Source organism: Pseudomonas sp. HP_01 (assembly GCF_055284355.1).
Window position 1 is genome coordinate 1 of record NZ_JBTOPV010000021.1, and the last position, 57,671, is coordinate 57,671.

At 62.5% G+C, this 57,671-nt stretch carries 37 protein-coding genes (1 of these 37 running past the window's edge); 19 read left to right on the top strand and 18 right to left on the bottom strand.

Annotation, left to right across the window (positions count from 1 at the left end; translation table 11 throughout):
- Window positions 1-239: 239 nt before the first annotated feature.
- Window positions 240-1,532, bottom strand: coding sequence for an MFS transporter (gene tcuC / locus ACYAR8_RS13105; RefSeq protein WP_074885198.1), 1,293 nt, complete (start codon window positions 1,530-1,532; stop codon window positions 240-242).
- Between the two features lie 297 nt (window positions 1,533-1,829).
- Between tcuC and ACYAR8_RS13110 the strand changes: the two genes are divergently transcribed.
- Window positions 1,830-6,389, top strand: coding sequence for a dermonecrotic toxin domain-containing protein (locus ACYAR8_RS13110; RefSeq protein ID WP_463580103.1), 4,560 nt, complete (start codon window positions 1,830-1,832; stop codon window positions 6,387-6,389).
- Between the two features lie 287 nt (window positions 6,390-6,676).
- Window positions 6,677-8,071 carry a Si-specific NAD(P)(+) transhydrogenase gene (gene sthA / locus ACYAR8_RS13115; protein ID WP_074885192.1) on the top strand — a complete coding sequence of 465 codons (1,395 nt, stop codon included), beginning with the start codon at window positions 6,677-6,679 and terminating at the stop codon, window positions 8,069-8,071.
- Window positions 8,072-8,113: 42 nt separating this feature from the next.
- Here the strand turns inward: sthA and ACYAR8_RS13120 are convergent, their stop codons facing one another.
- Both ACYAR8_RS13120 and ACYAR8_RS13125 read right to left on the bottom strand, forming a co-directional pair.
- Complete coding sequence (locus ACYAR8_RS13120) at window positions 8,114-8,836, bottom strand: glycerophosphodiester phosphodiesterase (protein WP_074885189.1); 723 nt, start codon at window positions 8,834-8,836, stop codon at window positions 8,114-8,116.
- A gap of 39 nt (window positions 8,837-8,875) precedes the next feature.
- Window positions 8,876-9,469, bottom strand: a complete 594-nt coding sequence (locus tag ACYAR8_RS13125) for a PilZ domain-containing protein (protein WP_074885365.1) — start codon at window positions 9,467-9,469, stop codon at window positions 8,876-8,878.
- Window positions 9,470-9,617: 148 nt separating this feature from the next.
- Here ACYAR8_RS13125 and ACYAR8_RS13130 point away from each other — a divergent pair, with 148 nt between their 5' ends.
- From ACYAR8_RS13130 to queF, 5 genes are all read left to right on the top strand, one after another.
- Complete coding sequence (locus ACYAR8_RS13130) at window positions 9,618-10,868, top strand: lipoprotein-releasing ABC transporter permease subunit (RefSeq protein ID WP_108119677.1); 1,251 nt, start codon at window positions 9,618-9,620, stop codon at window positions 10,866-10,868.
- Window positions 10,869-10,875: 7 nt separating this feature from the next.
- Entirely contained in the window at window positions 10,876-11,559 is a 684-nt protein-coding gene (gene lolD, locus ACYAR8_RS13135) for a lipoprotein-releasing ABC transporter ATP-binding protein LolD (protein WP_265389248.1), read from the top strand.
- Window positions 11,560-11,627: 68 nt separating this feature from the next.
- On the top strand, window positions 11,628-12,872 hold the full coding sequence (locus tag ACYAR8_RS13140) for a lipoprotein-releasing ABC transporter permease subunit (protein ID WP_463580104.1): 1,245 nt from the start codon (window positions 11,628-11,630) through the stop codon (window positions 12,870-12,872).
- A 9-nt stretch (window positions 12,873-12,881) separates the two neighbouring features.
- The gene (gene copI / locus ACYAR8_RS13145) at window positions 12,882-13,430 is read left to right on the top strand and encodes a copper-resistant cuproprotein CopI (protein WP_463580105.1); all 549 of its coding nucleotides are present in this window, start codon (window positions 12,882-12,884) and stop codon (window positions 13,428-13,430) included.
- 81 nt (window positions 13,431-13,511) lie between these two features.
- The gene (gene queF, locus ACYAR8_RS13150) at window positions 13,512-14,342 is read left to right on the top strand and encodes an NADPH-dependent 7-cyano-7-deazaguanine reductase QueF (protein ID WP_463580106.1); all 831 of its coding nucleotides are present in this window, start codon (window positions 13,512-13,514) and stop codon (window positions 14,340-14,342) included.
- Between the two features lie 196 nt (window positions 14,343-14,538).
- Here the strand turns inward: queF and ACYAR8_RS13155 are convergent, their stop codons facing one another.
- Both ACYAR8_RS13155 and ACYAR8_RS13160 read right to left on the bottom strand, forming a co-directional pair.
- The gene (locus tag ACYAR8_RS13155; protein WP_074885178.1) at window positions 14,539-14,802 is read right to left on the bottom strand and encodes a DUF4404 family protein; all 264 of its coding nucleotides are present in this window, start codon (window positions 14,800-14,802) and stop codon (window positions 14,539-14,541) included.
- A 110-nt stretch (window positions 14,803-14,912) separates the two neighbouring features.
- On the bottom strand, window positions 14,913-15,548 hold the full coding sequence (locus tag ACYAR8_RS13160; protein WP_463580107.1) for an HAD family phosphatase: 636 nt from the start codon (window positions 15,546-15,548) through the stop codon (window positions 14,913-14,915).
- Between the two features lie 201 nt (window positions 15,549-15,749).
- Here ACYAR8_RS13160 and ACYAR8_RS13165 point away from each other — a divergent pair, with 201 nt between their 5' ends.
- Window positions 15,750-16,451 (top strand): MlaA family lipoprotein, encoded by a 702-nt coding sequence (locus tag ACYAR8_RS13165; RefSeq protein ID WP_074885172.1) that lies wholly within the window; start codon window positions 15,750-15,752, stop codon window positions 16,449-16,451.
- A 97-nt stretch (window positions 16,452-16,548) separates the two neighbouring features.
- Here the strand turns inward: ACYAR8_RS13165 and ACYAR8_RS13170 are convergent, their stop codons facing one another.
- Window positions 16,549-16,848, bottom strand: a complete 300-nt coding sequence (locus tag ACYAR8_RS13170; RefSeq protein ID WP_074885169.1) for a PilZ domain-containing protein — start codon at window positions 16,846-16,848, stop codon at window positions 16,549-16,551.
- 265 nt (window positions 16,849-17,113) lie between these two features.
- Between ACYAR8_RS13170 and rssB the strand changes: the two genes are divergently transcribed.
- Complete coding sequence (rssB, locus tag ACYAR8_RS13175; protein ID WP_074885166.1) at window positions 17,114-18,295, top strand: two-component system response regulator RssB; 1,182 nt, start codon at window positions 17,114-17,116, stop codon at window positions 18,293-18,295.
- Window positions 18,295-18,777, top strand: coding sequence for an anti-sigma factor antagonist RssC (gene rssC, locus ACYAR8_RS13180; protein ID WP_074885163.1), 483 nt, complete (start codon window positions 18,295-18,297; stop codon window positions 18,775-18,777). Before rssB ends, rssC begins: the two co-directional genes overlap by 1 nt.
- 98 nt (window positions 18,778-18,875) lie before the next feature.
- Here rssC and tal read toward each other — a convergent pair whose 3' ends face one another.
- From tal to ACYAR8_RS13215, 7 genes are all read right to left on the bottom strand, one after another.
- Window positions 18,876-19,802: a transaldolase gene (gene tal / locus ACYAR8_RS13185; protein WP_074885160.1), complete on the bottom strand. Its 927-nt coding sequence runs from the start codon at window positions 19,800-19,802 to the stop codon at window positions 18,876-18,878.
- 338 nt (window positions 19,803-20,140) lie between these two features.
- On the bottom strand, window positions 20,141-20,449 hold the full coding sequence (csgH, locus tag ACYAR8_RS13190; protein ID WP_122538663.1) for a curli-like amyloid fiber formation chaperone CsgH: 309 nt from the start codon (window positions 20,447-20,449) through the stop codon (window positions 20,141-20,143).
- A 5-nt stretch (window positions 20,450-20,454) separates the two neighbouring features.
- Window positions 20,455-20,964 carry a curlin-associated protein gene (locus tag ACYAR8_RS13195; RefSeq protein ID WP_463580108.1) on the bottom strand — a complete coding sequence of 170 codons (510 nt, stop codon included), beginning with the start codon at window positions 20,962-20,964 and terminating at the stop codon, window positions 20,455-20,457.
- The gene (locus ACYAR8_RS13200; RefSeq protein ID WP_463580109.1) at window positions 20,948-21,850 is read right to left on the bottom strand and encodes a CsgG/HfaB family protein; all 903 of its coding nucleotides are present in this window, start codon (window positions 21,848-21,850) and stop codon (window positions 20,948-20,950) included. Before ACYAR8_RS13200 ends, ACYAR8_RS13195 begins: the two co-directional genes overlap by 17 nt.
- A gap of 52 nt (window positions 21,851-21,902) precedes the next feature.
- Entirely contained in the window at window positions 21,903-22,886 is a 984-nt protein-coding gene (locus tag ACYAR8_RS13205; RefSeq protein ID WP_463580110.1) for a hypothetical protein, read from the bottom strand.
- Between the two features lie 60 nt (window positions 22,887-22,946).
- Entirely contained in the window at window positions 22,947-23,393 is a 447-nt protein-coding gene (locus tag ACYAR8_RS13210) for a curli assembly protein CsgF (protein ID WP_463580111.1), read from the bottom strand.
- Entirely contained in the window at window positions 23,390-23,833 is a 444-nt protein-coding gene (locus ACYAR8_RS13215) for a CsgE family curli-type amyloid fiber assembly protein (protein WP_463580112.1), read from the bottom strand. Before ACYAR8_RS13215 ends, ACYAR8_RS13210 begins: the two co-directional genes overlap by 4 nt.
- 451 nt (window positions 23,834-24,284) lie before the next feature.
- Between ACYAR8_RS13215 and dusA the strand changes: the two genes are divergently transcribed.
- Window positions 24,285-25,295: a tRNA dihydrouridine(20/20a) synthase DusA gene (gene dusA / locus ACYAR8_RS13220; RefSeq protein ID WP_463580113.1), complete on the top strand. Its 1,011-nt coding sequence runs from the start codon at window positions 24,285-24,287 to the stop codon at window positions 25,293-25,295.
- Between the two features lie 5 nt (window positions 25,296-25,300).
- Here dusA and ACYAR8_RS13225 read toward each other — a convergent pair whose 3' ends face one another.
- From ACYAR8_RS13225 to xylA, 5 genes are all read right to left on the bottom strand, one after another.
- A complete protein-coding gene (locus ACYAR8_RS13225) occupies window positions 25,301-25,486 on the bottom strand; it encodes a hypothetical protein (protein ID WP_074885140.1) in 186 nt (61 codons plus the stop codon).
- Between the two features lie 341 nt (window positions 25,487-25,827).
- On the bottom strand, window positions 25,828-26,964 hold the full coding sequence (locus tag ACYAR8_RS13230) for a sugar ABC transporter permease (RefSeq protein ID WP_463580114.1): 1,137 nt from the start codon (window positions 26,962-26,964) through the stop codon (window positions 25,828-25,830).
- Window positions 26,961-28,553 carry a D-xylose ABC transporter ATP-binding protein gene (gene xylG / locus ACYAR8_RS13235; RefSeq protein WP_463580115.1) on the bottom strand — a complete coding sequence of 531 codons (1,593 nt, stop codon included), beginning with the start codon at window positions 28,551-28,553 and terminating at the stop codon, window positions 26,961-26,963. The genes ACYAR8_RS13230 and xylG overlap by 4 nt, the downstream gene beginning before the upstream one ends.
- 216 nt (window positions 28,554-28,769) lie before the next feature.
- Window positions 28,770-29,771 carry a D-xylose ABC transporter substrate-binding protein gene (gene xylF, locus ACYAR8_RS13240; protein ID WP_463580116.1) on the bottom strand — a complete coding sequence of 334 codons (1,002 nt, stop codon included), beginning with the start codon at window positions 29,769-29,771 and terminating at the stop codon, window positions 28,770-28,772.
- 400 nt (window positions 29,772-30,171) lie between these two features.
- The gene (gene xylA, locus ACYAR8_RS13245) at window positions 30,172-31,488 is read right to left on the bottom strand and encodes a xylose isomerase (RefSeq protein WP_463580117.1); all 1,317 of its coding nucleotides are present in this window, start codon (window positions 31,486-31,488) and stop codon (window positions 30,172-30,174) included.
- Window positions 31,489-31,676: 188 nt separating this feature from the next.
- Here xylA and ACYAR8_RS13250 point away from each other — a divergent pair, with 188 nt between their 5' ends.
- The 8 genes from ACYAR8_RS13250 to ACYAR8_RS13285 all read left to right on the top strand — a co-directional run.
- On the top strand, window positions 31,677-32,864 hold the full coding sequence (locus ACYAR8_RS13250) for a XylR family transcriptional regulator (protein WP_463580118.1): 1,188 nt from the start codon (window positions 31,677-31,679) through the stop codon (window positions 32,862-32,864).
- A 65-nt stretch (window positions 32,865-32,929) separates the two neighbouring features.
- Window positions 32,930-33,856 (top strand): Gfo/Idh/MocA family protein, encoded by a 927-nt coding sequence (locus ACYAR8_RS13255; RefSeq protein ID WP_463580119.1) that lies wholly within the window; start codon window positions 32,930-32,932, stop codon window positions 33,854-33,856.
- Window positions 33,857-34,574: 718 nt separating this feature from the next.
- On the top strand, window positions 34,575-35,153 hold the full coding sequence (gene nudK, locus ACYAR8_RS13260; RefSeq protein ID WP_463580120.1) for a GDP-mannose pyrophosphatase NudK: 579 nt from the start codon (window positions 34,575-34,577) through the stop codon (window positions 35,151-35,153).
- Between the two features lie 147 nt (window positions 35,154-35,300).
- Window positions 35,301-35,852, top strand: coding sequence for a sigma-70 family RNA polymerase sigma factor (locus ACYAR8_RS13265; protein WP_463580121.1), 552 nt, complete (start codon window positions 35,301-35,303; stop codon window positions 35,850-35,852).
- 45 nt (window positions 35,853-35,897) lie between these two features.
- Window positions 35,898-37,592 (top strand): multidrug ABC transporter permease/ATP-binding protein, encoded by a 1,695-nt coding sequence (locus ACYAR8_RS13270; RefSeq protein ID WP_463580122.1) that lies wholly within the window; start codon window positions 35,898-35,900, stop codon window positions 37,590-37,592.
- A gap of 164 nt (window positions 37,593-37,756) precedes the next feature.
- The gene (locus ACYAR8_RS13275) at window positions 37,757-39,103 is read left to right on the top strand and encodes a lysine N(6)-hydroxylase/L-ornithine N(5)-oxygenase family protein (RefSeq protein ID WP_463580123.1); all 1,347 of its coding nucleotides are present in this window, start codon (window positions 37,757-37,759) and stop codon (window positions 39,101-39,103) included.
- A gap of 128 nt (window positions 39,104-39,231) precedes the next feature.
- Entirely contained in the window at window positions 39,232-48,966 is a 9,735-nt protein-coding gene (locus ACYAR8_RS13280; RefSeq protein WP_463580124.1) for an amino acid adenylation domain-containing protein, read from the top strand.
- A protein-coding gene (locus ACYAR8_RS13285; protein WP_463580125.1) for a non-ribosomal peptide synthase/polyketide synthase crosses the window boundary here: on the top strand, window positions 48,966-57,671 show its 5' portion. The gene runs 7,515 nt beyond the window's last position; only the first 8,706 of its 16,221 coding nucleotides appear in the window; its start codon is at window positions 48,966-48,968; its stop codon lies beyond the right edge, outside the window. The genes ACYAR8_RS13280 and ACYAR8_RS13285 overlap by 1 nt, the downstream gene beginning before the upstream one ends.

Consider the following 57,671-nt stretch of genomic DNA (forward strand, 5'->3'; position numbering starts at 1 on the left):
CCGCCCCCCGCCCGCATCGCCGGGCCTGGCCGCCCCCCCCGCGGCGGCGCCGCCGCCCCCCCCCCGCCCCGCCCCCCGCCCCCCCCCCCCCCCCCCCCCCCCCCCCCCCCCCCCCCCCCCCCCCCCCCCGCTCCTACAGTTGGCGTCGATGCCCTGCCGAAACAAAGACGCCCCGAACCAGTCGGGGCGTCTTTGTTTTTACTTGCAGCTTGCAGCTTGCAGCTTGCAGCTCTCTGCGATCAGCTCACCGCCGTCACGCCCTCAATCCGCGTCTGACCCTTGCGGAACAGCACCAGCGTGGCGATCAGGCCCATCACCGCAGCGCCGCTCAGCCAGATGCCCGGTGCCGCTTTGTTGTCCAGCACGTGGATCAGGTAGGTACAGGCCGCCGGCGTGAAGCCGCCGAACGTCGCGGTCGCCAGGCTGTAGGCCAGGGAGAAGCCGGTAGTGCGCACTTCGACCGGCATGATTTCGGTCAGGGAAACCACCATCGCGCCGTTGTACGAACCGTACAGGAACGACAACCACAGCTCGACCATCAGCAGATTGCCGAAGCTTGGGTTGGCGGTCAGCCAGGACAGGGCAGGGTACGCCGTGATGATTGCCAGAATGGTCGCCGCCAGCAGCAGCGGTTTGCGGCCGATCCGGTCCGACAGCGCGCCCATCACTGGCAGCCAGATGAAGTTCGAAATACCGACGCACACGGTCACCAGCAAGCTGTCCAGATCAGACAGGTGCAGCTCGTTTTTGCCGAAGGTCGGGGTGTAGGCGGTGATCAGGTAGAACGACACGGTGGTCATGACCACCAGCGCCATGCCGGCGATGACAAGGCCGAAGTTCTGACCGATCGACTTGACCACTTCTCCCAGGCTTGGGCGGTGATGCTGCGCGCGGGCTTCGAACTCGGGGGTTTCTTCAAGCGAACGGCGGATCACGAAGATCGCCGGAACGATCAGACAGCCAATCAGGAACGGCACACGCCAGCCCCATTGGCCCATGTCTTCCGGGCTCAACCAATGGTTCAGACCGACGCCCAGCAGGCCGGCGAAAACCACCGCGGCCTGTTGGCTAGCCGACTGCCAGCTGACGAAGAAACCCTTGCGGCCTGGCGTTGAAATCTCCGCCAGATACACCGAGACACCGCCCAGTTCAACGCCGGCCGAGAAGCCTTGCAGCAGGCGGCCAACCAACACCAGGATGGGTGCGGCAACGCCCAGGGTCGCGTAACCCGGCACGCAGGCAATCAGCACCGTGCCCATGGCCATCATCGCCAAGGTGATGACCAGGCCTTTTTTCCGGCCGTGATGGTCGATGTAGGCGCCGAGGAAGATTGCACCCAGCGGGCGCATAAGGAAGCCGGCCCCGAAGGTCGCCAGCGACAGCATCAACGATGCGAATTCACTGTCGGCAGGGAAGAAGGTTTTGGCGATGGCAGTGGCGTAGAAGCCATAGACCATGAAGTCAAACATTTCAAGGAAGTTGCCGCTGACAACGCGAAATATCGCCTTGCCTTTGCCCGTGTTGGAGGCCATCAGGAATTACTCACTTAAGCTGTCTAGCTGGGGGGATCCGTTGTATTTATGCGTCCTCTGCTGCGGCGCCCGCGCTTGACCCAGGGCGCAGCAGTTTTGTAACGATATGTGTAAAGCTGGCGGTTGGCAATCAGAACACCCTGCGCATTGACCACCAACTTCCCGCTGCGGCCGCGTAAAAACAATATCTATGTATCCCACCGATGGGCCCGTTCCCGATTTAACTCGCCGCAAATGCGCTCAATGCCCTAAGGGTCGTTGAGTGTTTCTCATCCAATTGCACGAGTTAACTGGCATATGCGCCTGAATATTGACCTGATCGAAGTTTTTTCCCGACGTCCAACGTTGGCCGATGTAACCCTTGCTCAACTGCGCGCCGCGCTGCAACTGCATTTCCCCGACCTTCAAATCGACCCTCGGACAGCCGTCATCACTCGCACAACCCCTGACGACGGTCAGCGCGCCGAAACTCTGCTCAGAAACGTTCAGCAGGCTTTTCTGACCGGCAAGACCCCGCGCTGGACGTCAGCGGCCCACACGCTTGTACTGCACCCCGAGGTTTTGGGTGCGCCGGCCACGCCAATCGATTTCGACACACTGAACGTTCTGGTGGACACCGTCGCACTGGGGCTGGACGAGGCGTTCCAGAAAGCGCTGGTCGCCTTTTGGGGAGCGCCAGTGGCAGGCGGTCAAAGCCCTTGGGCGCGTTTGTCCGATGCGCTCAGGCAGGACTTTTCGACAGCTGTGGCGAACAGTCAGACCCTGAAGAAAGATGAGCGGGGATTTCTGCGCGGCATTGCAGGTTTTGCCGACAAGACTCAGCGCGATTTCATGCTGCACATTGACAACACCTGGCCGGATGACGTCATTCGCGCCTGCATCCCCTATCGCCGGCCTGATGATTCGCTGCAGGAGGTCGGCCTGCCCGTGCTGGCGGCGACCGGTGTATGGCGCGGCGCTGAAGTGTTTTTCAGCTGGCAGTCGCCGGGCGTCATCATCAGGCATGCTTCCCTGGCTGATCTCCTGTCCAGCTTCGACAGGCCCGAATCAGCGGATGATCCTGTGGACTGGGTGCTCCGTGAGCCCGGCGAAGACATATTCGATGCATTGTCCGGCGCCGTGTTGGAGCAACAGCTGTGGGACCTGGCCGGCCTGGATCACGCTACCGCGCAGGATTTTGCCGAGATGGAACGTCGCGTGGCCGCGAGCACGGACGTCTCGACCGTCCTGGTGCACTTGGTTTCCGGCCCGCAAAGCACGGAAAAGCTTCCGCAGTGGCTGCGCAACGCCAGTGTCGACGATCGCCTGGATTTCAGCCGCCGGATGATTGCGTTGGCCGGCGCCCAGGCGAGGTCCGGCGGCAAGACCTTCAACGAGGGCTTGCCACCGCTGCTGGACTACGCGCGCCAGCAACTGCAGCAAGCACTGCTGGCCGACCATCCAGAGGCCACTGACGTGTTGGTCGCCGATCTGGAGGTGGTGATCAGCCAGGTAATCGCTGTGGCCATACCACACGGTGGAGAAGTCATCACCTCCGGCTCTGTCGAGCCGATGCGCATGAGCGTCGCCGAATTCGCGCTGGAGAATCTTTCGGGCCAGCCGGCCGGTGCCTTGCACGTGGTGCATCGGGACGGCAAGCCAATGCCCGGGTGGTTCACTGCCGACTACCTCAGATTGCTGGTGTGCCAGGTCGACATCGGGCGCTATTACCCTGCGCTGGTGGAGCGTGTGCTGATAAGCGACACCCGCGAGTCAGCCCGGCGTCAGGCGCTTTACATCGATCAACTGCGCGCTCAATTGCCGCTTGAGGCTTTGGAGCAGAAGATTCGCAGCGCTGCGCATTTCTGCGCCACGGCGTATGGCCTCGTCGCCGCGCTCATGCTGCCCCGGGAGCAACGGCCACCGGCACTGCGTGACACCACGTTGCGCCCGCTGGGATTTCGCGCCGAAAGCGGGGCGTCGGCCGATGTCGTGACGAACATGTTCGTCATCGGTGATCAGGACCCGGCCAAGGGTCCGGTGGTGCTTTATCGACCGCTTTCGCGGCAATCGCTGACCGAATTCAGCTCAATGGCGGCCTTGCGCGCCGCCCTCGTCGAACCGGGCGAACTGAGTGACGAAGTGCTGACCTGGATGACCGACCGAGCCCGTCGGGTGTATGCCAACGGCGGATTCGATCAGCCGCATATTCTGCGTTTCGGACAAGGCTCGGAATTCGCGCCCCTGGAAACACCAGCGCCTGCGCAACTCACCGCGGACGAGGTGACCGGTGATCCGCTGGTGGCGCTTTACCAAGGCAATGCGTCGGCGTTGATCGAGCTGGCGAACAGGCAGTCGACCTCCAATGCCGAGAGCCGTTGGACGTTGCTCAAGCGTGGCGGCTGGCTGGCGCTGGACATGGTCATGCCCTTCGTTTCCGGGACGGCCGGTACCGCGCTGTGGCTGGTGCAACTGATGGCTGAGGCGCAAGCGCAGGTGTCCGCCGGCAGCGCCGCCCGCGCCAGCGATGGGGCAGTGTCCACGGCCAACATGCTGCTGACCGTGGCGATGCTGCTGTTGCACAACGTGATCGGCAGTCGTGTGCTGCCACGCCCTCGTCACGTGCCGCAGTTCGACCGGCCGAATCTGGCTGAACTCCTCGCAGTGTCGCCGACGTCGGCTCCCGAGATCGCACGCAGGGTCTCCACTGCGCCGGAAAGACTCCCTGCGCAGCTCGAATTTTCCTGGTCGCGGCCCGATCTGAACCTGAGCATGAGGCAAAGGACCGCGCTGCAGACCTTCGAAATCGTGCCGAAGCCCGCGCTGCGTGAGCCTTCAAGCGCTCCCGACACTTGGGGCCTCTATGAGGCGGACGGCGTCTGGTACGCGCAGGTGGAAGACGCGGTTTATCGGGTAAACGTCGGCGACGAAGTGCTGATCATCGACCCGCAGCACGTTGACCGCCCAGGGCCTCGGCTTGTTCGGGACGGCGAGCGCTGGCGCCTGGACCTCGCCCTGCGCCTCAAGGGGGGCGGCCCGAAACGCAGCGCTCGGCAACTGGCCCTGGAAAACGCCGCCCGTCTTACGCGTGTCAATGCGCAAAAAGCCGAGCTGCTCAAGCGCCAGCATGACCTTTACACCAGGATCGTGAGTAACGACAACCGGTTCGACAGTCTGCCGATCGACCAGCATCAGGATGTTATTTCAGCACTGGAGACCGACATCCGCGAAGTGATCGATATCATTGATCGCAAGAACGAACTCGACCAGCAACTCAGGCCGGCCGACCGGACCAGCGACAAGGTCTACGCAAAAGACCTGCAAGGCATTGCGCGGCGCATTTGTCTGCTTGAGGGGGTGCTGTTGAGTGACATGCTGACCCTGGCCAAGGCAGACCTGGCGCAAATGCGTGCTTTGGCGAACCTGGTCACCGCCGACAATGTCGGGCTTTATCTGGCGCTGTTCGAGAAGTCGCTGGTGCTGCAGGAGATCGGCGTGAAATGGTCACTGGTCAGGGAAGGCCTGTGGCACAGGCTGCGGGCCGTTCCGAAAGTCGGCGAAGGCTATTGGCGCACTGAAGCGCTGGAGTTCTACAACAACCGCATGTTTGCCGTGATTGACTGGCGGGCCAGCCGTATGTGGTCGTCCCTCGAGTTGTGCTTCAAGCCCGAAACCATCATCGATGGGCATAAGGCGGTCACCTTCAAGCGCCTGCTCAACGACGACGACCTGCACGGGGCGCTGACCTCCCAGGCCGAACTGGAGAAGCCGCACGATTATCCGATCGCCGAGCAGATCTGCGTGCTGGAAAGTTCGTTGCGCGAGTACGACCGCGCGTCGATGGTTGCGCTTGCTGCTTTTGAAAGCGAGCCGGAGACCATGATCACCGAACATTTCCAGCGGTTCTTCGATGATCTGTCAGCCATTTCCGATCGCGCCGAGCACCGGCTTTCGGATCTCATTCGCGAGAGCGAGGAGCCCGCAGAGACACTGCCCGAGTATGTCCCCAGGGTGAAGCAGGCGCGCAAGCGTGTGATCAAGACCCAAGGCCAGCGCACGTTGATCGGTCGCCTGCGCGAGGGTGATGAGCCTGCACTGGGAGAGGTCGTCGAAGTCAAGGCCGCCACCGGTGACCGTGTCATCGGCGCGTATCACCAGCAAGCCGAAGGCGAATGGGTCGAGCTGGAGGCGCAGCGACCCAAGCCTGTCAGTCGAGACAGTATTGTGCCGCTGACCGAGCTTGTGCGGCGCTCACAGGCTCTGTTGGAACGTGTTGAACCGGACATCGCCAGTGCCATACGCCAATCGCGGCGCGCCAACGAGCCCGAGGACATGGAAGACATTCTTGGGCAAAAAGCCGACAAGCTTCGAGAGATTGCGCAGAAGCTGCAGGTCTATGGGAACGAACCCCACGCAGGCGAGAGCAGTGCTCAAGCGCCGGAAGAGCTGCTCGCGGAACTGCGGGCGGGGGAGGCCCGGCTCCGTGAGCAAGGCCGTCAACTGCGCATCGAGATGATCAAGCGTCAACCGCCGACGGCCAGTCGCATTAGCTATCTGGACCGGCAGCGAGAGGTGAACATCTCCCGTTATGACGGACGGAAAAACATGTCGGGCGCCCGCCGTAACGATTTCGTTCAGGAATATGCGATTCGCGACAAGGACGACCACCTGCTGTGGTGGGCGCATTTTCACTACGCCAGCGAGGACGCCGCCGCCGATGCGTTCACCGCGGCACATCTGAAGCTTCCCGAGCAGCGTCTGTTGGGTTACCGGGCTCTGCTCAAGGCTGCCAGGGACAACAAAGAAGTGGTGAGCATTTATCGCAGCACCATTGGCAAAGAGCTGGCGCAGCGCTTGTTCCTGCATCTGGCTGAGTAAACTTCTTGAGCTGTTGCGGAAGCAGATGCCCGGGCGGTGCGATTTTTTTGGATTCGTCACCCAAGGGATTTATCATCCGCAGCAATTGCGCAGCCGAGTCAGGTTTCCAGCACTCGACCTGCGGCGTTGCAGTCAAATCTGCCGAGGGGCACGACCAAGGGTTAATGGTCGTTTCCCTTCGATGAGACTAGACTGCGCCGCGAGTTTCGATCCTTCATGCTGCCCGCGGCGGCATGATTCAGCCGGAGGCACCAGAGTGGTGCCTCGGCCAGTTCTGAGGAGTACGCATGGCTGTCTACAACTATGACGTGGTGGTGTTGGGTTCGGGCCCGGCGGGTGAAGGCGCGGCGATGAACGCCGCCAAGGCCGGGCGCAAGGTGGCAATGGTCGACAGCCGTCGGCAGGTCGGCGGCAACTGCACCCACTTGGGCACGATCCCGTCGAAGGCCCTGCGTCACTCGGTCAAGCAGATCATCCAGTTCAACACCAACCCGATGTTCCGCGCCATTGGCGAGCCGCGCTGGTTTTCGTTTCCGGACGTGTTGAAGAACGCCGAGAGGGTCATCAACAAGCAAGTGGCGTCGCGCACCGGCTACTACGCGCGCAATCGTGTCGACGTGTTCTTCGGCACCGGCAGCTTTGCCGATGAGCGCAGTATTGATGTGGTGTGCAACACCGGAATCGTGGAAAAACTGGTCGCCAACCAGATCATCATCGCCACCGGCTCGCGGCCTTATCGCCCGGCCGATATCGACTTTTCCCACAAGCGCATCTATGACAGCGACACCATCCTCAGCCTCGGTCACACCCCGCGCAAACTGATCATTTACGGCGCCGGGGTTATCGGCTGCGAATACGCGTCGATTTTCAGCGGCCTGGGGGTCGAGATCGAACTGATCGACAACCGTGACCAGTTGCTGAGCTTCCTTGACTCGGAAATCTCCCGGGGCCTGAGCTATCACTTCAGCAACAACAACGTGATGGTTCGCCACAACGAGGAATACGAGCGTGTTGAAGGGCTGGACAACGGTGTGATCCTGCACCTCAAGTCCGGCAAGAAGGTCAAGGCGGACGCCTTGCTGTGGTGTAACGGCCGTACCGGCAACACTGACAAGCTGGGTCTGGAGAACGTCGGCATCAAGGCCAACGGTCGCGGGCAGATCGATGTCGATGAAGCCTACCGCACCAGCCAGCCGAACATTTATGGCGCCGGCGACGTGATCGGCTGGCCGAGTCTGGCGAGCGCGGCTTATGACCAGGGTCGTTCGGCGTCGGGCAGCGCGGTCGACAACGGCGCATGGCGCTTCGTCAACGACGTGCCGACCGGGATCTACACCATCCCCGAGATCAGCTCGATCGGTCAGAACGAGCATGACCTGACCATCGCAAAAGTACCGTACGAAGTGGGCAAGGCGTTCTTCAAGAGCATGGCCCGTGCGCAGATTTCCAACGAGCCGGTCGGCATGCTGAAAATCCTGTTCCACCGGGAAACCCTGCAGATCCTTGGGGTGCACTGCTTCGGCGACCAGGCATCGGAGATCGTGCACATCGGTCAGGCGATCATGAATCAGCCGGGCGAGGCGAACACCCTCAAGTACTTCGTCAACACCACGTTCAACTACCCGACCATGGCCGAGGCCTATCGGGTAGCCGCATACGACGGCCTCAACCGGCTTTTTTGAGCGGCTCCGGCCGGTGGCCTGAGCCGGCCGGGGAGACCGATTTCAGTACTTCCCAAGGGTGGCGCTGGCCAAACCGGGAAAGTCTGTAATCAGGCTGTCAACGCCGAAGTCAGCGAGCCTGCGCATGAGCGCGGGCTCATTGACCGTCCAGACCGACACATGCAGGCCCTGATTCTGGGCTTTCTTCAGGCGCTCTGGCGTGCACAGCGTCCAGTTCAGCGCGAGTATCTCGCAGCCATACCCTTGAGCCACTTTCAGCGGGTCAAGCCAGGCGTATTCGGCCACCAGACCGCGTGAAATGTCTGGCGTCAGCTCCAGGGCTGCACGCAGCACTTCCCGAGAGCTCGACGTGATCGTCACTTTATCCAGCAGTCCGTGGCGCTGAGCCATTTCGCGGATGGCCAGCACGGTCGTCGCCGCGCGGGTGCGTGACGCGCTTTTGACTTCAAGCTGCCAGTGATCGAAGGGGCATTTTTCAAACAGCTCTTCCAGGCGAGGAATGGGGCAGGGCTGCACCCAACCAGGGCCGCCCTTGCGCGCGTCGTAAGTCACCAGGTCGGCGGCATCGTGTTCGACGACCTTGCCGCGACGGTCGGTGGTGCGTTTGAGCGTCGGATCGTGGATCACCATCAGCTCGCCGTCGCGGGACAGATGCAGATCCAGTTCGCAGCGTTTGACGCCGTGTTTGAAACATTCCTGAAAGCTGGTCAGGGTGTTTTCCGGTGCTTCGCCCTTGGCGCCGCGGTGGCCGTAAATAATGGTCACAATCACTCCTTGGTACGCATAGCGCTGGATAAGTCGGGCTCAGTTCTGATTTACATCGGGATCGGTCTGCTCGCGGGCCAGGCGTCGCTGTGCGGCTTGTCGTTGCAGGATGTGTCGGGCAAGCAGTTGGCGTTGGGCGTCGGTAAGGTCGATCCACTCCATGCCCACGTCAAAGTCACCCACCGTCAAGGCATGGCATTGCGTGACCCGGGCGCGCAGCAGCATCCCTGAAGCCTGGGGCATCAGCACCATTTTCACCGACAACAAGGTGCCGGGCGGGAAGGGTTGAGGGGTCTCGAATTGCAGGCCGCCCTCGGACATGATCACGCGCTGCGGGGCGCCCAGCCTGCCCAGCGCAGTGTGCGCAACCACTTGGCCAAGCAGGTCGATGCGCTTGCTCATGGCCCGCAGGAAGCTGTTGGTGGTGCGGTCGCGGTCATCCAGCTGGCGCAGCAGGTGCTGGGATTCGAACTCGGCGACGTGCAATTCGCTCAGCAGATCGAAGAGCGTGGAAGTGTCGTGATGGCCAGGATCATCTCCCGTGCCGGGGCCGGCGATGCGGTTAATTTCCAGTGCGACGCTGTCCTCGATACGGTAGTATTCGCGGCGTTCTTCTTCATCTAGTGTCGGCATGGCGAACCCATGGTAGCGGCGGTTGTCAGAGTGATTGCTCAAAATCATAGCTCAGCTTTCCGAGCATGATTCGGCGGTGATTCGAGTGTAAAGCCGCTTGCCCAGGCCCGCCACAAGGACGTTCCCATTCCTCCGAACAAGCCCCTAAATGTTCAGACCTCTTTTTGTATTCATCGGCACGCGCTACACCCGTGCAAAACGCCGTAATCATTTTGTCTCCTTCATTTCCCTGACGTCGATGATCGGCCTCGCCCTGGGCGTGGTCGTGATGATCGTCGTGCTTTCGGTCATGAATGGCTTCGACCATGAGATGCGCACCCGCGTGCTCGGCATGGTGCCCCACGCCACCATCGAGTCCGGCGAGCCGATCAATGACTGGCAGGCCCTGGCCGCCCGCGTCAAACAGAACAAACAGGTCGAAGCCGTTGCGCCATTCACCCAGATGCAAGGCCTGCTGACCAACAACGGCAACGTGCAGAAGATCCTGCTCAACGCCATCGACCCGGCGCAGGAGCGCAAGGTGTCGATCATCGATGGCTTCATGAAGCAGGGCAGCCTCGACGATCTGGTCGCGGGTGGCTTCGGCGTGGTGATCGGCGACAAGGCCGCGACCAAGCTCGGTGTCGGCATGGGCGACAAAGTCACCTTCGTGTCCCCTGAAGTCACCGTGACCCCGGCCGGCATGTTCCCGCGCATGAAGCGCTTCACCGTGGTCGGCATCTTTCATGTCGGCGCCGGCGAGCTGGACGGCTACCTGGGCGTCACCAATCTGCAGGATCTGGCGCGGCTGCACCGCTGGAAGCCTGACCAGGTGCAGGGTTTGCGCCTGAAGTTCACCGATCTGTTCAAAGCGCCGCGCACGGCGTACGAAATCGCCCAGAATCTCGGCGAGCATCAGTATTACTCCCGCGACTGGACCCGCACCCACGGCAACCTGTATCAGGCGATCGGCATGGAGAAATCCATCATCGGCCTGCTGCTGTTGCTGATTGTGGCGGTCGCGGCGTTCAATATCATTTCCACGCTGGTCATGGTGGTCAACGACAAGCGCGGTGACATCGCGATTCTACGCACGCTGGGCGCGACGCCGGGCCAGATCATGGCCATCTTCATGGTCCAGGGCACTGTTATCGGCGTGGTCGGAACATTGATCGGCGCCGGTGTCGGGATTCTCGCGGCGCTCAACGTCAGTTCGGCGATTTCGGCGCTGGAAGGCCTGATCGGCCACAAGTTTCTCAATGCGGATGTCTACTTCATCGACTATCTGCCTTCGCAATTGATGGCCCAGGACGTGCTGCTGGTATGCGGCGCGGCGCTGGTCCTGAGTTTCCTCGCCACCCTGTATCCAGCCTGGCGCGCTGCGCGCACCCAGCCGGCGGAGGCGCTACGTTATGAGTGAGTCGGGCATGAGTGATAAAGCTGTACTGAGCTGCCGCAACCTGGGCAAATCCTACGAGGAAGGTCCGGAATCGGTCGTTGTCCTGTCGGGCCTGCAACTGGAGTTGCACCCGGGCGAGCGCGTGGCGATCGTCGGCAGTTCGGGGTCGGGCAAAAGTACCTTGCTCAACTTGCTCGGCGGCCTCGACACGCCCACCGAAGGCAGTGTCTGGCTGGCGGGCGAAGAGCTTTCGGCGCTGAACGAGAAAGCCCGCGGCCTGCTGCGCAATCGTGCCCTGGGCTTCGTCTATCAGTTCCACCACTTGCTGGCCGAGTTCACCGCGCTGGAAAACGTTTGCATGCCGCTGCTGATCGGCAAGACGCCGATTCCGGAAGCGCGTCAGCGTGCCACCGCGCTGCTGGAGCGGGTGGGGCTCAAGCATCGACTGGCGCACAAGCCGTCGGAGTTGTCCGGCGGCGAACGTCAACGGGTGGCCATTGCCCGCGCGTTGGTCAACCAGCCGGGGCTGGTCATGCTCGACGAGCCCACCGGCAACCTCGATTCGCACACCGCACAAGGCATTCAGGACCTGATGCTGGAACTCAGCACGTCGTCACGCACCGCGTTTCTGGTGGTGACCCACGACATGACGCTGGCCCGGCAGATGGACCGCGTGTGGCGTCTTGAAGATGGTCGTCTGGTCGAAGCCTGACCCGCACACCCGATGCCTTCCGGGCATCGGCTTTTTACTTTCAGCTGCTTAGTTACGGTGCTCCACGAATGTTCAGACCGTTATCCATCTTTATCGGTACGCGCTACACGCGGGCCAAGCGTCGCAACCACTTCATCTCGTTCATTTCCATGACCTCGATGATCGGGCTGGCGCTGGGTGTGCTGGCGATGATCGTGGTGCTGTCCGTGATGAACGGTTTCCAGCAGGAAATGAGTTCGCGGATCCTCGGCATGGTCCCCCACGCGGTGATCTCCGGCGTGAAGCCCCTGAACGACTGGCAGCCGGCTGCCAAAGCATCGTTAAAGGATCCGCAAGTGACGGCCGCCGTGCCGTTCACTGAAATGGACGGCATGCTGTCGTACAAGGGCTCGATGCAGCCGATTCAAATCAACGGCGTCGACCCGGCACTGGAATCCAAGGTCTCCATCGTCACCCAGCACATTGTGCAGGGCCGGTTGCAGGACTTGAAAGCGGGCGAGTTTGGTGTGGTGATCGGCGAGATCACGGCCCGGCGCTTTCGTCTGAACGTCGGCGACAAACTGACGCTGATCGTCCCGGAAATCAGCAGCGCCCCAGGTGGCATTACTCCGCGCTTGCAGCGTTTGACGGTGGTGGGCGTGTTCAAGGTCGGCGCTGAACTGGACGGTTCCATGGCGCTGGTCAACGTCGCGGATGCCGCGGTTATCCAGCGCTGGCAGCCTAATCAGGTACAAGGCGTGCGCCTGGCGCTGACCGATCTGTACGCCGCGCCCCAGGTGTCAACGGCGATTGCCGCAGGGCTCGGTGCGGATTACAAGGCCGATGACTGGACCCACAGCCAGGGCAGCCTGTTCAGCGCCATGAAGATGGAAAAGACCATGATCGGTCTGCTGTTGCTGATGATCGTCGCTGTGGCGGCCTTCAACATCATCGCCACGCTGATCATGGTGGTGAACGACAAGGGTGCCGACATCGCGATCCTGCGCACCATTGGCGCCACTCCTGGGCAGATTATGTCCATTTTCATGGTGCAGGGCACCGTCATCGGCATCGTCGGCACTGTCATCGGCGGCGTGCTGGGTGTGATCGCCGCGATCAACGTCAGCCAGATCGTTGGCTGGGTCGAGCGGGTGACGGGCCAGCACATCTTCACGTCGGATGTTTACTTCATCAGCAATCTTCCGTCGAAACTCGAGGGCAGTGATGTGGCGCTGATCTGCAGTGCCGGGTTCATCCTCAGCTTTCTGGCAACAATCTACCCTGCCTACCGCGCCGCGCAGATCCAGCCGGCCCACGCCCTGCGCTACGAGTAGGAGAGGCCCATGTTGTTCCGTCATATCGCTATTGCCCTCCTGCTGGGCTCAAGCCTCTCGGCGCAGGCGTCACCCGGCGAGCATTTCGCGTTCGGTCACCCGGCCGGTGCTGCCCAGGCAACCCGTACGGTTGAAGTGACGCTGGGTGATATCTACTTCGAGCCAAAATCGCTGGACGTGAAAAAGGGCGAAACCGTGCGGTTCGTGCTGGTCAACAAGGGCCGGTTGCTGCATGAGTTCAACCTCGGTGATGCGGCGATGCATGCGGCGCACCAGCAGGAAATGCTGAAAATGACGGCCAGCGGCATGCTCACCCCGACTGGCATGAAGCACGATATGGCCGGCATGGATCACGGGATGGCCCACGGCGGGGAGCAAGCCACGGAGCATGGCGCCGGGGGCATGAAGCACGACGATCCCAACAGCGTGCTGGTGGAACCGGGTAGAACCGCCGAACTGACCTGGACGTTCGCTGACGCCACTGGCCTTGAGTTCGCTTGCAATATTCCCGGGCATTACCAGGCGGGCATGGTCGGCAAGGTGGCGATCAGTCAGTAAACGCTGAAAACCCGGGCTGAACCCGATAAACTTCGCGGCCTTGGTTTTTAACAGCCGCTTTTTTCAGGTTCAGGTCCCGCCATGCATCCCGCAGCCGAACACTCGCCGCTGGGCAAGTCCAGCGAATACATCGCTACGTACACCCCGTCTCTGCTATTCCCGATTCCACGCGCTGCCAAGTGGGCGGAACTGGGTCTGACCGCCGAGACGCTGCCTTACCAGGGTGTCGATTTCTGGAATTGTTATGAGCTGTCGTGGCTGCTGCCGTCGGGCAAGCCCGTGGTGGCCATCGGTGAGTTCAGCATTCCGGCGGACTCGGCCAATATCATCGAATCCAAATCGTTCAAGCTCTACCTGAACTCGCTCAATCAGACCGCGTTTGCGTCTGAGGCCGAGCTGATTGCCACGCTGGAGAAAGACCTGTCGACCGCTGCGGGCAAGGCGGTTGGGGTGCGCATTCGCAGCCTGAGGGACATCGAGGCCGAAGGTATCGTCGCGGTACCGGGCGTGTGCGTGGATGACCTCGACGTGAGCATTTCAAGCTACGACCGCCCTCAACCCGAACTGCTGCGCTGCGATGAGTCGCGAGTGGTGGACGATGCGCTGCACAGCCATCTGCTCAAATCCAACTGCCCGGTGACCAGCCAGCCGGACTGGGGCAGCGTAGCGGTGGAGTACCGTGGCGCGGCGCTGGATCACGCAAGTTTTCTGGCGTACATCGTCAGCTTCCGCCAGCATTCGGATTTCCACGAGCATTGCGTGGAACGCATTTTCATGGACCTGCAGCGTTTGCTGAAGCCGGAGAAACTGACGGTGTATGCGCGCTACGTGCGCCGCGGCGGGCTGGACATTAATCCGTACCGCAGCACGGAAACACTGACGCTTGAGAACGGGCGTCTCGCACGGCAGTGAAGCAAGGATGCGCCATGTGCAGGAGCTGGCTTGCTGGCGAACGCGGTGGGTCTGAAACGAAGATGTCGACTGACCCACCGCATTCGCGGGCAAGCGCGCTCCTACAGTGGCTCTCGGCAACGCAGGCAATCTTCAGCGCACACACAACCCGTAGGAGCCGGCCTGCTTCAATGAGGTGGGCCAGCGGACGCCTGAATCAGATCCCCATGCTGCCGAGCGTGACCAGCACATTGCGCAAGGTGCCGGCGATGGTGGGGTGGTCGACTTCAAATCGCTCGACGGCCAGATTGACGCCGTCGGAAATGCTCGGGTCCTGGGAGACCGTCTCGAGTTCGATCTGGGCCTGGATCTGCTCCATGACCTCGGTCAGATTCCCGCGCTCCTCCAGAGTCAGCTGTGGATTCTGCTCAAGTTGCTCGCGCAAAGTGTTGAGTTGTAGTTGCAAGTCACTGACGGACATGGGGTCTTCCTTAATGTGATGGGTCTCACGATGGACCGCAATGCGCAAGCAAAGGTCCTGACCGCCTTAGACTAATCCACTCCAGCCCGCTGTGCATGACGCCCGTCACATCAAGGCTTTTCCAACTTCTTCCGGCGTAGCGCGATATCCGCCAGACACGACTCAAGCTCGCCCAAGTGATCGATGACTGAATGTGCGCCGGCCGCATACAGCTCAAGGGTGGCTCGGCCCCGACGGCGCTCGCGATCCAGATCGCTCAACGCCTCCCATTGTTCGGGTGACAAGCCGCACAGCGGCCCACAGGACGCCAGCCCGACCGTCCACAGCCCGGCATTCATTCCGGCCATGAGCAGGCGCGGATCGCCGCTGACCAGCACGCAGCCGTCCAGTTGATTAACGCCAAGGGTCATCAGCGCCTGCCAGCACGCATCGGGTGCAGGCCAGCGGTTGGTCGGTGTAGGTGTGGGCAAAATCATGGTGTTCAGTGGCGCAGACAGCTGATCGGTGATGGAGGAGGGGTATTCATCGATCCAGGCGCAAGGGATGCCGTGCTGCTTGAGATGCTTCAGTGCGTTGATCGCGCCGGGAGCCAGTGCTGCAAAGGGTTGAGCATCCTGGGAACGGAGAGACTTGCCGTCGCTGGCCAGCAGTGTGCGCGTCTGGGCGCCGAAGTCGACGAGGCATCCGCTGAGTCCGAACAATACAGCGGTGAACGACGGAGCAGCGACGGCAACCGGGGCGAGCATGGCATTCCCTCTCAAAGCCGTTGACGCTAAGGGATTGCCATGACAAATCGATGACCGAACGATGACAGTGATCCGGGATGTTTATTGCCCTACAAAACGCCGACCATTTCGGCGACGTAAATAGTCACAGAAGTCTTTATACTCTCGCTTTTGGTTTGGGGCGTAGCGCCCGCTTCATTACTTTGACTGGGAGTCTCAGCTATGCCCGAGAACGGTGCTGGCTTTATCAATCGTCTGGTTCGAACGTGCGTGTGGGCCAGCCTGGCCGTGGCGCCGATGGCTGCAAACGCCGCGGAAGAAGATCCGTGGGAAGGCGTTAACCGTGCAATTTTCCGTTTCAACGACACCGTCGACACCTACGCGCTAAAACCCATCGCCCAGGGCTATGAGTTCATCACGCCGCAGTTTCTTGAAGACGGCATCCACAACATGTTCAAAAACGTTGGCGAAGTGACCAACTTTGCCAACGACGTGCTGCAGGCCAAGCCCGCAGCGGCCGGCGTCGACACCGCTCGCCTGATCTTCAACACCACGTTCGGCCTGCTCGGCTTCTTCGACGTCGGCACCAAAATGGGCCTGCAGCGCAACGATGAAGACTTCGGTCAGACCCTTGGTCACTGGGGCGTTGCCAGCGGTCCGTTCGTGATGCTGCCCTTGTTCGGTCCTAGCACCGTGCGTGACGCATTCGCCAAATACCCTGACACCTACACCCAGCCGTGGCGCTACATCGACCACGTGCCGACGCGCAACACCGCGCTGGGCGTGAGCCTGGTCGATACCCGCGCCAGCCTGCTGTCGGCTGAAAAGCTGATCAATGGCGACAAGTACATCTTCATCCGCAACGCTTACTTGCAGAACCGCGAGTTCAAGGTCAAAGACGGCAAAGTTGTCGACGATTTCTGATCCATCCGGTCTGCAAAACGATGCTAAAAAGGCGACCAGATGGTCGCCTTTTTATTTTCACTCTTTTTCGAAAATGTGACGGAGTTCCGCGCTGCCGTCACTTCATTGCCAGGATTGTCAGGCCCAGTTTCTGCTCGCCGCCGTCCATGTCCGCAATCCAGACCACCTCGGTATCGGCCTCCAGGCCCTTGAGCGCAGCGTGCTCGGAATCGATGGTCACGCTGATCTTGTCGCCCACCTGAAACGAGCGGGGCGCCTGTATTTGCATGCCGGAGCTGGATAAATCCACGCAGACCGCCGGGATAATCTGGCCGGCGTAGATCAGGCTGATGTCCGCATCCACACGCATGCGGATGTAATCCCGTTTTTCTTCGTAATCGCGATCGAGCTGGCCCATGTCACATCCTTTGATTTGATTGCTGATTTAACGGTTCTTATAACTCCGGGTGATTTGCGATGTAAAGACGCCGCTCGGCAGCCGGGCCATGCTTGAAACGCCAGGCGGATGGGAGTACCGTCTGCGCCTTGAAGGGCAGCTCTGTCATGTGAAGCGTTTGACCAAAAGTCCGCTACCTGAGCCAGAGAGGCTAGAAGCGAATCCAGTACGCGGGCTGACTGCAACCAGCCGCCTACGCCAACCTAATCTGGCGCCGTTTGCCCACATGCAAAAAACCAGTGCCACGCTGCTGATCATCGATGACGACGAAGTAGTGCGCGCGAGTCTCGCGGCCTATTTGGAAGACAGTGGGTTCAGCGTTCTGCAAGCCGGTAATGGCCTGCAGGGTCTCCAGACTTTCGAGCAGGAAAAGCCCGATCTGCTGATCTGCGATCTGCGCATGCCGCAGGTGGGCGGTCTCGAGCTGATTCGTCAGGTCACCAGCCTTGCGCCGGAAACGCCGGTCATCGTGGTGTCCGGCGCAGGCGTGATGAGCGATGCCGTCGAAGCACTGCGCCTTGGCGCGGCCGATTACCTGATCAAACCCCTCGAAGACCTCGCCGTGCTTGAGCACTCGGTCCGACGTGCGCTGGATCGGGCACGCCTTCTCCACGAAAACCAGGAATACCGACAGAAGCTGGAGACCGCCAACCGCGAACTCGAGGCCAGCCTGCACTTGCTGCAGGAAGACCAGGACGCGGGCCGTCAGGTGCAGATGAACATGCTGCCCACCAGCCCCTGGGCGATCGACGCGTTCGAATTCGAACATGAGATCATCCCGTCCCTGTACCTGTCGGGCGATTTCGTTGATTATTTCCGGGTGGATGAGCGCCGTGTTGCGTTCTATCTGGCGGACGTGTCCGGCCACGGTGCATCGTCTGCGTTCATCACCGTGCTGTTGAAATTCATGACCACGCGCCTGCTGTTCGAATCCAAGCGCGGCGGCAGTTTGCCGGAATTCAAGCCGTCCGACGTGCTGGGCCACATCAATCGCGGGCTCATCAGCTGCAAGCTGGGCAAGCACGTGACGATGGTGGGCGGTGTGATCGACGAGGAAACCGGGCAGTTGACCTACAGCGTCGGCGGCCATTTGCCGCTGCCGGTGTTCTACACCCCGAGTGACACGCATTACCTTGAGGGCCGTGGTCTGCCCGTTGGGCTGTTCAACGAAGCGACTTACACGGATCACGTCATCGATCTGCCTGAGTCCTTTAGTCTGACGCTGCTGTCCGACGGCATTCTGGACCTTCTGCCAGGTGATACACTCAAAGAGAAAGAAGCCAACTTGCCCGAACTGGTCAAGGCGGCGGGGGGCAGCCTGGATGGTCTGCGCCAGACGTTTGGATTGGCCACGCTAGGGGAGATGCCGGATGATATCGCCTTGTTAGTGTTGAGCAGGAACCTTTAATGAGTACCGGTAGAATCCAGTTCGCCGAGCAAGACGGCACATTCGTCCTCAAGTTTGTGGGTGAAGTGCGTCTGACGCTGTGCTCGGCGTTGGATGCGACAATTGAACGGATCTTCACCTCGATGAATTTCTCGACGGTGGTCATCGATCTGACCGAAACCCGCAGCATCGACAGCACCACCCTCGGTCTGCTGGCCAAGCTGTCGATCCTCTCGCGCCAGAAGGCCGGGTTGTTGCCGACGGTCGTCACCACCCACGAAGACATCACGCGGCTGTTGCAGTCCATGGGCTTCGATCAGGTGTTCAACATCGTCGGTCGGCCGATTCCCCGGCCTGAAGCCCTGAGCGACCTGCCGAGCCAGGATCAGTGCGAAGAGGTGGTCAAGGCCAAGGTGCTTGAGGCCCACAAGATCCTGATGGGCTTGAACGACTCGAACCGCGAAGCCTTCCGTGATCTGGTCAATGCGCTCGAACACCAGTAGACCATGACCAACACCTGTAACACGCCCCGGTCCTGAACCGAGGCATTAAAAAAGGGCGGCACCTGTGAAGGTGCCGCCCTTTTTACATGCCTGAAACGTTACGCTTTGTTCGACAGCATCTTTTCCAGGGCTACCTGGTCACGGGCGAACTGGCGAATGCCTTCGGCCAGTTTCTCGGTGGCCATGGCGTCCTCGTTGGAAGCCCAGCGGAACTGGCTTTCGTTGAGGGTCACGCGGGGCTCGCCGCCGTTGCCCGGCTTGAGCTTCTGAGCCAGCGTGCCGTTGTCTTCTGCCAGTTTCTGCAGCAGGTCAGGGCTGATGGTCAGACGGTCGCAACCGGCCAGTTCTTCGATCTGGCTTAGGTTACGGAAGCTGGCGCCCATGACCACGGTCTTGTAGTCGTTGGCTTTGTAGTAGTTGTAGATACGGGTCACCGACTGCACGCCCGGATCTTCTGCACCGACGTAGTCTTTGCCTTCGGCTTTCTTGTACCAGTCGTAGATGCGACCCACGAATGGCGAGATCAGGAACACGCCGGCGTCCGCACAAGCCTGGGCCTGGGCGAAGGAGAACAGCAGGGTCAGGTTGCACTGGATGCCTTTCTTTTCCAGCACTTCAGCGGCCTTGATGCCTTCCCAGGTCGACGCCAGCTTGATCAGGATGCGGTCGCGACCGATGCCGAAATCTTCGTACAAACCGACAATGCGGTCGGCGCGCTCGATGCAAGCCTGTGTGTCGAACGACAGGCGTGCGTCCACTTCGGTGGAAACGCGGCCCGGGACCACTTTCAGAATTTCACGGCCGATGGCGACGGCGAAACGGTCGCTGGCAACGTTGATGTCGCCCTTGCTGCCGGTGAACGCTTCTTTCAAGCGGTCAGCGTTGCTGTCGCTGGAAGCGGCCTTGAGCAAGAGGGAAGGGTTGGTGGTGGCGTCGACGGGTTTCAGTTTTTCGATGGCAGCGAAATCGCCGGTGTCGGCAACGACGGTGGTGAATTGCTTGAGTTGTTCCAGCTTGGAAGTCATGAGCGTGCTCTGTCCTGTGGGTGTGCTGACATTACCCGAGCGCCGCCGGTCACTCAAGGGCGTAAACCGCGACAGACAGGCGGGTTTAGACGCTTGCATTTGCGCAAACGGCATACCTGCGCGTCAGCCATGATCCGGACAATCCGAGCTTTTTCAAAGGGCGGCGCGGGTCATGGTCTGTCGGTTCCCGAGGAGGGCGGAGACTCGATCCAGACTGGTTGGAGCCCGGACCGCCCGGGATGTTCCCGGTGTCTGTCATCTTATCCGCTGACGGTCAGGGACTGGGCGGCGTAGATGACGCTGAGCGGCGAGTCCTGCTGAACCCGCCGCCTTCTGAATCAGCGGGCGGGCGTATTACTGCAATCGCTGTCCACCGATTTGATCAGAGTGGTCCGGTCGAAGACTTCGAGGTGAACCTGACACGTTGCCTCGGCCGGCAGGCTCAGGCTGATGCTGTTCGCCGCGACGCCGTTCTGCAGATCGCCCTCCTGATTGATCGCCGAAGTGCCCTGGGCGCTGATCTGCCTGACGGTCATTCGGTATTGCAGCGTCAGCGGGGCGGGGGTTTCAAGGTGCGGGCGGATCACCACCGTCGAGCCGCTGCGCTGGGCGTCCACCGTCACCACCAGTTGCGTGAAGTCCATCATCGAGATCACCGTTGGGTCGCGCTGGCATTCATGTGGTCGCCGAACTGCTTGATGGAGACGGCGCCGCCGAATCCAGCCTGGCTGACGCTGGCCTGGTTGGCCTGACCATACTGCCCGACGAAAGCCTGATTGTAGGCGCCGGTCTGAACCACGCTCGCGGCGTTGTCGGTGCCGTTCTGTGTTACGCCGGTCTGGTTGCTGTTGCCGGACTGGCTGACCTGCACGGTGTTCGCCGTGCCGTTCTGCTGTGCAGTGATCGCATTGTTGACGCCGCTCTGGTTGACCACCGCCTGGTTGCGACTGCCGGTCTGACTCACCGCCTGATTCTGTCGCGTCCCGCTTTGATCAACGCGAGCATTGTTATAGGCGCCGATCTGCAAAATGGTGGCGACGCTGTTGCCGACGGTGATGTCCGCATAGCGGTCTTCGCGCACCAGATCCTGCGCCTGGGCGAGCGTGCCGGTAAGCAGCAGTGCCGCTGCGATCCAGCCGAATCCTTTAGCGTTGCGTTCCATTCTTCTCTCCTGTGGCAACGATGTCCTTGTCCGCATCACCCAGCGGCAAGGTGGTCATCTGTTCGTCGTAGCTCTGCAGATAGCTCTGCAGCAGCGGTTTGTTCAGGTCGGCGGGGTTTTTCAGGTTCCAGCTGCCGTCCCGCGCACCTTGGGCAATCATGTGGATCAGCGCGGTTTCGATCGCTTCGCGCACGCATTGCTGCACGGGTTCGTTTCGCGACACCCCGGTCTCGACCTCCAGCAGGTGCTTGAGGGAGACGAAGCGGAAGATGCCAAAATCGACCTGAATCGAGAATATGGTCTTGGTGGTGGTGATGCTCTGGATGATGTCACCGGTGCGGATGTCCACCGCCCTCAGGTTGACGGTCACCTGATCCTGGCGGTAAAGCTCCGACGGCCCGACACCTAGGTACCGAACGCCGATACCGCCGGTACGCACGTTGCTTTCGTAGGCGACGATGGCGCCTTCGATGATCATGTTCGCCGGTCGCAGCGCAGGCAGTTGCACTTGGGCCTGATCCTGGGGCTGCTCCAGCGCGCGGATGATCTTGCGCTCGGTGAGCAGGTCCTGAAGATTCTCGCGTTCCACCGGCTTGAACCAGCGTGAGTCGCGCAGGGCGCTGATCAGCAGCGACGCGGCGCCCTGGGTCACCGAGGTGGAAAATGAGCTGTCGGGGGACGGCTTGTACTGCCCGGTCTGATCTCGCAGGCCGTACACCGCGACGCTGATGGGACCCGCGGGCGGCGGCAGGTGGGTCAGGTCACGCAGGCTCTGGGTTGCAGGCGACAGCGTGGCCGGGGAAATGGTCGCCGCAGGCCGGGACGTGGTGCAGCCGGCAATCAGCATGACGGCGATGACGATCAACATGAGGGGGCGGACGCGCATTCTTTTTCTTCCCGCAAGAAAACCCCGCCAGACCCTGGCGGGGTACATCATCTTAGTGTTGGTAGATCGTTGCCACGTTGCCGCTGCCGCCGGTCTGGCTGACGTTGGCGACCATGTTGTTGCCGGATTGAGTCACGCCGATCAGGTTGACGGACTGATAAGTCCCGGCGCCGGTCTGGCTCAAGATCGCTCGGTTGTTGTTGCCGGTTTGCAGGAGGGTATCTTCGTTGTTGAGGCCGGTCTGGGTGCTGGACGCGTAGTTGCCATTGCCGAACTGTTGCACGTCTGCCTTCTTCGATATGCCGGTCTGGGAAATCGAGAGGGTGTTGAAGTCGCCGCGCTGCTGAGCGCTTGCTGTGGTGAAGGAAGTGCCCGTCTGCTGAATCGAGCCCAGGTTATTGTTGCCGTTCTGCTGCAGGGTAGCGGACACCAGCGGGTAGTTATTCTGTTGCGAAACAGTCCCGGTGTTGCTGTTGCCCGCCTGGGTGACTTTGCCTGTCACGGTGTTGTTGTTGCCCTGCTGCGAGACGCTCGCCAGGTTATAGCTGCCGTCCTGGGTGATGGACCCGCTGACGCGCGTGCTGTTGCCGGATTGCGAGGTGCTGGCGGTGTTGTTATTGCCGCCGCCCTGGGTGACGTAGGCGCTGGTGCTGTAGTTGCCCTGTTGATCAATGGTCGCTTTGCTGTAGCCCCCGGATTGATCGAGCCTGGCGATCTGCGGCTGAGGGCCACCACCGTTTTGAGTGATCGAGCCGGTATTGTTGTTTCCCGCCTGTTTGGCGCTGGAGATGTTGTAGTAGCCAGTCTGATTGATCGTCAGGCTGCTGTAAGTGGCAGTCTGGTTAATAGCGCCTGCGCCGTTGCGTCCGCCGTTCTGATTGACGGTGACATTGGACTGGGTGGCGCCGCGCTGCTCGACGTTCAGTCCGTTGTCAGAACCTGCCTGGGTGGTATTGACGGTACTCGAGTCGGCCATGGCCGCACCGGATACCGCAAACAGGATGGCCAGAGACAGTAAGGATTTGCGTGCTTGCATGATGATGTTCCTTATTCAGTGTTGTAGTGGGGTGTTGCGGGGTAGCGGATGCGACGGGCCTTACGGTTGATTCACTTGAAACTGGGTGGTCTGGCCGGTGTTTTTGTCGGTCGTGACGATCTGCAGCAGGCCGCCTTGCAGGTTGGTAATCGCGATGCGGAAGTCGGTGGTTTCAACGGTGCCCGGCACCAGTTGGCCGTTGGCGCCGACGATGCTGGACGTCACTGCCGACGACACCCGGCTGAGGATGGCGCTCTGCAACATGCTGTTGAACTGGGTCAGCGCGGTCTGCCCGGCGTAGGCGCCGGACGATGAAGACTTTTCGACGTAATGGTTTTGCGCCTGGGCCTGATTGAGCAGCACCGGTCCGTTCAGCGGATTGCCGCCAAACGACGGGTTGTTCGGCACATACGCCAACTCGCTGGCCAGGACGCCTGAACAGAGGCCGGCCATCAAGGCGAGGCTGGCGACAACCCCCAAACTGCGATTAATAGTGAGTGCTTTCATAGCTCGTCTCGTCCCATGTCCGGGTCGCCAAAGAATTGTGCCAATTGATAATCAAGAATGGCCTGATACACCTGACCGGCCGCGTCGGCTGCAATGGCCGGAATAAGCGTGCGGTTTGGCGGCAGGAACATTTGAAACAAGCGGCGGTTGCCGTAATCCACGAATACCTGACTGCCTAAGCGCGCAGTGGGTCGTTCAGTAATGGTGACGGTGAACGTTTCCGCTTCATCTTTCTCACGCCAGGTATTGGCGAAACTGTCATAAAACGTCCGGCCTGCCAGGGTCATGGTCTGGCCGATCACAATGCCTCCGACGTCACGGTGGTTAAGCGTCCGGTGCTGTTCAACCGTCGCGGAAGTATTCACGCTGGGCTGGGCAAACACCGTGGTTACGGCGCACAGGGGCAGCAGCCATAGGCCGATAACTTTAAGGGTTGTCATGTTTGTACGATCTTGGGTACAGGTTGTTACTTGTTATATCTCATTAAAAATAGTTTGCCAGTGTTTGATTAAAATAAAGTTCATTTATTTTGTTGGCGTCAACTTCTGTTTTTATTTAGATAAGTTTGTTTGTAAAGCAGTAGCGCGGCAGAGGTACGAATTTATGGCGTCAAATTATCTTCCGGGAAGTGACTTAATTAAAGTGGCGACTATTGATGTATTAGGAAGCGCGTTTGAAAGCGGGTTGTTAGCGTGCTAATGCTTAGGAAGGTCGTGAAGTTTATGACTGTGTTGTATCGGTTAAGTTGTGATAACTTTCTGGTGGCTGCTTACTTAATTGCCGTATGCGGCCGGCCTGCAGAGGGGGCGCGTTTTCGGCAGGAGCGGCTTCAGTCGGGCGTGCGAGCTGTTAGAATGCGCGTCCTCTTTGCCCGATCTGCTTATTGCTCCCATGCTGCCTATCACAGAACCCCGTACCGACCGCCTGCCGTCCGAGCCCTCACGGCGTTTTTCCGTGGCCCCGATGATGGACTGGACGGATCGTCACTGCCGTTTCTTCCTGCGTCTGCTGTCGAAGAATGCGTTGCTCTACACCGAGATGGTCACCACCGGCGCATTGCTGCACGGCGACACAGAGCGCTTCTTGCGCCACGACGAAACGGAGCATCCGCTGGCGTTGCAGTTGGGCGGCAGCAACCCGGCCGACCTTGCCGCCAGTGCGCGTCTCGCTCAGGCAGCGGGTTACGATGAGGTCAATCTCAACGTCGGTTGCCCGAGCGATCGCGTGCAGAACAACATGATCGGCGCGGTGTTGATGGGGCATCCGCAGTTGGTGGCCGATTGCGTCAAGGCCATGCGCGACGCCGTGACGATTCCGGTGACGGTCAAGCACCGCATCGGCATCAACGGTCGCGACAGTTACGAGCAGCTTTGTGAGTTCGTCGGCACCGTGCGCGACGCCGGCTGCACCAGCTTCACCGTGCATGCCCGCATCGCCATTCTTGAAGGCCTGTCGCCCAAGGAAAACCGTGACATCCCGCCGCTGCGCTATGACATCGCTGCGCAGTTGAAACAGGATTTTCCCGAGCTGGAGATCATCCTCAACGGCGGCATCAAGACCCTGGAGCAGTGCCAGGAACACCTGACCACTTTCGACGGCGTGATGCTCGGCCGCGAGGCGTATCACAACCCCTACCTGCTGGCAGGCGTGGACCGCGAACTGTTTGGCAGCGACGCCCCGCAGATCACCCGCGCCGAAGCCCTCAGGCTGATGCGCCCCTATGTGGAAGCGCACCTTCGCGAAGGCGGCTCCATGCACCACATCACCCGCCATGTGCTGGGCCTGGGCACCGGCTTCCCCGGCGCGCGCAAGTTCCGGCAGATGCTCTCGGTGGACATTCACAAGACGGACGACCCGCTGGGGTTGCTGGATCGGGCGGGAGAGTTGCTGGAGGGGCGGTGAACGGACTATCGCGTCCAGCGCCGTGCGCGCATTTCTGCGACGTACTGATCACTCGCGAACTTACCTTGGTCGGCCTCGCTAACCGCCTGCTCGATCTGGGCAGTCAATGCCCTGTCGTGTTCCTGGGCCATGGCGAGATCAGCGAGGGCCTTGGGCAGATCTTCCGGATGGTTCGGCGATGGTTCGGTCATAGCAACCTCGTGATTGGGTAGTTGGCCGTATGTTACGCCGTCACTCCGCGTCGGGGCAGGAGATAGCCAACATGTTGGAGGGAGATGCTAGCGAATGCGGTATTCCTGACTCAGGAATTGCGGCGGCTGTACCGGCCTTTTCGCGAGCAAGCTCACTCCTACAGGTTTCGTATCAGACGCAGGTATTGAGCCGTTTCCAAACCTCGTACAGGGAGTCCGTGTACAACCCAAGCCCCGTGTCGCATACAGGACTTGTGGAAGCGACTCTGGTGGCGCTCCACCTTGCTCGCGAAGGCGGTATTTCAGGCACTGAAAAGGCAGCGGCTCGACCTGATCCATCGTCACCGCCGCCCAGCCCGCGTACTTACATCAACCCACACCGCCAGCACCAAAATGCTGCCCTTGACGATCATCTGCCAGTAGCTGTCGACGTCGAGCATGGACATGCCGTTGTCGAGGCTGGTGATGACCAGGGCGCCGAGCAGGGCGCCGTAGACGGTGCCCGAGCCGCCGCGCATGGAGGTGCCGCCGATGAAGCAGGCGGCGATGGCGTCGAGTTCGCCCATGTTGCCCGCCGACGGTGAACCGGCCGCCAGGCGGGCGGTGTTGACCAGGCCGGCGAGGGCGCACATCACGCCCATGATGCCGAAGATCCACAATTTCACCGCCTGCACGTTAATACCGGACAGGCGCGTGGCTTCCATGTTGCTGCCCACCGAGTAGATGCGGCGGCCGAACACGGTCTGGCTGGTGATGTAGCTGAAGACGCCAAGCAGGACCAATAGCAGCAACACCGGCACCGGAATCCCGTCATAGCTGTTCAGGGTGTAGACGAAGCCCGCAAGCACGGCCCCTATCGCCGCCACGCGCACCACATCCCGAACCAGCGAATGGGCGGCCAGCCCATGCAGCGCGCGGTTGCTGCGCTGGCGCCAGGTCAGGAACAGCGTCAGCGCGAAGAGCAGCACGCCGAGCACGACCCCCACCAGCGGCGGCAGGTAACCCTGACCGATGTAGACCAGTTCCGGCGACACCGGTGCGATGGTGGTGCCGCCGGTGATCCCCAGCAGAATCCCGCGAAACGCCAGCATGCCGCCCAGGCCGACGATGAACGAGGGGATGCGCAGGTACGCGGTCATGCAGCCGTTGGCGAGGCCGATCAACAGCCCGCAGCCGGCGACGATGCACAGGTTCAGCGGCAGCGGCAGGTGGTAGACCACGTCGAGAATCGCCGCCACGCCGCCGAGCAGTCCGAGCAGTGAGCCCACCGACAGATCGATCTCGCCGCTGATGATCACCAGCACCATGCCGCAGGCCAGAATCCCGGTGATCGACATCTGCCTCAGCAGGTTCGACAGGTTGCGCGGCGTCAGAAAGCCCCCGTCGGTTTCCCAGCTGAAGAACAGCCAGATGACCGCGATGGCGATCACCAGGGCGAGCATTTTGTAGCGAGTAAACAGTTGCTTGAGCTGATTCATTGACGCGCGTCTCCCACAGCACCTGGCCGGTCGTTATTGTTTTTGTTGTGCGCAGCAAGGGCGTCCCCGGACTGGCTGAGTGCGGCCGCCAGCACCTGTTCCTGGGTCAGGCCCTGATTGATGAAGTCCCCGCGCAACTGGCCTTCGCCGATCACCAGCACCCGGTCGGAGACGCCGAGCACTTCGGCCAGCTCCGACGACACCATGATGATCGACACGCCACTGGCCGCCAGCGCGCCCATCAGTTTGTAGATCTCATATTTGGCGCCAACGTCCACACCGCGAGTGGGCTCGTCGAGAATCAATACCCGCGGCTGGGTCAGCAGCATTTTCGCCAGTACGGCTTTTTGCTGATTGCCGCCGGAGAGGCTGGTGATCGGCAAGAACGGGCTCGCGGTCTTCAGGTGCATGCGCGCGATCTCCTTGTCGATGCTGCCCAGCTCGGCTTCGGCGTCGATGCGGGTCAGGTGGGCGAAGCTGTCGAGCACGGCGAGGGTGATGTTCTGGCCCACGCCCAGGTCTGGAATGATGCCCTGACGCTTGCGGTCCTCGGGAACCATGCACAGCCCCGCGCGGATGGATTTGAGCGGCGTGCGTGTGTCGATGGGCTTACCGTCCAGCCACACTTCTCCGGTGTAACGGCCCGGGTAGGCGCCGAACAGCGCCGAGACCAGTTCGGTGCGCCCGGCCCCGACCAGCCCGGCGATGCCGAGGATTTCCCCGCGTTTGAGCACGAACGAGATGTCGTCCACGCGCTTGCGTTTGGGATTGTCGACGTCGTAGCAGGTGACATTGCGCGCCTCGAAAATCACCTCGCCGACGGTGTGGGGTTCGGTGGGGTAGAGGTTGCTCATCTCGCGGCCGACCATCTGCGTGATGATGCTGGGTATGTCCATGTCAGCCATGGCCGTGGTTGCGATGTGCTTGCCGTCGCGGATGACCGAGATGGTGTCGCAAACGGCGGCGACTTCATCGAGTTTGTGGGAGATGTAGACGCAGGCGACGCCCTTGGCTTTGAGGTCGCGAATGATGTCGAGCAGGACCTCGATTTCCGAGCGGGTCAGGGCCGAAGAGGGTTCGTCGAGGATCAGCAGGCGCGCCTGTTTGTTCAACGCCTTGGCGATTTCCACCAGTTGCTGATAGCCGCCACCGTATTGTGAAACCGGCAGGGCGACGTTCATGTCCGGCACTTTCAGTTCGCGCATCAAGGCTTCGGCGCGGTGGATCATCGCCGGGTAATTCATGCGCCCGCCGGGCAGGGTCAGTTCGTGACCCATGAAAATGTTCTCCGCCACCGACAGGTCGGGGACGAGGGTGAGTTCCTGATGAATGATGACGATCCCGGCGGCCTCGGTTTCGCTGATGGACTGCGCCTTCAGCGGCTGGCCGTCCCAGAGGATTTCGCCCTCCCAGGTGCCGTGGGGATAGACCGCCGAAAGGACTTTCATCAGCGTTGATTTGCCGGCGCCGTTCTCACCGCACAGGCCGACGCATTCGCCGGCCCGCACCTTGATGTCGATGCCGTTGAGTGCTTTGACGCCGCCGAAGGATTTGACGATGCCGTTCATTTGCAGCAGGTAATCGGACATGGCGCGGTATTCCAGGACAGGCCGGAGTTCTCGTGCAGGAACGCGGCGTGTCCCGCGACCGGCTGCGAAGCCGTCGTAAATTCAGCAGACGCGTTGTGTCAGGCAAACCACAGTGTCAGGTTTTACGACGGGCTCCCGCTGCTCGCGGGACAAGCCACGCTCCTACAGGTGTCGGTGCAGGCTCACACTGCAGCTATGGCAGCCTGCAAAGGGTGATCACTTACCGGCGATCTGATCCTTGGTGTAGAACCCGTCTTTCTCCAGCAGATCGATGTTGTCCTTGGTCAGCGGCGTCGGGGTCAGCAGGATGGTGTCGACCTTCTTCGTGCCGTTGTCGTACTGCGAGCTGAAGGTAGGCTTCTCGTTGCGCGCCAGTTGCACCGACAGTTTTGCCGCTTCCGAGGCGATCAGTTTCAGCGGCTTGTAGACGGTCATGGTCTGGGTGCCGTCGATCACGCGCTTGACCGCGGCCAGGTCGGCGTCTTGCCCGGAGATCGGCACTTTACCGGCCAGTTTCTGCGCGGCGAGGGCCTGAATCGCACCGCCGGCGGTGGCGTCGTTGGAGGCGACGATGCCGTCGATCTTGTTGCTGTTTTTGGTCAGGGCGTTTTCGACGATGCTCAGGGCTTCGGTCGGGTTCCATTCCTTGACCCATTGCTGGCCGACGATCTTGATGTCGCCCTTGTCGATGGCCGGCTGCAGCACTTTCATCTGGCCTTCGCGCAGCACCTTGGCGTTGTTGTCGGTGGGCGCACCACCGAGCAGGAAGTAATTGCCTTTCGGGGCCGCCTTGAGCACGCCGGCCGCCTGCATTTCGCCGACTTTCTCGTTATCGAAGGAGATATAGGCGTCGATGTCGGCATTGAGAATCAGTCGGTCGTAGGACACCACTTTGATGCCGGCTTTTTTGGCTTCGGCGACGGCGTTGGTCAACACGGTGGCGTTGAACGGCACGATGACGATGACGTCGACGCCCCGGGAGATGAGGTTTTCGATCTGGGAGATCTGCTTCTGCTCGTTGGCGTCAGCGGACTGCACGTACACCTTGGCGTCCATTTTTTCTGCGGCCGCAACGAAGTAATCGCGGTCCCGGGACCAGCGTTCAAGGCGCAGATCGTCGATGGAGAAGCCGATTTTCGGATGGGCCGAATCGGCCATGACGGGCAGGCTGAGCAGTGCCAGGGCACTGGCGAGCAGGGTAGTCTTGAAACTCTTCATGGGGTTGCGTCCTGTTATTTTTGTTTAGAGACACTTTTCGAGCATTTACCGGTGGAACTGTAGAGACTGGCCGCGCACCGCGAGCAGGGAATTGTCGTGAGAATGTAACCAACGCAATTCCCTCAGTAGGACCGGCTTTAGCCGGGAAGCTGTTGGCGTCACACCGCAAGATGAATGTTGCACGCATTGGCCTCTTCCCGGCTAAAGCCGGTCCTACGAAAAGCATCGCGTCCATCCAGCGGATTTGGCGATGACCTCGACTGGTAGGACCGGCTTTAGCCGGGAATGCGTCAGTCGTCACACTGCAAATGTGAGGGTGCTACCACTGGCCTCTTCCCGGCTGAAGCCGGTCCTACGAAAGACATAGCATCCATCCAGCAGGGATCGCGGGCGGCTGCTGTCAGGGATAAATAAACCGGTTGACCACGCCTTCGAGCATTTCCTGGCGGCCGCTGACGGCTTGCGGGTTGAGTTCATTGTCCATCGCGTGCTGCGCCAGGGCATCCAGGCTGAATTCCCCCGACAGCACGGCGCGCCCGAACGGTTGGTCCCAGCCGGCGTAGCGCTGGTCCTTGAACGCCTGCAGTTTGTCGTCCTGAATCATCGCAGCAGCCCGCTCCAGCGACAGCGCGAGCACGTCCATGGCCGCGACGTGGCCGTAGAACAGGTCGATTTCGTCCAGGCTCTGCCGGCGCACTTTGGAATCGAAATTGTAGCCGCCGTTCTTGAAACCGCCGGCCTTGAGAATCTCGTAAGTGGCCAGGGTCAGCTCTTCGACGCTGTTGGGGAACTGGTCGGTGTCCCAGCCGTTCTGCGGATCGCCACGGTTGGCGTCGATGCTGCCAAAGATGCCGAGGGACGCCGCGGTGGCGATTTCATGGTGAAAACTGTGGCCGGCGAGGGTGGCGTGGTTGGCCTCGATATTGACCTTGATCTCCTTCTCCAGCCCGAACTGTTGCAGAAAACCGAACACCGTGGCGGTGTCGTAATCGTACTGGTGCTTGGTCGGCTCCTGGGGTTTGGGTTCGATCAGCAGGTCGCCGGTAAAGCCGATCTTGTGTTTGTGCTCGACCACCATGGCCATGAACCGTCCCAGTTGCTCGCGTTCACGCTTGAGGTCGGTGTTGAGCAGCGTCTCGTAACCCTCACGACCGCCCCATAGCACGTAGTTCGAGCCCTTGAGCCGATGAGTCGCGTTCATCGCGCTGAAGACCTGTGCGGCGGCGAAGGCGAACACTTCCGGGTCCGGGTTACTCGCAGCGCCAGCCGCAAAGCGCGGGTTGCTGAAACAGTTGGCAGTGCCCCACAGCAGCTGAATGCCGCTCTGCTCCTGATGGCGTTCGAGTTCGTCGACCATCTGCGCGAAGTTGTGGCTGTACTCTTTCAGGCTGGCGCCTTCGGGGGCGACGTCGGTGTCGTGGAAGCTGTAGTAGTCGATGCCCAGTTTGGAGAAGAACTCGAACGCCGCATCGGCTTTCAAACGGGCCAGCTCCATGGCGTCCCCCGCCTTGACCCACGGACGCTTGAAGGTGCCGACGCCGAACATATCGGCGCCGGGCCAGACGAAGGTGTGCCAGTAGCAGGCGGCCATGCGCAGGTGTTCGCGCATGGGCTTGCCGAGGATGATCTTGTTGGCGTCGTAATGGCGGAAGGCGAGGGGCGACTCGCTGCCGGGGCCTTCGTAGCGAATGGTGTCGACATCGGGGAAGCAGGGCATCGGGGTTTCCTTCTTATTCTTGCCAGTGTTAACCGGCGATGTGTGAGTGCCTGTGCCCCGATACTAACAATGGCCCCGTCCGTCCCGATTGCGAAAATCACCAACTCGGTGTTCGATTTTGAGTATTGAGATTCCCCCGGCGCAGGCCTAGTCTGTGCCGACTCGCTTCACAGGCCCGGGGAACAATAATGAAAACCGTCCCGCCCGCTCACCGCATCGCCCTGTTGTTCAACGGCGGCAAGATCTACGACCGCGGCATCATCACCGGCATCGGCAATTACCTGAGCAGCACCCGCGCGACCTGGGATCTGTTTCTGGAAGAGGATTTTCTCTGCCGCCTCAAAGGGATCGAGCGCTGGCAGGGCGACGGCATCATTGCCGATTTCGACGATCCGCTGATCGGCGAGGCGCTGGCCGGGAGCACCTTGCCGGTGGTGGCGGTGGGCGGTTCCTACGAGGACGAGCGGGCCTACCCGAAGCATATTCCCTACGTCGCCACCGACAACTTCGCCCTGATCAAACTGGCCTACGAGCACCTGATCGAGGCCGGTCTGACGCGATTCGCCTGTTTCAGCCTGCCGGAAGCCCAGAGCAATCGCTGGGCTCAGGAGCGTGAGAAAGCCTTTCGCCGGCTGTTGCAGCGCGACGGTTTGCACGGGGAGGTCTATCGCGGCCTGAGCACCAGCGCGCCGTTGTGGGACAGCGCCGTCGAGCAACAGATTACCTGGCTGCAAAGCCTGCCCAAGCCCATCGGTATCATCGCCGTCAGCGATGCCCGTGCGCGGCAGTTGCTGCAGGCGTGCCTGACTGCGGGCATTGCGGTGCCCGAGCAGGTGGCGCTGATCGGCATTGACAACGACCCGCTGACCCGCACCCTGACGCGGGTGCCGCTGAGTTCGGTGACCCAGGGTACGCAAAGCATGGGGCGAACGGCGGCGCAGTTGCTGCACCAGATGCTCCACGGTATGCCCTCGACCGCCCGCCAGATCCTGGTGCCGCCCGAGGCCATCAACGTTCAGGCCTCCAGCCTGCATCAACCGCTGGGTAATCCGTATGTCATGCAGGCGCTGCACTTCATTCGCCAGTACGCCTGCCAGGGCATCAAAACCGCCCAGGTCGCGGGCTACGTCGGCATTTCCCGTTCTTCGCTGGAATCGCACTTTCGCAAGGAGCGCGGTTGTAGCGTGCACGACGAGATTCTGAGCTTCAAACTCACGGCCGCGGCGTCAGGGCTCAAACACGGTGACGCGGCCATCGCCGACATCGCGCAGAACTGCGGCTTCAAGTCCGCGCAATACCTGCACACCGTGTTCCGCCGGGAGTTCGGCTGTACCCCCCGCGAATATCAGCAGGGCGAGGCAGCACCGCTTCATTGAATTGCTTTAGGGCGTCCCGTATGGGCGCGTCTGTCATAACAAAGACAACATCACAGGAGTCATCGATGCATCCGATTCGTTTAGGGCTGGTGGGTTACGGCAAGATCGCCCAGGACCAGCACGTGCCGGCAATCCACGCCAGTGACCGGTTTGAGCTGGTGGCTGTTGCGACGCTGGGTCAGCACTGTCCTGGCGTGCCCAATTTCAGCTCGCTGGCAGAGTTGCTGGCGGGCGGCCCGGCGGTGGACGCCATCGCCTTTTGCACGCCGCCCCAGGGGCGTTTTGCGCTGGTTGAAGAGGCGCTGAAGGCTGGTAAACACGTGCTGGTGGAAAAGCCGCCGTGCTCGACCCTGGGCGAAGCGCTCGCCCTGATCGACGAAGTCAATGCGGCGGGCGTCAGCGGGCTGTTCGCCTGGCATTCACGCTTCGCCCCGGGCGTGCGCAATGCGGTGCAATGGCTTGAGGGCAAGACCCTGAAACAGGTGCGGATCGACTGGAAAGAGCAGGTGCGCAAATGGCACCCGGGCCAGGCGTGGATCTGGCAGGCAGGCGGGCTGGGCGTGTTCGATCCGGGCATCAACGCGTTGTCGATCGTCACCGAACTGTTGCCCCGTGCGCTGTTCGTCGAGTCGGCCAACCTGAGCGTACCGAGCAATTGCCAGTCGCCGATTGCGGCGTCGTTGCAAATGCGTTCCGGTGAGGACGTGCAGGTGGTCGCCGAACTGGATTTCGATCACAGCGTCAACGAGCAGTGGAGCATCGAGCTGCACTGCAACGAAGGCGTGATGCGTCTGGACGCGGGCGGCGCGCAGGTTAGCATCGACGGCGTGGCGCAGAGCGTGTCTGAGGAGGGCGAGTACCCTGCCATGTACGGGCACTTTGCGCGGCTTATCGAAACGGGCAAAAGCGACCTGGATCTGCAGCCGCTGCGCATCGTCGCCGACAGTTTTTTTGTCGGCAGCAAGGAGACGGTGGCGGCTTTTCACGAATAAAAGCGACGATCGATGGCCCGGTCGGGTGTGCCGGATCGGGCCTCAGCGCCTACTGCACGGCGAACGCCGTCGTCAGATATGCACCACGCCGACCAGGGCGATGGAGAACGAAACGATGAGGGCCAACAGAATGGTCATGTTGATGGACATTGCGGGCAAATCCTTGTCTGGTTAATCAGTGTCGCCATCATCCGGATTTGCACGGGCAAACAGAACGGCGTTCGTGACTATGTTGGCAATCGATGGAAACAATAGTTCGGGGTTTTTGTGCGGCGCGAGCATGTTTGACCCTTGCCACGGCGTTGCCTGATCCGACGCCTTCGCAGGCAAGCGCGCTCCTGCAGGGTATGCAACGCCTATTAGTGGGACCGGCTTTAGCCGGGAAGACGTCGGGTGTGACACCGCCAATATGAGGGTCCTTACACTGGCCTCTTCCCGGCTAAAGCCGGTCCCACAAAAAGCGATGCGGCGCGACTACTGATCGCAGGCTTACCCTCGGGAAACGGCCAGTTTAATCGCCGTTTTCACGGCGGACGATAGAGCTCCGCCGAGCACAAATCTGAGCCGGTTTGCTGGCGAACGCGGTTGGCCATTCATCACCGCATCGCCTGGCACAACGGATTCGCCAGCAAGCCGGCTCCACAAGGTGATCGCGTTGAATCAGCGGGATCACCGTTGGCAATCGATATCAAAAAACGCATTTATCAAGGACCGCTATATGCCATCCACCCCCATCCGCATCACTGACGAACAACTCCTCTCAGACAACTGGTACGTGCTCAAGAAATACAGCTTCGAGCTGCAACGCCGTGACGGCAGTTGGCAGTCCCAGACCCGCGAGGTCTACGACCGGGGCAACGGCGCGACGATTCTGTTGTACAACCTGGAGCGCCGCACCGTGGTGCTGACCCGGCAGTTCCGCATGCCGGCCTTCGTCAACGGCCACGATGGTTATTTGATCGAAGCAGCAGCAGGGTTGCTGGACAACGCCAGCCCCGAAGAGCGCATCCGCCTGGAAGCCGAGGAAGAAACCGGCTACGTCGTGCGCTCGGTGAAGAAGATCTTCGATGCCTTCATGAGCCCGGGTTCGGTGACCGAGCGCATTCACTTTTTTATCGGCGAATACCGGCCCGGCGATCGGGTCAGCGACGGCGGTGGGCTGGAAGAGGAGGGCGAAGACATCGAGGTGCTGGAGCTGGATTTCGAGCGGGCCATCGCCATGGTGGAAAGCGGCGAAATCAATGACGGCAAGACCATCATGCTCCTGCAGTACCTGGAGCTGCGCCTGATGAAATGAAGACTGCAGAACCAAAACGATTCAGGTCACGTCGAGAAAGTTTCACTAATCGGTAAATTTTCTTACGTTGCAATGAGAATCGTTTGCGTTATCCTTCGCGTTCCTTTGTTACCAGGGATGTCGAACAAGATGGATTTTCGCCCTGCAATGAGCCAGCCCGCACGGCTCGGCTCACCGTGTGTTGGCGCCACCCGTGGCGCGAGAGACCCGCGCCTCGACGCGCTGATGGGCACCTACAACACTCACCGCGAGGCGCTGATGCGCCTGGCGGCAAAATTCCTTGGCTGTCGCGCCCGGGCCGAAGACGTGGTCCAGGACGCTTTCGTGAAGATGCTCGAAAGCGACTTCGCATCGGCGGAACCGGCACGCTACATGTTTCGCGTCGTGCGCAATCTGTCCATCGACCGTCTTCGCCGCCAGCGTCTCGAACGCAACCATGGCGCCGAAGCCGAGCATGAAGAGCAGATACGTTTCGAGGTGTCCCCCGAACGCGTGCTGGCCGGTCGCGAGTCACTGGATCAACTGGTCGGGGCGCTCAACGAGTTGCCCAAGCGCATGCGCATCATCTTCGACCTCAGCCAGATCCAGGGCTACACCCAGCGCGACGTGGCCAAGGTCATCGGCACCTCGCCGACGATGGTCAACTTCCTCCTGCGCGACACCCTGTCCCACTGCCGCGCGCGGCTCGGCGAGCTCTAGGCATCGCCGCGTCATGTCTTTCGTTTTCACTGCCCGGAGTCATTCATGAAACTAGTTCGTCTGGTCTTCCAGCAATACCGCTGGCCGCTTGCATTGGTGCTGCTGCTGAGCGTCAGCAGCGGGCTGTTGAGCGTCGGCGTGATTGCCTTCGTCAACCAACGCATGATCAGCAGTCACGAAGGCCTTGGCACCGCGCTGTGGCAGTTCGGTCTGATGCTCGCCGTGCTGCTGGCGCTGGCGTCCGGGGCGTCGTTGTCGCTGACCGCGCTGGGTCACCGGTTCGTCTACGGCCTGCGCCGGGTGATGGTCAAGCGCCTCCTGGACACCAACATCGAGCGGATCGAATCCATCGGCGGGGCGAAGATCTTCGCCAGCCTGTCCAGCGACATTCGCGCGGTGACCATGGCCTTCGTGCAACTGCCGGACCTGATCTACGGCTCAGTGCTCAGCGTCGCGTCGTTCAGTTACCTGGCCTGGCTTTCGCCGTCGCTGTTCATCACCACGCTGTGCTGGATGGCGTTCACGTTGGGGGTGGGCTGGCTGCTGGTGGGCAAACTCAACGCCCACATCCGCGCGCTGCGTGAGTCCGAAGACAAGCTCTATCAGAGCTACCAAGGGGTGATCGACGGGCGCAAGGAGCTGACCCTCAACCGCGACCGCGCGCGCCGGCTGTACGAAGAAACCTTCGACGTCGCCGCCCGGCGCTACCGCGAGCATTTCACCCTGGCTGACCGGTATCACGGCCTAGCCAGCAACTGGGCCAACATCATGGTCCTCGGCACCATCGGCCTGGCGTTCTACCTGGCCAACGGCCTGGGCTGGGCGCCGACGGAAGTGGCGGCGACCTATGCGCTGACCGTGCTGTTCATGCGCACGCCGCTGGTGCTGGCGGTGGCAGCGATTCCCGCGCAGATCTCCGGGCGCGTGGCGCTGGATAAAGTCGAGTCGCTGGCGCTGGCCGAACACCACGAAAGCTTCGACGTCGCACCCAGCCACATCGCCGGCCACTGGCAGACCCTCGAACTGCGTGATGTCGAATACCACTATGCGCCCCAGGGCGACGAGCCCGGTTTCGATGTCGGCCCGGTCAACCTGACCCTGCGCCGGGGCGAAACGGTGTTCCTCATGGGTGGCAACGGCAGCGGCAAATCCAGCCTGGCGCGCTTGCTCAGTGGCCTGTATCGACCTTCAGCGGGGGCGATCCTGATCGACGGCCAGGTCATCGGCTCGGACGACTGGCTGGCCTACCGTCAGCTGTTCGCCAGTGTGTTCACCGACTTCCACCTGTTCGCTCAATTGCTCGGGCCCGATGGGCAGAACGCCGACGCGGCTGACGTCGAGCACTGGCTGGAAAAACTGCACATGAAGCACAAGGTGCAGCTCGCCGACGGGCACCTGCTCGACACGCGTTTTTCCCAGGGGCAGCGCAAGCGCCTGGCACTGATGCTGGCGTTGCTGGAGAAGCGCGACATTCTGCTGCTAGACGAATGGGCCGCCGATCAGGACCCGCTGTTCCGCCGCTTTTTCTACCGCGAGCTGCTGCCGATGTTCAAAAAGGCCGGCGTCACGGTGTTCGCCATCAGCCACGACGACCAGTACTTCGACCTCGCCGACCGCCTGGTGAAGATGGAGGCCGGCCAGCTCAGCGAGCTGCAGGGTGATCGTCGTGAAAACGCCAGCCGCGACGCGGTGGAAGAGATCGGCGCCGCCTACCAGATGAAAACAGTCGAGGCGCTGTAAGAATTTTCGGCGACCGGGACTAAACAGCCGTCAGCCTCAGTCGTCATGTTAATGAGAATCAGTCTTAAACATTTTTGATGCGCGTGAACTGCCATCCGGCGCCAGCGACCTTGTCGTGCGGCCTGCCGGAGTCGATCGCGCATCGCGCCTTACGAGAGGGAAGCATGGAACTCGTCTACGACTTCATCGGCATCGGTTTCGGCCCGTCGAACCTGGCTTTGGCCATTGCCACCCAGGAGCATGCCCAGCGCAGCGGTCTGGCGCCCCACGTGTGTTTCCTCGAGAAAAAGCCGGCGTTCAACTGGCACGAAGGCATGCTGATCGACGGTTCCACCATGCAGATTTCCTTCCTCAAGGACCTGGTGACCCTGCGCAATCCGGCCAGCCGTTTCACCTTCGTTAATTACCTCAACGAGCGCGGCCGTCTGCAGGACTTCATCAACCTGAAGACTTTCTTTCCGACCCGCGAGGAGTACACCGATTACCTGACCTGGGCGGCGTCCCACTTCAACGAACAGGCCCATTACGGCGCCGAAGTGATGTCGGTGGAACCGCATTTCGAAGACGGCCGCTTTGTCGCCATGGACGTGCTGTCCCGGGACGCGAGCGGTGAAATCTCCCGTCGTCGCGCGCGCAATCTGGTGTTCGGCATCGGCGGCATTCCCCAGTCGCCGGCGGCCTTCGACGGTCTTGAAGATCCTCGCGTGCTGCACTCTGCCGGCTATCGCGGCGGGATCGAAAAACTCCTCGCCAACCGTCCCGGCCCGGTGCGCGTGGCTGTGGTCGGCGGCGGTCAGAGCGCGGCGGAAATCTTCGAAGACCTGGCCTCGCGTTTCGACAACGTCGAGGCCACTTTGGTGATTCGCGGCAGCGCGCTGAAGCCGTCCGATGACAGCCCCTTCGTCAATCAGATCTTCAACCCGTCGTTCACCGACACCATCTTCAACCACAGCCAGGAGCGTCGCGTGGCGCTGTTCGACGAGTTCCGCAACACCAACTATTCGGTGGTCGACACCGACCTGATCGAGACGATTTTCCAGCGCATGTACCAGCAGAAGGTGCGCGGCGAAGAGCGTCACCGCATGCTCACCAACCGCGAAGTGGTCCACGCCGAAGTGGCCGCCGACGGCATCGAACTGTTCCTGCGGGACGCGCCCCATGACCAGATGCACAGCGAGTCCTTCGACGTCGTGGTGCTCGCCACCGGTTACCGCCGCGACTACCACCTGGAACTGCTCTCGGGCATTCAGCAATACATCGAGGGCGCCAACGTCGACCGTCACTATCGCTTGCCACTGACCCCCGGCAGCGAAGCCGGGATCTTCCTGCAGGGTTGCTGCGAAGACAGCCATGGCTTGAGCGACACGCTGTTGTCGGTGCTGGCGATCCGCTCCCAGGAAGTCGTCGAATCGATCTTCGGTGACCAGGCGCAACCGTGTTCGGCGCGCTCTGCTCAGGGGGCGTTGCAGGCGCAGACCGAACCGCGCGTGGCTCTCAAGCTGGCGCGCTAGGTCCGGGCAGCAAACAAAGTCCGTCACAGCGGTGGTCGTCAGCGGCCACCCACTCTTTTCTCACAACGTTGTGGGCCGCCGTTGCGCTGCCTGCGGGTTGAGCCTTGCCGATACAAACAGGTGAAAGAATGAAATCCATACGAGATCAGGCCGCGCATTTTCCCGAACTGGTGGGCTTTTATGCGCAGACCCAGCCGGACCGGATTGCCCTTCGACACATCGTCCACGAGGACCAGCCGCCGCTGCTGACCACTTACGCCCAGCTGGATGCCAGGGCGCGTTCGATTGCCGCCTGCCTGCAGCAGCATCTCGGTGCGCAGGGCGGCGAGCGGTGCGTGCTGATCCTGCCGACCGGCGCCGATTACGCGGCGGCGTTCCTCGGCTGTTTGTACGCCAAGGTCATCGCCGTGCCGGCCTTCGCCCCCGAATACAACCGGCAGACGCACCTTGACCGGCTGACCGGCATCCTCCACGACGCCGCGCCGCAGATGGTCCTCGGCCGTCGGGAAGACCTGGATAAATTTCAGCACCTGTTGCAGCCGTTCATGCCCGCGGGCGCACGTTTCGCGGCAGTCGAGGAGATCAGCGACGGCCACGCAGGGTTTCAGGCGCCGCTGATCGACACTGCCTCGCTGGCCTTCCTGCAATACACCTCGGGCTCCACCAGCGCACCGAAAGGCGTGATGGTCTCCCACGACAATCTCATGGCCAACGAAATCGCCATGGCCCGGCACTTCATTTCGGACCCCGCGTCGGAAAGCTGGGTCAGCTGGCTGCCGCTGTACCACGACATGGGCCTGATGTGCGGCCTGCTGTTGCCGCTGTACTACGGCGGCACGCTGACGCTGATGTCGCCGAACTATTTCCTTGGCCGGCCGGCGCGCTGGCTGGAAGCGATGAGTCAGTACGGCGGGACCTTCTCCGGCGGTCCGGATTTCGCCTATCGCCTGTGCGTCGAGCGGATCAAACCTGGCGCCGTCAAGGGCCTCGTGCTGGATCGCTGGAGCCTGGCGTTTTCCGGCTCCGAGCCGATCCGCATTGCCACCCTGGATGCCTTCAGCGACCACTTTGAGCCGGCCGGTTTCAACCGCCGCGCCCTGACCCCGAGCTACGGTCTGGCTGAAGCGACGCTGTATGTCAGCGCCGCCGAGCGCGACAGGCCGTTCGGCATCAAGCCTTTCGACGGCAGTCAACTGGCGGCCGGGGATGCCGCAGAGGCGATGTTCGCCAATCAGAATTCCAGCAGCCGTCTGCCAGGGTGCGGCTGGTGCCGGCCCGATCACGACCTGCGCATTGTCGATCCGGCGACGCTGCAGCCACTCGCGTCCGGCCACGTCGGCGAGATCTGGATTGCCGGACCGAGCGTCGCCCAGGGCTATTGGCAGAATGCCGAAGCCACCGCGCAGACCTTCGTCGAGGAAGACGGCCAGCGCTGGTTGCGCAGCGGCGATCTGGGCATTGCCAGCGACAACGAGCTGTTCATCACCGGTCGTTTGAAGGATTTGATCATCCTCAACGGCCAGAACCTGTACCCCCAGGACATCGAACAGGCGCTGGAGAAGAGCGTGGAGCTTCTGCGTCGCGGGCGCATCGCCGCCTTCCCGGTGACGGACGAGCAGGGCGTCGAAGGCGTCGGCCTGGCACTGGAAATCAGCCGCAACGTGCGCCGCCTGATGAAGCCGCCGATGATCTGCGATGCGGTACGCGACGCCGTGTCCGAGCTGTTTCTGGTGGCGCCGAAAGTCATCGTGCTGCTGGAGCCGGGCGCACTGCCGCGGACCACCAGCGGCAAGCTGCAACGTTCCGCCTGCCGCAGTGGCTGGCAGAACGGCAGCCTCGACAGTTTCGCGATCTGGCAGGACGGGCGTTTGCTCGATGCTGACAGCGCGGACGTCTCGGTTGAGGCTTCGCCTTTGCTGCCGGAAGTCCTGGCCGCGTGGCAGGAGGTCCTCGGCAAAAGCGACCTGAATGCCGCCGATCACTTCTTCGCCCGTGGCGGTGATTCGGTCGGCGTGGTGCAAGTGCTGTCGCGCCTGAACAGCGAGCTGGGCCTGAAGCTTGAGCCCGCGCACCTGTTCGAGCATCCGACCCTTGGCGCCTTCAACGCCCACGTCGCCGCGCACGTCTCCACCCACGGCCGCAGTGCCCAAGCCTCTGCGGGCGTGCCGCGCATTTCCCGTGACAGCGATCCCGAGCAATCCTTCGCCCAGCAACGCCTGTGGTTCCTCGCGCAACTGGAGCCGGACAGCAGCGCCTATCACCTGTGCGGCCAGTTGAGTCTCAACGGCGCGCTGGACGACGCCGCGCTGCAACGCAGCCTTGACGACCTGGCCGCCCGCCACGAAAGCCTGCGCACCACCTTCGCCATCGACGCCAACGAAAAGCTGGTGCAGCGAATCCACGCGCCAGGCCCGGTGCTGATCGAACGTCATTACCTGAGCGAGGACACCGATCCGCAGGCAGCGTTGGCCGAACTCGCCAAAGCGGCCGTCGAGCAGCCGATGGATCTGCAGAACGGCCCGCTGTGGCGCGTGCTCAACGTGCGACTGGCGCCGGATCGGCAGCAACTGGTGCTGGTCCTGCACCACATCATTGCCGACGGCTGGTCGGTGCAGGTCATGCTCAAGGAATTCGCTGCGCTGTACAGCGCCCATGCAAAGGGGGCACAACCGGCGTTGCCGCCACTGCCGGTTCAATACGCCGACTTCGCCGCCTGGCAGCGCGCGCGTCTGGCCGGTGGGGAAGGGCAGCGCCAACTGGCCTACTGGCGTGAGCAATTAGGTGATGCCCAGACCGTCTTGAACCTGCCGGCTGACCGCCCGCGTCCGGCGCAACAAAGCCATCGCGGCGCCCGTTACGCCATCGCCCTCGACCGCGGCTTGAGCCAGGGCCTGCGCGACCTCGCCAGCCATCACGGCGCGACCCTGTTCATGGTCATGCTCGCCGCCTACAAAACCCTGTTGCAGCGTTACAGCAGCCAGACTGACCTGCGCGTTGGTGTGCCGGTGGCGGGGCGTACCTGCACTGAATCCGAAGGGCTGATTGGCCTGTTCGTCAACACCCTGGTGCTGCGCAGCGAGGTGTCGCCGCGACAGCCGTTCAGCACGCTGATCGAGGCGGTTCGCCATACCGCGCTGGGTGCGCAACACCATCAGGACCTGCCATTCGAGCAACTGGTCGAAGCCCTCGGCGTATCGCGCAACCTCAGCCACAACCCGCTGTGCCAGGTGAAATTCACCCAGCAGTTTCCGCTGCCGCACAACGTTGAAATGGCCGGCGTGCGCATGGACGTCAACCAGCTCGACGACTACTCGGCGCATTTCGATTTAGGCCTCGACATCACCGACGACGCCGACGGCATTCAAGCGGTGTTCACCTATGCCTGCGACCTGTTCGACGAGCCGCGCATCGCCGGTCTCGCCGGTGACCTGCTGCGGATCTGCGCGCAAGTGGTGGCGCAACCTCAGGTGCGGCTGGCTGATCTGCAGATCGGCGCCGAACCTTCCTCCATCGCGGCGGAATCCGTGACGTTCCCGGCCACCGATGTCCTGAGCCTGTGGAATGCCAGCGTCAGCGCACAACCGAATCGTCTGGCCCTGCAAGACGAACAGCGCAGCGCCCGCTTTGCCGAGGTCGACGCCCAGGCCAATCAATTGGCACAGCACCTGCGCCAGGCCGGTGTGGGCGTGGAAAGCCGCGTCGGCATTCTGCTGGAGCGCTCGCTGGAGTTCGTCGTCGGCCTGCTGGCGGTGCTCAAGAGCGGCGCCGCGTTCGTGCCGATGGACCCGAAATGGCCCGCCGAACGTCAGGCGTTTGTGCTGGCCGACAGTGGCGCAAGCGCGTTGATCAGTGACGTGGCGGCGCCGGGTGACTTCCATGGCGACGTCATCAGCGTGGCGGCCGACGCTGCGTGGCGTTCGCTACCGGCGACAACACTAGATGTGCCCGTAAACGCCGATCAGGCCGCGTACCTGATCTACACCTCCGGCACCAGCGGCACGCCGAAAGGGGTGGTCATCAGCCACGGCGCCCTGGCCGATTACGTGCAGGGCTTGCTCGCACGGCTTGATCTGGCCCCCGAAGCGAGCATGGCGATGGTCTCCACCGTCGGCGCCGACCTGGGCCACACCGTGCTATTCGGCGCGCTGTGCTCGGCGCGTTCGCTGCACCTGATCAGCCCCGACCGTACCAATGACGCCGACCGTTTCGCCGCTTACATGGCCGAGCACAAGGTGGGGGTGCTGAAAATCGTACCGACCCATTTGAACGGCCTGTTGCAGGCGACGAATGCGGCCGATGTGCTGCCCGAACATGCGCTGATCCTTGGCGGCGATACGGTGCCGTGGGAGCTGGTGGCGCAGGTCAATCGCCTGAAGCCCGGTTGCCGGGTCATCAACCACTACGGCCCGACCGAAACCACCGTGGGCGTGCTGAGCAATGAGGCCTTTGGCGAGTCGACTGGCGACAGCGTGCCCGTCGGCCGCCCGCTGCCCAATGCCGTGGCGCTGATTCTCAACGACCAACTGCAACCGGTGGTGCAGGGCGACGTCGGCGAGCTGTACATCGGCGGGCCCGGACTGGCGCGCGGGTATCACCAGCGTCCGGCCATGACTGCTGCGGCGTTTATTCCGGACCCGAGGGGCAGCGGTGGGCGTCTCTACCGCAGTGGCGACCGCGCGCGCCTGCTGGCCAACGGGCAGATTCAGTTCCTCGGTCGTGCCGACGATCAGGTCAAGGTGCGCGGCTACCGCGTGGCCCTGGGTGAAATCGCCCAGCGGCTGCGCCAGCTTGACGGCCTGCGTGACGCCCATGTCCGTGTCGATGATCGCGGCCAATTGATCGCCCATGTACTAGTGATCAATGGCGCATCGGTAGACGGCGAGGCGCTGCGCACGCAACTGGCCCAGAGCCTGCCGGACTACATGGTCCCGAGCCACATCCTGACCCTCGATGCCTTCCCGCTGACGGCCAACGGCAAGCTCGACGCCAGCGCGCTGCCGTCGCCGACCACAACGTCCGAAGATTTCGAAGCGCCCCACGAAGGGGTCGAAGCTGCACTCGCCGCGCTCTGGCAGGCGGCGTTGAACGTTGAGGCGGTGGGCCGTCACGACAACTTCTTCACCCTCGGCGGCGACTCGATCCTCAGCCTGCAGATCATCGCCCGTGCCCGGCGTCAGGGCATTCGCCTGACGCCCAAGCAGCTGTTCGAAAAACAGACCATCGCCGAACTCGCTCAGGTCGCCACGGTGGCCGAAGCCAGGCCTGCTGCCGCGCCCGTCACGGCGGCCGTCGCACCCCGCGAGTTTGCCCTGACGCCGATTCAGGCGCGCTTTTTCAGCCTGCCGATCGCCCAGCGTCAGCACTGGAACCAGTCGCTGCTGCTCGACGCGCCCGAAGCGCTGGACACCGCGCGGTTGCAGCAGGCCATCGCGGCCGTGCTGGCGCACCACGACAGCCTGCGTCTGAGCTTCCACCAGAACGATGCGGGCCAGTGGCAGCAGCGTTACCGCGACAGCGAAAATGCCGAGCGCGTGCTGTGGACCTGCGAACTGAGCCGCGAAGACGACCTCGATTCACTGAGCGACGAAGCCCAGCGCAGCCTGAACATCGACACCGGTCCGCTGCTGCGCGTGGTCCATGCGCGCCTGCCGTCGGGTGAAGCGCGGTTGCTGCTGGCGATCCATCACCTTGCCGTGGACGGCGTCTCGTGGCGGGTATTGCTCGAAGACCTGCAACTGGCCTACCGCCAACTGGCGGCCGGCAACAGCGTGGCCCTGGCCGACAAAACCGCCAGCTTCCAGGCCTGGTCGCAGTCGTTGAGCAGCCTGGCGCGCAGCCCTGAGCTGCAGCACCAACTGCCCTACTGGCAAGCACTGAACGCCGCCGATGCCATCCTGCCCGGCGATGCGTCGGTGGAAAGCCGGGTCGGCGACAGCGAAACCCTGCACCTGAGCCTCGACGCGCTCAACACCCGTCGCCTGCTCAGCGAAGCCCCGGCGGCGTATCGCACGCGCATCGACGACCTGCTGCTGGCGGCGCTGTCCCAGGCGCTGTGGCAGTGGAGCGGCCGCCGTCGCCACGTCATCAGCCTCGAAGGCCATGGCCGCGAGGACGCCACTGGCGCCTTGGACCTGAGCCGCAGCGTCGGCTGGTTCACCAGCCTGTACCCGCTGGCGCTGGACGCAGCGGATGACGCGGTCGCCACCCTCAAGGCAGTCAAGGAAACCGTGCGCGCCGTGCCGGAAAAAGGCCTCGCCTATGGCGTACTGAAATACCTCGCCGGCGCAGAGTTGCCGGAGCTGATCGGGCAGGGCGTGACCTTTAACTACCTCGGCCGCTTCGACGACAGCGAGGGCGGGCTTTTCGCATTGTCGAGCCGCACGCCGAACAATCTGCGTGACCCCCAAGGGCCGCTGGCCAATGCGTTGGCGGTGGACGGTCAGGTGCGCGACGGCCAGTTGCAGCTGGACTGGACCTTCAGCCGCGAACGCTTCAGCCGCGACAGCATCAGGCAACTGGTCGCACTGTACGAAGCGCAGTTGCTGCAGCTGATCGCCCATTGCGGCGACGAAACCAATGCCGGCCTGACGCCGTCGGACTTCCCCCTGGCCGGCCTGAATCAGGCCCAGCTCGACGCGCTGGGCATCCCCGCGCGGGAGATCGAAGACATCCTGCCGCTGGCGCCGATGCAGCAGGGCATTTTGCTGCACAGCCTGCTGGAGCAGGGCAACGGCATCTACCTGATGCAGGACCAGTACGACGTCGGGGCCAACGTGGATTTCGACGCGTTCAAGTACGCCTGGCAGCAAGTGGTGCAGCGCCACCCGGCGTTGCGCACGGCGTTTCACGGCCTGGAAAGCGGCGTGCAGCGTCAGGTGGTGATGCGTCGCGTGCCGTCACCGGTGCAACTGATCGACCTCAGCCATCTGTCCCGCGATGCCGCCGAAGCCGAGCTTGATGACCTGCTGAACAGCGAGCGCGAACAGGGCTTCGATTTCGCCCGGGCGCCGCTGCTGCGCCTGCGCCTGATCAAGTTCGGCGAGGCGGATTTCCGCATCGTTCAGAGCCACCACCACGCCTTGATCGACGCCTGGTGCCGGGGCCTGATGCTCACCGAATTCTTCGCCCATTACCGCGCGTTTCTGGATGGGCGTCAGGTCAGCCTGCCGCCGGCGCGGCCGTACCGCGACTTCCTCGCCTGGCTCGCCGAGCAGGACGAAGCGATGAGCCGCGATTACTGGCGCAACGCATTGGCAGGCTTCACCGACGTTACGCCGCTGCCGTACCGCCACAGTCCTCAGGGTGACTCGCAGATGCGCGACGTGACCCTGGCGCTGGGCGTCGAGCAGACCGTAAAACTCGCCGAACAAGCCCGTCAGCATCGTCTGACCGCCAACACCTTCGTGCAGGCCGCCTGGGCCTTGTTGCTGATGCGCCATGCCGACCGCGACGAAGTGCTGTTCGGCGTCACCGTGGCCGGTCGTCCGACCGAACTGGAAGGCATCGAAGGCGCGCTGGGGCTGTTCATCAACACCTTGCCGCTGCGCATCCGCCGGCCGGGCATGGGCGCGTCGGCGCTGGACCTGCTGAATGCCTTGCAGGGGCAGAACGCCGACATGCGCCAGCACGAACACCTGTCCCTGGCCGACATTCAGCTGCTCGCCGACACCCCCCGCGGCCAGCCGCTGTTCGACAGCCTGTTTGTTTTCGAGAACGTTCCGTTGGGTGCCGAGGTGCAGCAGGCCGTGAACGAATACCGCATCAACCCGCTGGCCAACCGCACCCACACCAACTACCCGTTGACCGTGGTGCTGCTGCCCGGTGAATCCCTGCAACTGCAGTTGACCTACGACAGCCGGCACTTCAACGACGCCGACATGGGCACACTGGTCAGCCACTTCCGTCGTCTGCTCACGCAGTTGATCGACAACCCGCAGCAGACCCTGAGTCAGTTGCAGATTCTTGAGCACAATGAGCGCGAGCAGCTGCTGGCCCAGGGTCTCGGCCCGGTGCAACAGCATTGGTACGACATCAGCTACCTGGAGCGTTTCGAGGCGCGGGTGCTGGCCCATCCGGCCCAGGAAGTGGCCCGTTGTCAGGGGCAAAGCCTGAGCTACCGCGAACTCAATCGTCAGGCCAACTGCATCGGTCACGGCCTGATCGCAGCGGGCGTGCAGGGCGACGACGTAGTGGCGCTGTTCGCTCCGCGCGGCCTGCCGTCGTTGAGCATGATTGTCGGTGCGTTCAAGGCTGGTGCGGCCTATCTGGCGCTGGATGATCGTCATCCGGCCGGGCGCAGCGCGCGCATGCTGGTGAGCAGCGCTGCGCCGGTATTGCTGACGCCGCGGGAGTGTCTGCCCCAGGTCGAGGCGATTGTCACGCTGGCTGAACGCAAGCCCCGTGTGCTGGTGCTTGAGGACGTGCTGGCGGGCGCCGATCAGTCCGCCGACGAGAACCCGGGCCGCTACGCCACCGCCGAGCAACTGGCCTACGTCATCTACACCTCCGGTTCCACCGGCGAGCCGAAAGGGGTGATGGTCAATCAGCGCGGCATGCTCAACAACCAGATGTCCAAGCTGCCGTATCTGCGGCTGGGCGAGGGCGATGTCATTGCCCAGACCGCCGCCACCGGCTTCGACATTTCCGTCTGGCAATTCCTCACCGCGCCGCTGTTTGGCGGGCGCGTGGAGATCCTGCCGGACGCCGTGGTCCAGGACCCACAACGCCTGCTGGAGGAAGTCGCCGCCAATCAGGTCAGCGTGCTGGAATGCGTGCCGGCGGTGATCGACGCCATGCTCGCGGTCGCGCCCCAGCGGCTCGATGCCCTGCGCTGGCTGCTGCCGACCGGTGAAGCGCTGACCACCGACCTCGCCGCGCGCTGGTTTGCGCGCTACCCCGAGGTAACGTTGGTGAACGCCTACGGTCCGGCGGAGTGCGCCGACGATGTCGCGCTGCACACCCTGACCGCCGCGCCCGCCCTCAACGCCAACATGCCGATTGGCCGGCCCACCGACAACAACTGCCTGTATGTGCTGGATTCCAACCTGCAACTGGCCGCGCCCGGTGTGGTGGGCGAGCTGTACATCGGCGGTGTCGGTGTCGGCCGTGGCTACGCCGCGCGGCCAGGGCTGACCGCCGAGCGCTTCCTGCCCGATCCGTTTGGCGAAACCGGTGCGCGGCTGTACCGCAGCGGCGACCTGGCCCGCTGGAACGCCGACGGCGCGCTGGAATACGTCGGCCGTGCGGACTTCCAGGTGAAGATCCGCGGCCAGCGCATCGAACTGGGCGAAATCGAAAACCTGCTGTTGGCGCAACCCTCTGTGCACGACGCCGTGGTCAGCGCACAACCGACGCCCCATGGCCCGCAACTGGTGGCCTATGTGGTCGCCGAGGCCCGGCAGGCGCTGTCCAGCGACGTGCTGAAAAGCGCGCTGGCGCAGACCCTGCCGGCGTTCATGGTGCCGGCCCACGTCGTCGTGCTGGCCCAGATGCCGCGCAACGCCAACGGCAAGCTCGACCGCAAGGCCCTGCCGGCGCCGAGCCTTGAGGAGCGCGTATTTGAAGCGCCTCAAGGCGAACGTGAGGAAGTCCTCGCCGAGCTCTGGCAGAGCCTGCTCAAGGTTGAGCAGGTCGGTCGTCACGACAACTTCTTCGAACTCGGTGGCCATTCGTTGCTGGCGACGCGGCTGCTGTCGCGCATTCGCGAGCGCCTCGGGGTGAGCATCCCGCTGGCCCAGGCTTTCGAAGCCACCACCGTCGCTGCCCAGGCGGCGCTGATCGACACCTTGCAGGGGCAGACCCTGACACTCGACCGGCTCGATGCCCTGGACGAGTTAATGAATGAGCTGGAGGAAAGCAACTGATGTCGCAACCGAGCATGACTTCCCGGAGCAAACTCCTGGCGCTGGCCACGCGTTTCCTCAGCCTTGGCAGCGCTCAGCGTCGGGTGTTTTTGAACAAGCTGCGCGAGCAGGGCCTCGATGCGTCGTCGCTGCCGGTGCCGCCGGGCGTGGCGGGCGAGCGCAGCCCGGCGTCGTTTTCCCAGCAGCGGCTGTGGTTTCTGGAGCAACTGGAACCGGGCAACAGCACCTACCACCTGCCGGGTGCCTTGCGCCTGAAGGGCGCGCTGGATGTTGGGGCCGTGCAAACGGCGTTCGAGCGCGTGGCCGAGCGTCATGCCAGCCTGCGCACGGTGTTTGCCACCGCTGAGGACGGCACGCCGGAGCAAGTGATTCAACCTGGTCAACCGCTGCCATTCGAGCGTCTGCATGCGGCGGACGAAGGCGAAGTGCAGTCCTTGGCTGATGCCTTCGCCCGCCGCCCGTTCGACCTGGCCCAGGGCCCGCTGTGGCGCGTGGCGTTGATCGAGCGCGGCTCGGATGAGCACGTTTTGCTGGTCTGCCTGCACCACATCATCGCCGACGGTTGGTCGATTCAAGTCCTGCTGCTGGACTTCGTCGAGGCTTATCGCGCTGCCCTTCAAAACGATACTGACTCACTGCCACCGCTGCCTTTGAGCTACGCCGACGTCGCCCTGTGGCAGCGCGCCTGCCTGGACGCGGGCGAGGGTGATCGGCAACTCGCCTACTGGCAGCAACAACTGGGCGACGAGCCGCCGGTGCTGGAACTGCCGGCGGACCGTCCACGCCCGGCGCGCCAGAGTTTCCGTGGCGCGCGCCTGACGTTCAGCTTCGACGCGGCGCTGTCCGGGCGCATGCGTGAACTGGCCCGGCAGCGCGGCGTGACGCTGTTTACCGTCCTGCTCGCGGCCTATCAAGTGCTGTTGCAGCGGATGAGCGGGCAGACCGATCTGCGCATCGGTGTACCCATTGCCGGCCGTCAGCGTGCCGAGACCGAAGGCCTGATTGGCTTCTTCGTCAACACCCAGATTCTGCGGGGCGATGTGCAGGCCGACGCCAGTTTCAACCAGATCATCGACAGCGTTCGCCTGGCGTCCCAAGGCGCCCAGGCCCATCAGGACCTGCCGTTCGAGCAACTGGTGGACGCCCTGGCGCCGGAACGCAGCCTCAGCCACAACCCGCTGTTTCAGGTGCTCTACAACCATCAGCAACGCCAGGACGAAGCGCTGCAACTGATGCCCGGTCTCAACGCCACGCTGATGCCCCTGGACAACGGCAGCGCGCAATTCGACCTGGCGCTGCACACCTGGGAAAACGCGGCGGGGGAACTGGCGGGGAACTGGAATTACGCCACGGATCTGTTTGATCACGGCAGCATCGAGCGCTTGCATGGGCGTTTTGAACAGTTGTTTGCCGAGTTGCTGGAGCGGCCGGATATTGCGATTGGCGACTTCGAGCTGCTGGATGTTGAGGACCGCGCGCAACTGGCGCTGGTCAATGACACGGCGCGGGAGTGGTCTGATACCGAGCCGTTTGTGCATCGGCATTTTGAGCGGCTGGCCCAGGTACATCCCGAGTGGGAGGCTGTGCGCTTTGGCGATGAGGTGTTGAGTTATCGCGAGCTGGATCAGCGTGCGAATCAATTGGCCCATTACCTGCGAGAGCAGGGCGTCAGCCGGGAATCGCTGGTGGGCGTGGCGGCGTTGCGTTCGGTGGAAATGGTGGTTGCGTTGTATGGGGTGTTGAAGGCGGGCGGGGCGTACGTGCCGCTGGATCCTGAGTATCCGGCGGATCGTCTGCGTTACATGCTGGAAGATGCAGGGATTGGTTTGCTGCTTAGCCACGATGCCGTGGTCAATGACCTGCCGATTGTTGAAGGCCTGCGGGTGCTGAATCTGGATCATCTGGCGCTGGCGGATTACCCCGTCACAGCGCCTATGGTTGATCTGCACCCCGAGCAGCTGGCCTACATGATTTACACCTCCGGTTCGACCGGCAAACCCAAAGGCGCCGGCAACACCCACGCGGCGCTGTTCAACCGACTGGCGTGGATGCAGGACGCTTATGGGCTGGACGCTTCCGACGCCGTGCTGCAAAAAACGCCGTTCAGTTTTGACGTGTCGGTCTGGGAGTTTTTCTGGCCATTGATGGTGGGTGCACGCTTGGTCGTTGCTCAACCGGGGGATCACCGCGATCCGCTGTTGTTGAAGACACTGATCGAACAACAGCAGATCACGACGCTGCACTTCGTCCCGTCGATGCTCGGTGCCTTCATGGCACAGGACGATCTCACTGGCTGCGCTTCCCTGAAACGCATCGTCTGCAGTGGCGAAGCGTTGCCCGCCGATCTCGCCAGGGAAACCTTGCAGCGCCTGCCGAATGCAGGCCTGTTCAATCTTTACGGCCCGACCGAAGCGGCCATCGACGTGACTCACTGGACTTGCGTTGATGAGCCGGGCGTTTCCGTGCCAATCGGCGCCCCAATCAGCAATCTGCAGATCCACATCCTCGACAGCCGCCTCAACCCGCAGCCCGTCGGCGTGCCGGGCGAGCTGTACATCGGCGGCGACGGCCTCGCGCGTGGTTATCACCTGCGTCCGGCCCTCACTGCCGAGCGCTTCGTTGCCAGTCCGTTCGGCAGTGGCGAGCGGCTGTATCGCACCGGTGATCTGGCGCGCTGGCGTGCCGACGGCGTGGTGGAATACCTCGGCCGTCTCGATCACCAGATCAAACTGCGCGGCCTGCGGGTTGAGATCGGGGAGATCGAAGCGGCGCTGCTGGATCACCCGGCGGTGAGCGAAGCGGTGGTCATTGCCCGTGAACTCAGCACTGGCCTGCAGCTGGTGGGCTATCTGGTTGCCGACGATTTCGACGAAGAACACCTGCGCACCCAGCTGAAACAACGCCTGCCGGATTACATGGTTCCGGCCCACTTCGTCACTCTGGAAAAGCTGCCGCTGTCGGCCAACGGCAAGCTCGACCGCAAGGCGCTGCCAGACCCACAGATCCAGCAGCGCGCTTTCGAAGCACCGCTGGCCGGGGTCGAAACCCAGCTGGCGGCGTTGTGGCAAGACCTGCTCGGCGTCGCGCAAATCGGTCGCCAGGACAACTTCTTTGCCCTCGGCGGCGACTCGATCCTCAGCCTGCAAATCATCTCCCGCGCCCGCAAGGCCGGCATCGTGCTGTCGCCCCGGCAGATGTTCGAGCGCCAGACCATCGCCGAACTGGCCCAGGTCGCGCAGGTGGTCAGTCAGGGTGCGCCCGCGGTCCAGAGCATCGAGCTGAACCGCGACATCCCGCTGACCCCGATTCAGCACTGGTTCTTCCAGCAACCGATGAAGAACCGCAGCCACTGGAACCAGTCGCTGTTGTTGAACCCGAGCGAAGCCTTGGACCTGCCGGCGCTGACTCAGGCCCTTCACGCCTTGCTAAATCATCACGACGCCCTGCGGATGCGCTTTGTGCAGCAAGACAGCGGCCAGTGGCAGCAACGCTATCGTGCAGAGCTTTCTACGGACGAGCCGACCCAAAACGGCCTGATCTGGCAGCGCACCACCCGCCTGAATGAGCTGACCACAGCCTGCGACGAAGCCCAGGCCAGCCTCGATCTGCGAGACGGCCCGCTGCTGCGCGCCGTGCATTTCACCCTGGCCGACGGCGGCGAACGTCTGCTGCTGGTGGTGCATCACCTGGTCGTCGACGGCGTGTCGTGGCGCGTCCTGCTGGAGGACCTGCAAAACGCCTACACCCAGGCGCAAGCGGGCCTCACCGTCGACCTCGGCGACAAAATCGCGTCGTTCCAGCGCTGGGCCAACCGCTTGCTGGATTTCGCCTACAGCGACGCCGTGCTGGCCGAAGCCGATTACTGGCGCAGCCTGCCGTCCGCACCTGCGTTGCCTTGCGCCCATCCACAGGGCGAAGCGCGACAAGGCAACGTGCGTCAACTGCACCTGCAACTGGACGCCGCGCGCACCGAGAAACTGATCAGCGAGGCGCCGGCGGCGTACCGCACGCAGATCAACGACCTGCTGCTGACCGCACTGGTCCGCGCGATGAAGCGCTGGAGCGGCGAATCCCAGGCGATGATCGCCCTGGAAGGGCACGGCCGCGAAGACCTGTTCGACGGCGTTGACCCGGCGCGCACCATCGGCTGGTTCACCAGCCTGTACCCGGTCAGCCTGCATGCCCACGACGACCTCGACGCCGCGCTTAAACACACCAAGGAAACCCTGCGCGCCGTGCCTAATGGCGGCCTGGGTTATGGCCTGTTGCGCCATCTGCGCGGCGAAGCCTTGCCGGCGCTGGACGGCTGCGTGCTGTTCAACTACATGGGGCGGCTGCAAAACAGCAGCGGGCTATGGCGCCTGGCCGAGGAGGGCAGCGGTGCCCAGCGCGCCGCCGATGCGCCGCTCGATGGCGAGCTGTCCATTGATGCGCAGATCCGTGACGGCCAGTTCAGCCTGACCTGCAGCTTCAGCGGGGAACGGCATGAGGCGTCGTCGATTCAACGGCTGCTTGATGCCTACGGCGAAGCGCTGGACGAAGTGATCGAACACTGCCGCCATCACTCTGCGGTCACCCCGTCGGACTTCCCGGCACTGACTCAGAACCAGTCGCTGACTCAGGCCCAACTCGACGCACTGCCGGTTCCCGCCCGCGAGATCGAACAGCTGTACCCGCTGACGCCGATGCAGCAAGGCCTGCTCTTCCACACCGAGCTGAGCGGCAGCGAGATCGCCGATCAGGGCAGCGCGCGGGATCTGTACATCAATCAGGTGGCGCTGGACATCGAACACCTGCCGGTGACCCGATTCAAATCGGCGTGGGCGGCAGCGGTGCAGCGGCATCCGATCCTGCGTGCGGCCTTCTTGCGCGTCTCCGGCAGCGAACAGCCGGTGCAACTGATCCGTCGCGATGCCGCTCTGGTTGTGCGTGAACTGGACCTGCGTGAATTGCAGTTGGGCGTCAGCGATAAGGCACTGGCCGACGTATTGGCGGCCGAGCGGGAAACTCCATTCGACATCCACGCCGCGCCGCTGATGCGCGTGCTGCTGGTTCGCCAGAGCGAGACGCTGTGGAAACTGGTCTGGACCTTCCACCACATTCTGCTGGACGGCTGGAGCAGTGCGGCGGTGCTGGGCGAAGTGATTCAGGCGGCAATGTCCGACGCCACGCCGCAGCCCGCCGGGCATTACGGCGACTACGTGGAGTGGCTGCTGAGCCGCGACGCCGAGGGCAGCCAGACCTTCTGGCAGACCCATCTGGCCGGTTTCGACCAGCCAACGATGATGGCGGCAGCGCTGACCGCGCCGACCTCCAGCACGGGCGAGCCGTTGCCGAACCAGGTGCGGGTTATTTCGATGGACCTCAACAGCGAGCTGCTGAACAGTGCCGCTCGCCGTCAGTGCGTGACCGTCAACACGCTGATTCAAGCTGTGTGGGTGTTGCTGTTGCAGCGCTACACCGGGCAGCAACGGGTGGCATTCGGCGCCACCGTGTCCGGCCGCTCCGCGCAAGTGCCGGGCATCGAACGCATGCTCGGGCTGTTCATCAACACCCTGCCGCTGGTGCAGGCGCCCGAGGCGCAGCAGAAAGTCGGCGACTGGCTGAACGAGCTGCAAGCGCACAACCTGGAGTTGCGCGAGCATGAGCACACGCCGCTGTTCGAGGCCCAACGCTACGCCGGCCACGCCGGCCACGATCTGTTCGACAGCCTGCTGGTGTTCGAGAACTACCCGGTGGACGCGGTGCTGCGGGGCAAGCAGGCCAACGGCGTCAACCTGGGGTCCGTTGAACTCAGCGACAAGACCCACTATCCGCTGAGCCTGGCGGTGGTGGCGGGCGAGCAGGCGCACGTTCACGTCAACTACCACAGCAACGTGTTCAGCGCCGAACAGATCACGCGTCTGTGCGGGCATTTTCAGGCGCTATTGGAAGGCCTCTGCCGCTTCCCCGAGGCGCGCATCGGTGAGCTGTCGATGCTCACCGAAGGCGACATCGACGCCATGCACGCCTGGAACACGCCGTCGTTCTCTCCCTACGTGGATCGGCCGATCCATGAGCTGATCGCCGACCACGCGCGCATCCGTCCCGACGCCATTGCGCTGGTCCATGGCGAACAGCGCCTGACCTTTGCCGAGTTCGACCGTCTTGCCAATCAACTGGCCCACGCCTTGCGCGCCCGGGGCATTGGCACTGAGGTACGCGTGGCAATCGCGATGGAGCGCGGGATCGATCTGTGGCTGGCGTTTTATGCCGTATTGAAATCCGGCGGCGCCTACATCCCGCTCGACCCGGATTACCCGACCGAGCGCCTGCGTTACATGCTGGAAGACGGCGGCGTGAAGTTGCTGATCAGCCACGATGCGGCGCTGGGTCGCGTGCCCGTCGGTGATGTGCCGTTGCTGAACATCGACGAACTGGATTGCTCGTCCGAGCCAGTGACGGCACCCGATGTGGTGATCCACCCGCAGCAACTGGCCTATCTGATTTACACCTCGGGCTCCACCGGCAAGCCAAAAGGTGCAGCCATCGCCCACGCCGATATCTCGATGCACATCCAGACCATCGGCGAGCGCTACCGCTTTACCCCGGAAGACTGCAAATTCCACTTTCTCTCGATCAGCTTCGACGGCGCCCACGAAGGCTGGATGATGCCGCTGTGTTACGGCGCTCGCGTCGTGTTGCGCGATCAGGAACTGTGGAGCGTTGAACAGACCTACGACACGCTGATTCGCGAAGGCATCACCGTGGCCTCGTTCCCGCCGAGCTACCTGCGTCAGCTGTCCGACTGGGCCGGCGTGCAGGGCAAGGGACCGGGGGTGAAAACCTACTGCTTCGCCGGTGAAGCCTTCAGTCGCGAGATGCTCCACGACGTGATTCGCAATTTGCAGCCGCTGTGGATCATCAACGGCTATGGCCCGACCGAAACCGTGGTCACGCCGACGCTGTGGCTGGCCTCCGCTGAAACCGCCGATTTCACTACCGCCTACGCGCCGATTGGTGATCTGGTGGGGGATCGTCAGGGCTACGTGATGGACGCGGATTTGAACCCGCTGCCCCAGGGCATTGCCGGCGAGCTGTACTTGGGTGGCGCGGTGGCCAGGGGTTATCTGGACCGTCCGGGCGCAACCGCCGAGCGTTTCCTGCCTCATCCATTCCGCGCCGGTGAGCGCCTCTACCGCAGTGGCGACCGCGTGCGCCTCAACAGCAAAGGGCTGCTGGAATACCTCGGCCGTATCGACCATCAGATCAAGATTCGTGGCTTCCGCATCGAAGCGGGCGAAATTGAAGCGGCACTGAAAGCCTGCGAAGGCGTGCGTGAAGCCCTGGTGGTTGTCCGTGACAGCGCGAACGGAAAGGTCCTGCTGGGTTATGTCGGCGGCAACGGTCTGGCCGAAGACAGTCTGAAGCAGCAGCTGAAAAACACCCTGCCGGAATACATGGTCCCGGCGCACATTGTGGTCATGGAGCGTCTGCCGCAGTTGCCGAACGGCAAGCTCGACCGTAATGCGCTCCCTGACCCCCAGGTGATGTCCAGTGATTATCAGGCGCCGCAAACGCTACTGGAACAGCAATTGGCGGCGCTGTGGCAGCTACTGCTGGGCATCGACGCCGTCGGCCGCAACGATCACTTCTTCGAACTCGGCGGCCACTCCCTGCTGGCGATGCAGCTGATTTCCCGCCTGCGCCATGAGCATCAATTAAGCGTGCCGTTGCGTGCCTTGTTCGACGCGCCGCGCCTCAGTGATTTCGCCCAGCGCATCACCGGGCTGACATGCTCCGACGCGACCCAGCTTGAGCTGACTTCACGCCAGCAGGACCGCGCCGTGCAGTCGTTTTCCCAGCAGCGCCTGTGGTTCCTCGATCAGCTGCAACCCGGCGGTCACGCCTACAACCTGCCGGGCGCCGTTCGCTTGTGCGGCGAGCTGAACGAGGTTGCATTGCAGGCGGCATTCGACGGCCTGACCGCGCGCCATGAAGTGCTGCGCACGCGGTTCCTGGCGGTCGATGGCGTGCCGATGCAACAGGTCGACCCGGCCGCCGCTGTAGAGATTGAGCGGTTCGACATCAGCGCTGAAACGAACATCGAGACCGCGTTCAACGAGCTGGCCCAAGCCTTCGTCAAGCGCCCGTTCGACCTGTCGCGCAGCCCGGTCTGGCGGCTGGCGCTGGTGCGTGTCGCGGCCGACGAACAGCGTCTGCTGCTGTGCCTGCACCACATGATCTCGGACGGCTGGTCAGTGCGCGTGCTGCTGCAGGAGTTCTGCGAGCTGTACCGCGCCGCCGTTGAAAACCGCGCGCCGCAGCTGGCGCCATTGCCGGTGCAGTACGCCGACTTTGCCGCCTGGCAGCGCGAATGGCTGGCGGCGGGCGAGGGCGAGCGGCAGCTGAATTACTGGCGCGAGCAACTGGGTGACGAGCACCCGGTGCTGGAACTGCCGACCGACCGGCCGCGTCCGCCCCAGCAAAGCTATAGCGGCGACCGCGTGCTGTTCGCCTTCGATGCCGCATTCAGCCAGCGCGTGCGCGGGTTCGCGAAACAGCATGGCGTCACGCCGTTCATGGCGATCCTGTCGGCCTATCAGGTGTTGCTACACCGCCTGAGCGGACAGAACGACCTGCGCATTGGCGTGCCGATTGCCGGCCGTTCGCCGCTGGAAGTCGAAGGGCTGATCGGCTTTTTCGTCAGCACCCAGGTGCTGCGT

Coding starts and splice junctions, on each gene's coding strand:
- ACYAR8_RS13110 (WP_463580103.1), top strand. CDS start 1,830: ATGCGCCTGAATATTGACCTGATCGAAGTTTTTTCCCGACGTCCAACG.
- ACYAR8_RS13195 (WP_463580108.1), bottom strand. CDS start 20,964: ATGGAACGCAACGCTAAAGGATTCGGCTGGATCGCAGCGGCACTGCTG.
- ACYAR8_RS13280 (WP_463580124.1), top strand. CDS start 39,232: ATGAAATCCATACGAGATCAGGCCGCGCATTTTCCCGAACTGGTGGGC.
- rssB (WP_074885166.1), top strand. CDS start 17,114: ATGCAAAAAACCAGTGCCACGCTGCTGATCATCGATGACGACGAAGTA.
- ACYAR8_RS13225 (WP_074885140.1), bottom strand. CDS start 25,486: ATGACCGAACCATCGCCGAACCATCCGGAAGATCTGCCCAAGGCCCTC.
- rssC (WP_074885163.1), top strand. CDS start 18,295: ATGAGTACCGGTAGAATCCAGTTCGCCGAGCAAGACGGCACATTCGTC.
- ACYAR8_RS13230 (WP_463580114.1), bottom strand. CDS start 26,964: ATGAATCAGCTCAAGCAACTGTTTACTCGCTACAAAATGCTCGCCCTG.
- ACYAR8_RS13130 (WP_108119677.1), top strand. CDS start 9,618: ATGTTCAGACCTCTTTTTGTATTCATCGGCACGCGCTACACCCGTGCA.
- xylA (WP_463580117.1), bottom strand. CDS start 31,488: ATGCCCTGCTTCCCCGATGTCGACACCATTCGCTACGAAGGCCCCGGC.
- xylG (WP_463580115.1), bottom strand. CDS start 28,553: ATGTCCGATTACCTGCTGCAAATGAACGGCATCGTCAAATCCTTCGGC.
- ACYAR8_RS13210 (WP_463580111.1), bottom strand. CDS start 23,393: ATGAAAGCACTCACTATTAATCGCAGTTTGGGGGTTGTCGCCAGCCTC.
- queF (WP_463580106.1), top strand. CDS start 13,512: ATGCATCCCGCAGCCGAACACTCGCCGCTGGGCAAGTCCAGCGAATAC.
- dusA (WP_463580113.1), top strand. CDS start 24,285: ATGCTGCCTATCACAGAACCCCGTACCGACCGCCTGCCGTCCGAGCCC.
- tcuC (WP_074885198.1), bottom strand. CDS start 1,532: ATGGCCTCCAACACGGGCAAAGGCAAGGCGATATTTCGCGTTGTCAGC.
- nudK (WP_463580120.1), top strand. CDS start 34,575: ATGCCATCCACCCCCATCCGCATCACTGACGAACAACTCCTCTCAGAC.
- ACYAR8_RS13275 (WP_463580123.1), top strand. CDS start 37,757: ATGGAACTCGTCTACGACTTCATCGGCATCGGTTTCGGCCCGTCGAAC.
- lolD (WP_265389248.1), top strand. CDS start 10,876: ATGAGTGATAAAGCTGTACTGAGCTGCCGCAACCTGGGCAAATCCTAC.
- tal (WP_074885160.1), bottom strand. CDS start 19,802: ATGACTTCCAAGCTGGAACAACTCAAGCAATTCACCACCGTCGTTGCC.
- ACYAR8_RS13205 (WP_463580110.1), bottom strand. CDS start 22,886: ATGCAAGCACGCAAATCCTTACTGTCTCTGGCCATCCTGTTTGCGGTA.
- xylF (WP_463580116.1), bottom strand. CDS start 29,771: ATGAAGAGTTTCAAGACTACCCTGCTCGCCAGTGCCCTGGCACTGCTC.
- ACYAR8_RS13255 (WP_463580119.1), top strand. CDS start 32,930: ATGCATCCGATTCGTTTAGGGCTGGTGGGTTACGGCAAGATCGCCCAG.
- ACYAR8_RS13270 (WP_463580122.1), top strand. CDS start 35,898: ATGAAACTAGTTCGTCTGGTCTTCCAGCAATACCGCTGGCCGCTTGCA.
- ACYAR8_RS13140 (WP_463580104.1), top strand. CDS start 11,628: ATGTTCAGACCGTTATCCATCTTTATCGGTACGCGCTACACGCGGGCC.
- ACYAR8_RS13160 (WP_463580107.1), bottom strand. CDS start 15,548: ATGCTCGCCCCGGTTGCCGTCGCTGCTCCGTCGTTCACCGCTGTATTG.
- ACYAR8_RS13265 (WP_463580121.1), top strand. CDS start 35,301: ATGAGCCAGCCCGCACGGCTCGGCTCACCGTGTGTTGGCGCCACCCGT.
- ACYAR8_RS13250 (WP_463580118.1), top strand. CDS start 31,677: ATGAAAACCGTCCCGCCCGCTCACCGCATCGCCCTGTTGTTCAACGGC.
- ACYAR8_RS13200 (WP_463580109.1), bottom strand. CDS start 21,850: ATGCGCGTCCGCCCCCTCATGTTGATCGTCATCGCCGTCATGCTGATT.
- csgH (WP_122538663.1), bottom strand. CDS start 20,449: ATGATGGACTTCACGCAACTGGTGGTGACGGTGGACGCCCAGCGCAGC.
- ACYAR8_RS13170 (WP_074885169.1), bottom strand. CDS start 16,848: ATGGGCCAGCTCGATCGCGATTACGAAGAAAAACGGGATTACATCCGC.
- ACYAR8_RS13165 (WP_074885172.1), top strand. CDS start 15,750: ATGCCCGAGAACGGTGCTGGCTTTATCAATCGTCTGGTTCGAACGTGC.
- ACYAR8_RS13125 (WP_074885365.1), bottom strand. CDS start 9,469: ATGCCGACACTAGATGAAGAAGAACGCCGCGAATACTACCGTATCGAG.
- copI (WP_463580105.1), top strand. CDS start 12,882: ATGTTGTTCCGTCATATCGCTATTGCCCTCCTGCTGGGCTCAAGCCTC.
- ACYAR8_RS13215 (WP_463580112.1), bottom strand. CDS start 23,833: ATGACAACCCTTAAAGTTATCGGCCTATGGCTGCTGCCCCTGTGCGCC.
- sthA (WP_074885192.1), top strand. CDS start 6,677: ATGGCTGTCTACAACTATGACGTGGTGGTGTTGGGTTCGGGCCCGGCG.
- ACYAR8_RS13155 (WP_074885178.1), bottom strand. CDS start 14,802: ATGTCCGTCAGTGACTTGCAACTACAACTCAACACTTTGCGCGAGCAA.